The sequence below is a fragment of the Arthrobacter sp. JUb119 genome, assembly GCF_024807995.1.
GTDB lineage: Bacteria > Actinomycetota > Actinomycetes > Actinomycetales > Micrococcaceae > Glutamicibacter.
This window is the reverse complement of sequence record NZ_JANUFE010000004.1, coordinates 169,537-227,207: the sequence shown is the minus strand read 5'-3', so window position 1 is coordinate 227,207 and position 57,671 is coordinate 169,537. Positions and strand designations below refer to the sequence as shown.

The 57,671-nt window shown below is 61.1% G+C and carries 52 protein-coding genes and 1 tRNA gene (2 of these 53 only partly in view); 32 read left to right on the top strand and 21 right to left on the bottom strand.

Annotation, left to right across the window (positions count from 1 at the left end; translation table 11 throughout):
- The 6 genes from M2368_RS12490 to M2368_RS12465 all read left to right on the top strand — a co-directional run.
- On the top strand, positions 1 to 47 hold the final stretch of the coding sequence (locus M2368_RS12490; protein WP_208294271.1) for a 23S rRNA (pseudouridine(1915)-N(3))-methyltransferase RlmH. Its footprint begins 412 nt before the window's first position; the window shows 47 of its 459 coding nt (coding positions 413-459); its start codon lies off the left edge, out of view; its stop codon occupies positions 45 to 47.
- Between the two features lie 63 nt (positions 48 to 110).
- Positions 111 to 575, top strand: a complete 465-nt coding sequence (locus tag M2368_RS12485) for a hypothetical protein (protein ID WP_402697321.1) — start codon at positions 111 to 113, stop codon at positions 573 to 575.
- A gap of 3 nt (positions 576 to 578) precedes the next feature.
- Positions 579 to 1,040: a hypothetical protein gene (locus tag M2368_RS12480; protein ID WP_133834373.1), complete on the top strand. Its 462-nt coding sequence runs from the start codon at positions 579 to 581 to the stop codon at positions 1,038 to 1,040.
- The gene (locus M2368_RS12475) at positions 1,024 to 1,326 is read left to right on the top strand and encodes a transcriptional regulator (RefSeq protein ID WP_105658582.1); all 303 of its coding nucleotides are present in this window, start codon (positions 1,024 to 1,026) and stop codon (positions 1,324 to 1,326) included. Before M2368_RS12480 ends, M2368_RS12475 begins: the two co-directional genes overlap by 17 nt.
- A 39-nt stretch (positions 1,327 to 1,365) precedes the next feature.
- Positions 1,366 to 6,030: an ATP-dependent helicase gene (locus tag M2368_RS12470; RefSeq protein ID WP_402697319.1), complete on the top strand. Its 4,665-nt coding sequence runs from the start codon at positions 1,366 to 1,368 to the stop codon at positions 6,028 to 6,030.
- Between the two features lie 24 nt (positions 6,031 to 6,054).
- Entirely contained in the window at positions 6,055 to 6,879 is an 825-nt protein-coding gene (locus M2368_RS12465; RefSeq protein ID WP_105658584.1) for a DNA-formamidopyrimidine glycosylase family protein, read from the top strand.
- A gap of 22 nt (positions 6,880 to 6,901) precedes the next feature.
- On the opposite strand, the gene M2368_RS12460 is transcribed toward M2368_RS12465, so the two are convergent.
- Positions 6,902 to 7,738, bottom strand: a complete 837-nt coding sequence (locus M2368_RS12460; protein WP_498724544.1) for a PhzF family phenazine biosynthesis protein — start codon at positions 7,736 to 7,738, stop codon at positions 6,902 to 6,904.
- Positions 7,739 to 7,798: 60 nt separating this feature from the next.
- On the opposite strand from M2368_RS12460, the gene M2368_RS12455 reads away from it, so the two are divergent.
- Together M2368_RS12455 and M2368_RS12450 are read left to right on the top strand one after the other, a co-directional pair.
- A complete protein-coding gene (locus M2368_RS12455) occupies positions 7,799 to 8,821 on the top strand; it encodes a pseudouridine synthase (protein ID WP_332594858.1) in 1,023 nt (340 codons plus the stop codon).
- 48 nt (positions 8,822 to 8,869) lie between these two features.
- Positions 8,870 to 9,793, top strand: a complete 924-nt coding sequence (locus M2368_RS12450; protein WP_402697316.1) for a hypothetical protein — start codon at positions 8,870 to 8,872, stop codon at positions 9,791 to 9,793.
- Positions 9,794 to 9,818: 25 nt separating this feature from the next.
- On the opposite strand, the gene M2368_RS12445 is transcribed toward M2368_RS12450, so the two are convergent.
- Together M2368_RS12445 and M2368_RS12440 are read right to left on the bottom strand one after the other, a co-directional pair.
- Positions 9,819 to 10,595, bottom strand: a complete 777-nt coding sequence (locus tag M2368_RS12445) for an SDR family NAD(P)-dependent oxidoreductase (protein WP_402697314.1) — start codon at positions 10,593 to 10,595, stop codon at positions 9,819 to 9,821.
- 138 nt (positions 10,596 to 10,733) lie between these two features.
- Positions 10,734 to 12,182, bottom strand: coding sequence for an MDR family MFS transporter (locus M2368_RS12440; protein WP_133834369.1), 1,449 nt, complete (start codon positions 12,180 to 12,182; stop codon positions 10,734 to 10,736).
- Between the two features lie 209 nt (positions 12,183 to 12,391).
- Between M2368_RS12440 and M2368_RS12435 the strand changes: the two genes are divergently transcribed.
- Positions 12,392 to 12,931: an NUDIX hydrolase family protein gene (locus tag M2368_RS12435; RefSeq protein WP_105658590.1), complete on the top strand. Its 540-nt coding sequence runs from the start codon at positions 12,392 to 12,394 to the stop codon at positions 12,929 to 12,931.
- On the opposite strand, the gene M2368_RS12430 is transcribed toward M2368_RS12435, so the two are convergent.
- Positions 12,928 to 14,025: an FUSC family protein gene (locus tag M2368_RS12430; protein ID WP_286134340.1), complete on the bottom strand. Its 1,098-nt coding sequence runs from the start codon at positions 14,023 to 14,025 to the stop codon at positions 12,928 to 12,930. The genes M2368_RS12435 and M2368_RS12430 overlap by 4 nt on opposite strands.
- Positions 14,026 to 14,158: 133 nt before the next feature.
- Between M2368_RS12430 and tgt the strand changes: the two genes are divergently transcribed.
- Positions 14,159 to 15,457 carry a tRNA guanosine(34) transglycosylase Tgt gene (gene tgt, locus M2368_RS12425; RefSeq protein ID WP_105658591.1) on the top strand — a complete coding sequence of 433 codons (1,299 nt, stop codon included), beginning with the start codon at positions 14,159 to 14,161 and terminating at the stop codon, positions 15,455 to 15,457.
- Positions 15,458 to 15,535: 78 nt separating this feature from the next.
- Here the strand turns inward: tgt and M2368_RS12420 are convergent, their stop codons facing one another.
- The 4 genes from M2368_RS12420 to M2368_RS12405 form a co-directional block, all read right to left on the bottom strand.
- Positions 15,536 to 15,991, bottom strand: a complete 456-nt coding sequence (locus M2368_RS12420) for a GNAT family N-acetyltransferase (protein ID WP_105658592.1) — start codon at positions 15,989 to 15,991, stop codon at positions 15,536 to 15,538.
- Between the two features lie 13 nt (positions 15,992 to 16,004).
- The gene (locus M2368_RS12415) at positions 16,005 to 17,603 is read right to left on the bottom strand and encodes a hypothetical protein (RefSeq protein ID WP_332487411.1); all 1,599 of its coding nucleotides are present in this window, start codon (positions 17,601 to 17,603) and stop codon (positions 16,005 to 16,007) included.
- Positions 17,593 to 18,288 (bottom strand): ABC transporter ATP-binding protein, encoded by a 696-nt coding sequence (locus M2368_RS12410; RefSeq protein WP_105658594.1) that lies wholly within the window; start codon positions 18,286 to 18,288, stop codon positions 17,593 to 17,595. Before M2368_RS12410 ends, M2368_RS12415 begins: the two co-directional genes overlap by 11 nt.
- Positions 18,289 to 18,354: 66 nt before the next feature.
- A complete protein-coding gene (locus M2368_RS12405) occupies positions 18,355 to 19,065 on the bottom strand; it encodes a queuosine precursor transporter (protein WP_498724543.1) in 711 nt (236 codons plus the stop codon).
- Positions 19,066 to 19,420: 355 nt separating this feature from the next.
- On the opposite strand from M2368_RS12405, the gene M2368_RS12400 reads away from it, so the two are divergent.
- From M2368_RS12400 to M2368_RS12380, 5 genes are all read left to right on the top strand, one after another.
- Entirely contained in the window at positions 19,421 to 20,128 is a 708-nt protein-coding gene (locus M2368_RS12400) for a TetR/AcrR family transcriptional regulator (protein ID WP_332487407.1), read from the top strand.
- Positions 20,129 to 20,252: 124 nt separating this feature from the next.
- The gene (locus M2368_RS12395; protein WP_133834364.1) at positions 20,253 to 20,867 is read left to right on the top strand and encodes a hypothetical protein; all 615 of its coding nucleotides are present in this window, start codon (positions 20,253 to 20,255) and stop codon (positions 20,865 to 20,867) included.
- Between the two features lie 36 nt (positions 20,868 to 20,903).
- Positions 20,904 to 21,725: a hydroxymethylpyrimidine/phosphomethylpyrimidine kinase gene (locus M2368_RS12390; protein WP_105662427.1), complete on the top strand. Its 822-nt coding sequence runs from the start codon at positions 20,904 to 20,906 to the stop codon at positions 21,723 to 21,725.
- 362 nt (positions 21,726 to 22,087) lie between these two features.
- Entirely contained in the window at positions 22,088 to 22,576 is a 489-nt protein-coding gene (locus M2368_RS12385; protein ID WP_105658599.1) for an FBP domain-containing protein, read from the top strand.
- 563 nt (positions 22,577 to 23,139) lie between these two features.
- The gene (locus tag M2368_RS12380; protein ID WP_402697311.1) at positions 23,140 to 26,211 is read left to right on the top strand and encodes a S8 family peptidase; all 3,072 of its coding nucleotides are present in this window, start codon (positions 23,140 to 23,142) and stop codon (positions 26,209 to 26,211) included.
- A 90-nt stretch (positions 26,212 to 26,301) separates the two neighbouring features.
- Here M2368_RS12380 and M2368_RS12375 read toward each other — a convergent pair whose 3' ends face one another.
- From M2368_RS12375 to M2368_RS12360, 4 genes are all read right to left on the bottom strand, one after another.
- Positions 26,302 to 27,567 carry a glycoside hydrolase family 3 N-terminal domain-containing protein gene (locus M2368_RS12375; RefSeq protein WP_332730651.1) on the bottom strand — a complete coding sequence of 422 codons (1,266 nt, stop codon included), beginning with the start codon at positions 27,565 to 27,567 and terminating at the stop codon, positions 26,302 to 26,304.
- A 69-nt stretch (positions 27,568 to 27,636) separates the two neighbouring features.
- Positions 27,637 to 28,929 carry a Y-family DNA polymerase gene (locus M2368_RS12370; RefSeq protein ID WP_332594866.1) on the bottom strand — a complete coding sequence of 431 codons (1,293 nt, stop codon included), beginning with the start codon at positions 28,927 to 28,929 and terminating at the stop codon, positions 27,637 to 27,639.
- The gene (locus M2368_RS12365; protein WP_105658603.1) at positions 28,919 to 29,335 is read right to left on the bottom strand and encodes a LexA family protein; all 417 of its coding nucleotides are present in this window, start codon (positions 29,333 to 29,335) and stop codon (positions 28,919 to 28,921) included. The genes M2368_RS12370 and M2368_RS12365 overlap by 11 nt, the downstream gene beginning before the upstream one ends.
- A gap of 83 nt (positions 29,336 to 29,418) precedes the next feature.
- On the bottom strand, positions 29,419 to 30,663 hold the full coding sequence (locus tag M2368_RS12360; RefSeq protein ID WP_402697309.1) for an MFS transporter: 1,245 nt from the start codon (positions 30,661 to 30,663) through the stop codon (positions 29,419 to 29,421).
- 76 nt (positions 30,664 to 30,739) lie between these two features.
- Here M2368_RS12360 and M2368_RS12355 point away from each other — a divergent pair, with 76 nt between their 5' ends.
- Positions 30,740 to 31,594, top strand: a complete 855-nt coding sequence (locus M2368_RS12355) for an NAD-dependent epimerase/dehydratase family protein (RefSeq protein WP_332487392.1) — start codon at positions 30,740 to 30,742, stop codon at positions 31,592 to 31,594.
- A gap of 103 nt (positions 31,595 to 31,697) precedes the next feature.
- On the opposite strand, the gene M2368_RS12350 is transcribed toward M2368_RS12355, so the two are convergent.
- Positions 31,698 to 32,975, bottom strand: coding sequence for an NAD(P)/FAD-dependent oxidoreductase (locus tag M2368_RS12350; protein WP_332504462.1), 1,278 nt, complete (start codon positions 32,973 to 32,975; stop codon positions 31,698 to 31,700).
- 323 nt (positions 32,976 to 33,298) lie between these two features.
- Here M2368_RS12350 and M2368_RS12345 point away from each other — a divergent pair, with 323 nt between their 5' ends.
- A complete protein-coding gene (locus M2368_RS12345; protein ID WP_105658607.1) occupies positions 33,299 to 34,504 on the top strand; it encodes a hypothetical protein in 1,206 nt (401 codons plus the stop codon).
- A gap of 627 nt (positions 34,505 to 35,131) precedes the next feature.
- Here M2368_RS12345 and M2368_RS12340 read toward each other — a convergent pair.
- Positions 35,132 to 36,316, bottom strand: coding sequence for a sensor histidine kinase (locus tag M2368_RS12340; protein ID WP_332487388.1), 1,185 nt, complete (start codon positions 36,314 to 36,316; stop codon positions 35,132 to 35,134).
- 313 nt (positions 36,317 to 36,629) lie between these two features.
- On the opposite strand from M2368_RS12340, the gene M2368_RS12335 reads away from it, so the two are divergent.
- From M2368_RS12335 to M2368_RS12305, 7 genes are all read left to right on the top strand, one after another.
- On the top strand, positions 36,630 to 37,304 hold the full coding sequence (locus M2368_RS12335; protein WP_105658609.1) for a response regulator: 675 nt from the start codon (positions 36,630 to 36,632) through the stop codon (positions 37,302 to 37,304).
- Between the two features lie 129 nt (positions 37,305 to 37,433).
- The gene (locus M2368_RS12330; RefSeq protein ID WP_105658610.1) at positions 37,434 to 39,992 is read left to right on the top strand and encodes an ATP-dependent Clp protease ATP-binding subunit; all 2,559 of its coding nucleotides are present in this window, start codon (positions 37,434 to 37,436) and stop codon (positions 39,990 to 39,992) included.
- Between the two features lie 150 nt (positions 39,993 to 40,142).
- The gene (locus M2368_RS12325; RefSeq protein WP_105658611.1) at positions 40,143 to 40,499 is read left to right on the top strand and encodes a VOC family protein; all 357 of its coding nucleotides are present in this window, start codon (positions 40,143 to 40,145) and stop codon (positions 40,497 to 40,499) included.
- A gap of 4 nt (positions 40,500 to 40,503) precedes the next feature.
- Complete coding sequence (locus M2368_RS12320; protein ID WP_146112328.1) at positions 40,504 to 41,091, top strand: hypothetical protein; 588 nt, start codon at positions 40,504 to 40,506, stop codon at positions 41,089 to 41,091.
- A 9-nt stretch (positions 41,092 to 41,100) separates the two neighbouring features.
- Positions 41,101 to 41,517 (top strand): GNAT family N-acetyltransferase, encoded by a 417-nt coding sequence (locus tag M2368_RS12315; RefSeq protein WP_105658613.1) that lies wholly within the window; start codon positions 41,101 to 41,103, stop codon positions 41,515 to 41,517.
- A 252-nt stretch (positions 41,518 to 41,769) separates the two neighbouring features.
- Positions 41,770 to 42,489, top strand: coding sequence for a hypothetical protein (locus tag M2368_RS12310; RefSeq protein ID WP_286134343.1), 720 nt, complete (start codon positions 41,770 to 41,772; stop codon positions 42,487 to 42,489).
- Between the two features lie 53 nt (positions 42,490 to 42,542).
- Positions 42,543 to 43,205, top strand: a complete 663-nt coding sequence (locus tag M2368_RS12305) for an alpha/beta hydrolase family protein (RefSeq protein WP_105658615.1) — start codon at positions 42,543 to 42,545, stop codon at positions 43,203 to 43,205.
- Between the two features lie 10 nt (positions 43,206 to 43,215).
- On the opposite strand, the gene M2368_RS12300 is transcribed toward M2368_RS12305, so the two are convergent.
- Positions 43,216 to 44,679, bottom strand: coding sequence for a helix-turn-helix transcriptional regulator (locus M2368_RS12300; RefSeq protein WP_181148926.1), 1,464 nt, complete (start codon positions 44,677 to 44,679; stop codon positions 43,216 to 43,218).
- A gap of 237 nt (positions 44,680 to 44,916) precedes the next feature.
- Between M2368_RS12300 and M2368_RS12295 the strand changes: the two genes are divergently transcribed.
- From M2368_RS12295 to M2368_RS12275, 5 genes are all read left to right on the top strand, one after another.
- Positions 44,917 to 45,537, top strand: coding sequence for a nucleoside/nucleotide kinase family protein (locus tag M2368_RS12295; protein WP_105662415.1), 621 nt, complete (start codon positions 44,917 to 44,919; stop codon positions 45,535 to 45,537).
- 9 nt (positions 45,538 to 45,546) lie between these two features.
- Positions 45,547 to 46,149 carry a HutD family protein gene (locus M2368_RS12290; protein WP_105662414.1) on the top strand — a complete coding sequence of 201 codons (603 nt, stop codon included), beginning with the start codon at positions 45,547 to 45,549 and terminating at the stop codon, positions 46,147 to 46,149.
- Between the two features lie 527 nt (positions 46,150 to 46,676).
- The gene (gene aceA, locus M2368_RS12285; RefSeq protein ID WP_105659180.1) at positions 46,677 to 47,990 is read left to right on the top strand and encodes an isocitrate lyase; all 1,314 of its coding nucleotides are present in this window, start codon (positions 46,677 to 46,679) and stop codon (positions 47,988 to 47,990) included.
- Positions 47,991 to 48,071: 81 nt separating this feature from the next.
- Positions 48,072 to 49,709 carry a malate synthase A gene (gene aceB / locus M2368_RS12280; protein WP_498724542.1) on the top strand — a complete coding sequence of 546 codons (1,638 nt, stop codon included), beginning with the start codon at positions 48,072 to 48,074 and terminating at the stop codon, positions 49,707 to 49,709.
- Between the two features lie 131 nt (positions 49,710 to 49,840).
- Positions 49,841 to 50,905, top strand: a complete 1,065-nt coding sequence (locus M2368_RS12275; RefSeq protein ID WP_498724541.1) for an alpha/beta hydrolase — start codon at positions 49,841 to 49,843, stop codon at positions 50,903 to 50,905.
- Positions 50,906 to 50,911: 6 nt separating this feature from the next.
- Here M2368_RS12275 and M2368_RS12270 read toward each other — a convergent pair whose 3' ends face one another.
- On the bottom strand, positions 50,912 to 51,478 hold the full coding sequence (locus M2368_RS12270) for a histidine phosphatase family protein (RefSeq protein WP_105659183.1): 567 nt from the start codon (positions 51,476 to 51,478) through the stop codon (positions 50,912 to 50,914).
- Positions 51,479 to 51,664: 186 nt separating this feature from the next.
- Here M2368_RS12270 and M2368_RS12265 point away from each other — a divergent pair, with 186 nt between their 5' ends.
- Positions 51,665 to 53,071 (top strand): amino acid permease, encoded by a 1,407-nt coding sequence (locus tag M2368_RS12265; RefSeq protein ID WP_105659184.1) that lies wholly within the window; start codon positions 51,665 to 51,667, stop codon positions 53,069 to 53,071.
- A 108-nt stretch (positions 53,072 to 53,179) separates the two neighbouring features.
- On the opposite strand, the gene M2368_RS12260 is transcribed toward M2368_RS12265, so the two are convergent.
- Positions 53,180 to 53,902, bottom strand: a complete 723-nt coding sequence (locus M2368_RS12260; protein WP_332730634.1) for a YoaK family protein — start codon at positions 53,900 to 53,902, stop codon at positions 53,180 to 53,182.
- A 122-nt stretch (positions 53,903 to 54,024) separates the two neighbouring features.
- Between M2368_RS12260 and M2368_RS12255 the strand changes: the two genes are divergently transcribed.
- On the top strand, positions 54,025 to 54,714 hold the full coding sequence (locus M2368_RS12255; RefSeq protein WP_332594871.1) for a DsbA family oxidoreductase: 690 nt from the start codon (positions 54,025 to 54,027) through the stop codon (positions 54,712 to 54,714).
- Between the two features lie 4 nt (positions 54,715 to 54,718).
- On the opposite strand, the gene M2368_RS12250 is transcribed toward M2368_RS12255, so the two are convergent.
- Positions 54,719 to 55,342 (bottom strand): LytR C-terminal domain-containing protein, encoded by a 624-nt coding sequence (locus M2368_RS12250; RefSeq protein WP_105659187.1) that lies wholly within the window; start codon positions 55,340 to 55,342, stop codon positions 54,719 to 54,721.
- Between the two features lie 78 nt (positions 55,343 to 55,420).
- Positions 55,421 to 55,723, bottom strand: coding sequence for a type II toxin-antitoxin system VapB family antitoxin (locus M2368_RS12245; RefSeq protein WP_105659188.1), 303 nt, complete (start codon positions 55,721 to 55,723; stop codon positions 55,421 to 55,423).
- Between the two features lie 273 nt (positions 55,724 to 55,996).
- Between M2368_RS12245 and M2368_RS12240 the strand changes: the two genes are divergently transcribed.
- Positions 55,997 to 57,037, top strand: a complete 1,041-nt coding sequence (locus M2368_RS12240) for an isopenicillin N synthase family dioxygenase (RefSeq protein ID WP_105659189.1) — start codon at positions 55,997 to 55,999, stop codon at positions 57,035 to 57,037.
- 106 nt (positions 57,038 to 57,143) lie between these two features.
- On the opposite strand, the gene M2368_RS12235 is transcribed toward M2368_RS12240, so the two are convergent.
- Complete coding sequence (locus M2368_RS12235; protein ID WP_105659190.1) at positions 57,144 to 57,509, bottom strand: VOC family protein; 366 nt, start codon at positions 57,507 to 57,509, stop codon at positions 57,144 to 57,146.
- A 133-nt stretch (positions 57,510 to 57,642) separates the two neighbouring features.
- A tRNA-Ser gene (locus M2368_RS12230) sits at positions 57,643 to 57,671 on the bottom strand; it runs 56 nt beyond the window's last position.

The window sequence follows — 57,671 nt, the reverse complement described above, 5'->3', positions numbered from 1 at the left end:
ACCGCGCGCAGGACATCCTGGCAGGCGGGAAGTACCATCACGTTTAAGCCATTCCCTTGACTTTCCAATTTGGAAAGACAAGACTTTCCATAACGGAAAGTGGGGAAATCATGGCTGAGGGGCAAGAACGAATCGACAAGCTGACCGCCGCGGAGCGCCTGGCCTCCGCGAACCAGGCCTCGAACAAGATGATCGCTGCCGGCACTTCTTCCCGGGCCACCCTCTTCGTGTACGTGGTGCTCGGGAGCACCGCGATGAGTCTTGAACATGTCATTTCGCCAAAGATGGCTCTGGCGTTATTCGCGGTGGCTGTCGTTGCAGCCCTCGTGCACTACGTGATTATGCGCAGCCGCGCCAAGATGCGCCCTTTGCTCAGCAGCTCGGCAACCTACGGCTGGTACGCGTTCCTGGCGTCAATGATCGTGATGTGCCTGCGCTTTTGGGTCGCCGAGGACCCTTGGAGCATCGGTGCGAAACTAGTCGTCTCCTGCACCGCCTTATGGCATTTGCTTTCCTCCGCGCAAGCGGCATGGGACAAAGACCGTGTGCAAGATGCCCAGGAAATGGCGGTGTAGCAGGTGAGCCATTCGCAGAATCCGCTGCCCGATGAGGCGGCAGAACTACTGTCGCAGGCTGAGCGGTCATCAGCCGACAGTGTCCACTCCACCGAAGCTCCTAGGGCGTTCATGATTGTCTTGGGTATCGTCTCGGCGGCAATCTTTTCGCTCTACGGAGTCATCGACATCGCCCTTTGGTACTGGTCGCCGGTGCTCTTTGTGCCATTGATCGCCTGGTACGCCTACTGGTCGCGACAGCGGCCCAAGTCCCGTCCTGCATTGAGGCACTCGGGCAAATACATCGCTGTCATGCTGTTCATGATGCTCACCCTGCAATTGTGCACCTTCTGGATTCCCCAGACTTGGCTGTTCGCGATACCCAAATTCCTCGCATTGGCCGCTGTCTTCACCGGTTCCCTGTGGATCATGCGCCGCGAAACCATCAAATCCCGCATCAAGGATGGAAATGAACAAGCCATCTAGCAATGCGCAATTCGACGAGCTGATCCATGCACCCATCCGGCTGCGCATTTGCGCCAGCCTCGCCCCGGTGCAGTGGGCAGAATTCGCGCACCTTCGCGGCATCCTCGATGTCGCCGACTCCGTCTTGAGCAAGCACCTCAAGCAGCTCGCCGATGCCGGGTATATCGGCATCGAGCGGTTCACCAAGCTGGGGCGCAGCCATATGCGCGTTTCGCTGACCAAATCCGGACGCCGGGCCTATGTCAGCCATGTGGCGGCCCTGCGGGAGATCACGGCGGGCGGATAATGGCCGATCTTGTCGTTCGCAGACCGTAGTATCGATTCCATGAGCGATGTCCTGTCCCGGTTCGGCGCAGCCACCCGCAAGTGGTTCACCGACGTCTTCTCCGCGCCCACGGTTGCCCAGAGCGGCGCCTGGGAATCCATCTCGGACGGGAAGCACACCCTGGTCATCGCGCCTACTGGCTCGGGCAAGACCCTGGCCGCGTTCCTCTGGGCGCTGGACCGGCTGCACCACGCGGAACTTGACGCTCCAGCATTGCCGGGGATGGACTCCGATGCCGATCATCCAGCAGGCAATGGCACCAAGGTGCTCTACATTTCTCCGCTGAAGGCCCTCGGGGTCGACGTGGAGCGCAACCTGCGTTCTCCGCTCGCTGGCATCCGCGCCACCGCGCACGAAATGGGCTTGTCCCAGCCGTCGGTGTCGGTGGGAGTGCGCTCGGGAGACACCCCGGCCAACGACCGGCGCAAGCTGCTCAAGGACCCGCCCGAAATCCTGATCACCACGCCCGAGTCGCTGTACCTGATGCTCACCAGCCAAGCACGCAAGTCCCTGGCCCAGGTGCATACGGTCATCATCGATGAGGTCCACGCGATTGCCAATACCAAGCGCGGAACCCATTTGGCCCTGTCCCTAGAACGGCTCGACGCGCTGCTGCCCGCCCCGGCCCAGCGCATCGGGCTCTCTGCCACCGTCGAGCCGCCCGAAGAAGTGGCCCGCTTCCTGGCCGGCTCCGCCCCGGTGAACATCGTGCGCCCGCCGTCCACCAAGAAATGGGAGTTGGCGGTGCGCGTCCCGGTGGAAGACATGACCGACCTGCCTTCCGCGGCCGGAGCGCATGATCTGGGTCCGGGTTCCTCCCCCGCGGCGTCGGCGAGCATCTGGCCGCATGTGGAGAACCAGCTGGTGGATCTGGTGCTGGACAACCATTCGACCATCATCTTCGCCAACTCCCGCCGGCTGGCCGAGCGGCTGACCGGACGGCTGAACGAAATCTACGCCGAACGCGAGGGATTCAGCGCCGAGGATGCTTCCACCTCCACCCCTGCCGCGATGATGGCCCAGGCCGGTTCCACCGCTGCCGCGCACCCGGAAGCTCCGTTACTGGCCCGTGCCCACCACGGCTCGGTGTCCAAGGATTCGCGCGCCCAGATCGAGGAAGACCTGAAGATGGGCAAGCTGCGCGCCGTGGTGGCCACCAGCTCCCTGGAACTCGGCATCGACATGGGGCTGGTGGATCTGGTGATCCAGGTCGAATCCCCGAACTCGGTCTCCTCGGGGCTGCAGCGCGTGGGCCGTGCCGGGCACCAGGTCGGCTCGGTCTCCCGGGGCGCTTTCTTCCCCAAGCACCGGGCGGACCTGCTCTCTACCGCCCTGGTGGTCACCCGCATGCGCCAAGGAGCCATCGAGAAGATGGTGATCCCCGCCAACCCGCTGGATGTGCTGGCGCAGCAGACCCTGGCCGCGGTGGCCATGGACGACTTGGACGTAGAGCAATGGTTCGACACCGTGCGCCGCGCCGCCCCCTACCAGCAGCTGCCGCGCAGCGCCTATCTGGCCACCTTGGACATGCTCTCGGGCAAGTACCCTTCGGATGAATTCGCCACGCTCAAGCCGCGGCTGATCTGGGACCGGGATGCCGGCACCCTCACCGCCCGGCCCGGGGCGCAGCGCCTGGCCGTGATTTCCGGCGGCACCATCCCGGACCGCGGGCTGTTCGGGGTTTTCCTGGCCGGATCCGAGGATGACAAGGCGCCCAAGCGCGTGGGCGAGCTGGACGAGGAAATGGTCTACGAATCGCGCGTCGGAGACATTTTCGCCCTCGGGGCGACCAGCTGGCGCATCGAGGACATCACCCACGACCGGGTGCTGGTCACCCCGGCCTTCGGCCAGCCCGGAAAGCTGCCCTTCTGGCACGGCGACGGGCTGGGACGCCCGGTGGAACTCGGGGCGGCGCTGGGCGAATTCACCACGAAGCTGCTGGCCAGCGAACGCACCGAAGCGGCCGAAGTGCTGCACGGCAGCGGGCTGGATCCGTTCGCCGCGAACAATCTGCTCAACTACCTGGACGAGCAGCGCCGGGCCACCGGCCAGGTGCCCAACCACCAGAATTTCGTGGTCGAGCGCTTCCACGATGAACTGGGCGACTGGCGGGTCATCCTGCACTCCCCGTTCGGCTTGGCCGTGCACGCCCCGTGGGCGCTGGCCGTCGGCGCGCGGGTCCGCGAACGCTGGGGGTTGGACGCCTCGGCGATGGCCGCCGACGACGGGATCGTGCTGCGCATCCCCGCCATGGACGATGAGCCGCCCGGGGCGGACCTCTTCGCCTTCGAAGCCGACGAGATCATCGAGGTGGTCACCTCGCAGGTGGCCAATTCCGCGTTGTTTGCCTCCCGCTTCCGCGAATGCGCCGCCCGCGCGCTGCTGCTGCCGCGGATCAACCCGACCAAGCGCACCCCGCTGTGGCAGCAGCGCCAGCGTGCCAGCCAGCTGCTGGATGTGGCCCGCAACTACCCGGACTTCCCGATCATCCTGGAAACCGTGCGCGAATGCCTGAATGATGTCTATGATCTGCCGGCGCTGTCCAGGATCCTGTCCAGCATCTCCTCGCGGGCCATCCGCCTGGTGGAAGTGACCACCGAGCTGCCTTCGCCCTTCGCCCAATCCCTGCTTTTCGGCTACGTGGCGCAGTTCCTCTACGAATCCGACGCGCCGCTGGCCGAACGCCGCGCCGCCGCCCTGAGCCTGGATCCGGTGCTGCTGGGCGAATTGCTCGGGCGCAACGACGTGCGCGAGGTGCTGGACCCGCAGGTCATCTCGGCCTTGCAGGAGCAGCTGCAGCATCTGGCAGCCAACCGCCGGTTGGCGGGCATGGAAGGCGCCGCGGACCTGCTGCGGCTGCTGGGTCCGCTGGACGCCGGGCAGCTGGCCGCCCGGCTGCGCGATCCGGCCGATGACGAGGCGGCGCTGGATCCTGCCAGCGCCCGGGCCCACGCCGAGGCCCTGGTTTCCACGCGCCGGGCTTTCACCCTGCGCCGCTCCGGCCAGCTGGTGTACGCGGCCATCGAGGATGCCGGCAAGCTGCGCGATGCGCTGGGCACCCCGCTGCCCACCGGCATCCCGGCGGCCTTCCTGGAGCCTGCCACCGCTCCGATCCAGGACCTGGTCTCGCGCTTCGCCCGCACCCACGCCCCGTTCACCCTCGGGGAGCTGGCCGCGCAGCTGGGACTGGGCGTCGCGGTGCTGCGCCCGGTCCTCGACCAGCTGGTGGCCGCCGGCCGCTTGTCGCTGGGGGCCTTCCGCCCGCTGGAGCTCGTCCCCGAAGGCGTGGCCGGCGACGAATACTGCGACGTGGCGGTGCTGCGCACCATCCGCACCCGATCCCTGGCGGCGCTGCGCGCCGAGGTGGAGCCGGTGGACCAGCACACCTACGGGCGCTTCCTGCCGGCCTGGCAGCAGATCGGTTCTTCGCTGCAGGGAGCCGACGGCGCCTATGAAATCGTTGCCCAGCTCGCCGGCGCCGAGGTCCCCGCCTCCGCCCTGGAATCCTTCGTGTTCCCGGCCCGGCTGAGGGGCTACCAGAATTCCTGGCTGGATGAGCTGTGCAGCTCCGGGGATATCCTGATCTGCGGCGCCGGAGCCGCCGGCGGCAAGGACGGCTGGCTGTCGCTGCACACCGCCGAGCATGCAGCGCTGAGCCTTCCCCAGCCCGATGCCAGCGCGCTGCAAGCCCTGGACCTGCGCGTGCTCCAGGCCTTCGAGTCCACCGGCGCCTACTTCGCCGAGGAGCTGGCCGGGCGCATCCACCGCAGCGATGAGCCGGCGGCCAGCAGCCACGAGGTCGCCGAATCCTGCTGGAGGCTGTTCTGGGCCGGGTACATTTCACCGGATACCATGGCGCCGATCCGCGGCTACCTGGCCGGCGGAAGCACCGCGCACAAAATCGCCAAGCCCGCCCCGCGGGCCCGCGCCGCACGATTGAACCGGCTCTCCGGGCTGAACCGGCTGGCCCGGGAACAAGCCGGCGGGCCGGCGCGCGGCTCGCGCGGCGCGGCCCGCTGGTCGCTGCTGCCCGCACCGGTAGCGGACCCCACGATCAGCGCCCACGCCACCGCGGAAATCATGCTGGAACGCTACGGGGTGCTCACCCGCGGCTCGGTGGCCGCCGAGTCGGTGCCCGGCGGCTTCGGCCAGCTCTACCGGGTGCTCTCGAAGCTGGAAGAAGCTGGCCATGCCCGGCGCGGCTACTTCGTCGAGAAGCTCGGCGCCGCCCAGTTCTCCACCTCCACCACCATTGACCGGCTGCGCGGATTCCAGCTGGCCGATGACCCGCGCCGCCAGCCGGTGGCCACGGTGCTGGCTTCCACCGATCCGGCGAACCCCTATGGCGCGGCGCTGGCTTGGCCTGCGACCGAAACCGGGCACCGCCCCGGGCGCAAGGCCGGCGCAATCGTCGGGCTGCTCGACGGGGCCCTGAGCCTCTATCTGGAGCGCGGCGGGCGCACGGTGCTGACCTTCGGGCAGCTGCCCGAGCCGTCCTGGCGCATCCTCGCCACGGCGATGGTCGCCGCGCTGCGCACCGCCCAGGTCGACAAGATCGCCATCGCCACGGTCGACGGGCAGCCGGTGCAGGGCCATCCGGTCGGCGCCGCCCTGCTGGGCGCCGGTTTCTATGCGACGCCCCAAGGCATCCGCTTCCGCCGCTGACCCGCTATCGAAGGAGCGCTGCCCATGCCCGAAGGCGATACCGTCTACCGCGCCACCGCCCGCCTGCACCAGGCGCTGGCCGGCGAAATCCTGCTGGCCTCCGATTTCCGCGTCCCGGCCCTGGCCACCGTGGACGTCGCCGGGTACACGGTGCGCGAGGTCATCCCCCGGGGCAAGCACCTGCTGATGCGCCTGCAGCCGCCGGCTACTGCGAACCCGGCCTTCGCCCAGCCTGCGCTGACCTTGCATTCGCATCTGCTCATGGAAGGGCGCTGGGATCTCTATGCGCCAGGCGAACGCTGGAAGCGCCCGGCGCATACCGCCCGGGTGGTGCTGGAAACAGCAAACGCCAAGGCCGTGGGCTTCGAGATCGCCCAGGTGAAACTGCTGCCAACCGAACAGGAATCCGAGGTGGTCGGCCATCTGGGACCCGACCTGCTCGGGCCGGACTGGGATGCGCAACGGGCGCTGGACAACCTGCGCGCCGATCCGCAGCTGGGCATCGGCCAAGCGCTGCTGGACCAGCGGATCATGGCCGGGGTGGGAAATGTCTACCGCAGCGAGATCCTGTTCCTGCGGCGCGTGCATCCGCTCACCGCGGTGGGCGAGGTGGCCGGCCTGCCGGCATTAATCGAACTGGCCCACCGCTTGCTGGTGGTGAACAAGGACCGGTCGCGGCGGGTGACTACCGGGCAGCCGCGCACCCGCGACCCGCTGTGGGTCTACGGCCGGGCGTCGAAGCCCTGCCTGCGCTGCGGAACCCGCATCGGGCTGCTGCGCATTCCCTCGGCTTCCACCGGTGCCGAGCGGGACTGCTACCTGTGCCCTTCCTGCCAGCCAGCGGCCTAGGCGGCGGGGCGCGGCTGCAAGCCTAGAGGTCGACTTCGCCCTGCACGCAGCTGTTCACGTCGCCTCCCACCCAGACCACGCCGTCCTCCACGCGCAGATGCACCCGGCCCTGGTACCCGATCGCGGTGCCTTGGGCGGCGATGTAGCGTTCGGGAGCCAACCCGGAATCGGCCAGCCACCGGGCCAGGCCCGCATTGAGGCTGCCGGTGGCCGGGTCTTCCCACACTGGGTCCCCGCCGACGAAAGCACGCACTTCGAACTGCGTGCCGGCCCCTGGCTCCTGCGGACCTGCAACCCCGATGGCCAGCGTCCCCAGGGCGTTGGGATCCGGGTCCAAGGCCAGTACCTGCTGCGCACTGGAGAGCCTCACCCCGATCCATTCCGGGCCGTTGACCAGCCATGAGGCATCCTGGATCTGCTCCCGGGGAATCGCCAGTACCTCGGCGATGCGCTGCACCAGCAATTCGGCAACCGGTTCGTAGCGGGTCAGCGGCGGGGCAGCGAACCATAGCCGTTGCGGCTCAACGCGCACCTCCACCAGCCCGGCGGCGCATTCCTGGATGACCCGTCCCTTCTTCTTGGGAACCCCGCCGGCCTTCAGCCAGGCAAAGGCCGAGCCCAGCGTCGGGTGGCCGGCGAAGGGGAATTCCTGGGTGGCAGAGAAGATCCGCACCCGGTAGTCGGCGGCCGGATCCTCCGGTTGCATCAGGAACGTGTTCTCGGCCAGGTTGGTCCACTTGGCAAATCCTTGCATCTGCCCGCTGGCCAGGCCTTCTGCATCGTGGACCACAGCCAAGGGGTTGCCCAGATATGCAGTGGGAGAAAAGACGTCGACTTCGCTGTATTTACGCATGGCCATCGAACCAACCTAGCAGACCGCGGCCTGCGCAGTCCTGGCAAAGATGGGAGAATAGCCCCTATGGCTATGGAATCCCCGCTTCCCGTGCGCAACGGCGTCAATGCAACTCGTCTTCGCCTCCCGCGGACCGGTTCGTGGGCAACTGTCGCAGATTATTTGCTTGAGCGCTTCGGCCATGTGGATCCAGAGGGCATCCTGCGCCGCTTCGATGAGCAGCAGATCGTTGGCTTGGGCGGCACTCCGCTCACCCGCCAGACGCCCCTGGGCGAGCACGAATTCATTTGGTACTACCGTTCCCTGCCGGTAGAAACTCCCATTCCCTTTGAAGCCAGGATCCTGCACCAAGACGAGCATCTGCTGGTCGTGGACAAGCCGCATTTCCTCCCCACCACACCCGGCGGACGCTTCATCCAGGAATCCGCGCTGGTGCGCCTGCGCAACCAGACCGGCATCGATGATTTGGTGCCGATGCACCGGCTGGACCGGGCCACCGCCGGGGTCATTCTTTTCGCGGTGAATCCGGCGACCCGCGGCGATTACCAGATGCTCTTCGAACGCCGCGAGATCGCCAAGCGCTACAAGGCGGTGGTCGCCCTGCAGCCGGGCGAAGGCCTGGAAACTGGACGGGTGCTGCATCCAAATGGGGAGCATTCGCAGGTCAAACCGGAATCCGAGCTGCGTGACCTGCTGCAGCGGATGCCGTTGCTCTTCGAGAACCGGATGGCCAAGGTCAAGGGCCAGCTGCGTTCCATTGTGGAAGAAGGCGAGCCGAACGCCCAGACCCTGGTCAAGCTCGAGGCGATCGGAACGAGCACCGGTTTCCATGCCGGGCTGGAGGTCGCCTTGATGGATCTGGAACCGCGATCGGGCAAGACCCATCAGCTGCGAGTGCACCTGGCTTCCTTGGGCCTGGGCATCATCAATGACGCGTTCTATCCGCGGCTGTGGGATCTGGCCCCGGATGACTACCGGCGCCCGCTGCAATTGCTGGCGCACACCATTTCCTTCACCGATCCGCTGACCGGCCACGCGCGCAGCTTCAGCTCGCAACAGCGGCTACTGGAAGCGCCGTCGGTCCCATAACCCCTTCTCACGGGGGAAGAATTGCCCTAGGCTGGTGCCTATTATCCCGTGACCCGTAAGGATGAAGGCAAGATGGCCGAACACCAGCGGACCCCGCAACTCGATTCCCTGGTGGAGTCGGCCCAGTCTGCCATTGCTTCGGCGGCAGAACGGTCCTCCTTCGTGTTGCCCTACACGGCGCCAGATCATCGCCCCAACCCCGCAGTGGAACCTTTCGACACGGTCCGCGGATACCTCTTGGGCGCGTCGGGCTTATTGCTGCTGCTGACCTCGTTGGCGTTGTCTTCCGGCCTGCATGGACGCGCGCCGTCCAGCCTGCTGGATACCAGCCTGGTGCATTCGGTGTTGTGGCCGGCAACTGCCATCGCGCTGGTCCTGAGCGCCGCGTTTTCGCTGCGCCGCAATCAGCTTTCGGCGCGACGCCAACGAATCATTTCCGTTTATTCGATCCCGGCCACAGCGATGATGGCCTGCGCCATCACCCTGGCCTCCGGGTTCTTGGCCATCAGCGCTGCCATCCTGGCAACCATCGCTTCGCTGCTGTCCCTGTACGGCGTGCTCCAGCTGAACAGGAATACTGCGCGAAACCGCTTGGAGCGCTGGGCAACGGATGCCCCGGTAAGCTTCTTTGCCGGTTCCAGCCTGGTCTATGCCCTGCAACTCTGGTTTGCCGCCGCCGGATGGAATGACGGCGGGCAGGGACTTCCTGCTGTGGTGGTGGCGGCCGGAATTTCAGTGGTTGCCGCCGCCTTCGCCCACTCGGAGCGCGGCCGCCACGCCTTTGCCAGCGGCTTCGGAATCTGCATGATCGCCGCTGCCATCCAGGGCTGGCTCAATGAGTCCGCACCGCTGTGGGTCTGCGCGGTCTGGATCTTCATGGCCTTGCTGGTCTTCCTGATGGCCGAGAACCGCCGGTTCCAGATCAGCCATGCCGAGCACCGTGCGCAGCGCGGCAAGCCCATAGAGTTCTAGGACTGGCCGCGCCCGCCACGGGTGCCTAGCGTGGCGCCATGCGGATGGCTCCATCAAGGCGAATGGTTTCGCCGTTGAGCATCGGGTTGGCCACGATGTGCTCCACCAATGCCGCGTATTCTTCCGGACGTCCAAGACGCGAAGGATGCGGCACCTGGGCTCCGAGCGAGTCCTGGGCAGCCTGCGGCAGGCCGGCCATCATCGGCGTGTGGAAAATGCCCGGTGCGATGGTCATGACGCGGATCTGGTGGTTCGCCAGCTCGCGAGCCAGCGGCAGGGTCATGGCCGCTACTGCTCCCTTGGAGGCCGCATAGGCCGGCTGCCCGATCTGGCCGTCAAAGGCCGCCACCGACGCGGTGTTGATGATGACCCCGCGTTCGGTGGTTCCCTGCTCATCGCTCGGCGCTTCGCTATGCGCCATGGCTTCTGCGGCCAGGCGGATCACGTTGAAGGTGCCGTTGACATTGATGTCCAGCACCTTGGCGAAGCGCTCCAGCGGCAGCACTCCCTCGCGGCCCAGCACCTTGCCTGGTGTTGCCACACCGGCGCAATTGACCAGCACCCGCAGGGTGCCAAGTTCCTTGGCACGTTCGATGCCGGCAGCCACCTGCTGCGCGTCAGTGACATCAGCTGGCACGAAGCGGACATTCGCGCCGATCTCGGCGGCGATTTCATCGCCATCCTCACGCGGCAGGTCGAGTACCACCACATGCCTGGCCCCGGTGGCCAGCTTCTGCGCCGTGGCGCGTCCCAATCCCGATAGGCCGCCGGTGACCAGAGCGACTGAATCCTGCAACTGCATGTTTACCCCTTTGTAGACAGTGGTCTTGTGATCTACATTACTGGCCAGTTGCGTGGAGGCGAAGAATCTTGCCCGCGGGCATGGAAAAACCGCTGGACCCCGCGATGGGATCCAGCGGCTCTTGCACTGTCCTGCAGCCTAGTGGCTCGGAACCGTCGCAGGCTCGGCTTCGACTCCAGCCGATTTCTTCTTGCCGCCAAGCAGGAAACCGATCACCACGATGCCGACGCTGCAGCCGGCACCGATCAGGAAGCCAGGTTGGAAGCCTTCGACCGAAGCGGTCAGCGGATCGCCGCCAGCTGCGATCTTCGCGGCGGTGGATGAGGCGACAACGCCAACCAGCAGGGCGGTGCCCATGGCGCCCGCCAACTGCTGCAAGGTCGAGAGCAGGGCCGAACCGTGCGAGTGCAGGCTGTGCGGCAGCGGGTTCAGCGCAGTGGTGAAGGCCGGGGTGAAGATGAAGGCCAGGCCCAAGCTCATCACCAGGTGCATGACAACCAGCAGCCAGATCGGAGTGTCCACATCCAGGACCACCGCGTAGCCCAGCAGCGAAACCAGCAGCACCAGGGCGCCGGGAACGATCAGCGGACGGGCGCCGACCTTGTCGTAGAGCTTTCCGACCAATGGCGCCAGGACACCCATCAGCAGACCACCCGGGAGCATGATCAAACCGGTGGTCAGGGTTTCAATGCCCAACACGTTGGTGAAGAACATCGGCAGCAGGATGATCACGCCGAACAGCGAAATCATCGAGAACATCATCAGCACCAGCGAAAGGGTGAAAGCCCTGTAGTTCAGCGGACGCAGATCCAGCAGCGCCTTGTCTTCCTTCTGCAGGTTCAGCTGCAGGAAAACGAAAGCGAGCAGGCACAGAATCGCGCCAACAAGGATGCCCAGGTTCAGCGGGGTGACGCCAACCGACAAGCCGCTGAGGCCGTAGACCAGGCCACCGAAACCCGGGATGGCCAGAATCAGCGAAGGAATGGACAGCGGCGTCGAGGCGCCGTCAACGTCCTTGGACAGTCGAGGGGTGCCGATCAGCAGAGCCGCAACCGCGATCGGGATGATCACGATGAACATGAATCGCCACGACAGGTACTGCAAGATCAGTCCGGATACCGTCGGGCCGATGGCCGGGGCTACGGAGATCACGATGGAGACATTGCCCATCAGCACGCCGCGGCGCTCAGCCGGGACCAGATGCAAGATGGTGGTCATCAGCAGCGGCATCATGATGGCGGTGCCGCTGGCCTGGATCACGCGGGCCACCAGCAGGACGCTCAGGCCCGGCGCGAGGGCAGCCAGCAGGGTGCCCAGAGTGAACAGGCCCATGGCCAAGACGAAGACATTGCGGATGCTCATCCGCTGAAGCAGGAAGCCGGTCATTGGAATGACCACGGCCATAGTCAGCATGAAGATGGTTGACAGCCACTGAATCGCGTCAGCGGTGACATTGAATTCATCCATCAGAACAGGCAGGGCCACGTTCATGATGGTCTCGTTCAGGATGACCACGAAGCTGGAAACAATCAGCACCGCAATCGTGGTGAAGTTCTGTTTGCTCAGTCGTTCTGGAGCGTTCGTCACGGCAGGAATCTGCTTCCACGAGGATTCGGAAAAGGAAACGCTATCTGACGCTTGCGGCTGCTTCGCCGGGCAAGAAAGTTCAAATAGCTCTATCGATTTTATCGCTTGGGATTGCGGTGCACTAGGGGTGCAGGAAACCTTATAGGTGAGTTCGGCAACACAGATCCAGCTTCACGGAATGTCGAGGGTTTGTGTACGAAGATAGAACCATGAACGTGCGCACTCCTGACCCATACCCTGGATGGCTCTCCGAAGAAGACCTCTACGAGGCACGGCAGCGCCTGCCCATGCTCTACGTCGAGGCCATTCCCGTGCGCCTGGACCCGCTGGGCTACGTCAACGAGGTGGGCCTGCTGCTCACCGGCGATGATGACGGGCGCATGCTGCGCACCTTCGTTTCGGGGCGAGTGATGTACCGCGAGACCATACGCGCCGCGTTGATCCGCCACATCGAAAAGGACCTGGGCACCATGGTGCTTCCGCAGCTTCCTGCTTCACCGGTGCCCTTCACCGTTGCAGAATACTTCCCGGCGCCGAGCGAAACCGGTCTGACCGATGATCGGCAGCATGCCGTATCCATGTGCTACATCGTGCCGGTTCGCGGCGAGACCAGCCCTCGCTCCGATGCGTTGGAGCTGACCTGGCTTTCGCCCAGCGAAGCGCTCAGCTCGGACATCCAGGGCGAGTTCGCTGGCGGTCGAGAAAATATTCTCCGTCAGGCATTAGCCCATGTCGGAGTGAATATCTAGCCCTGCTGCCCGCTATTTGGAATGATTCCCTGCCGGCGCTTGATGATTGATCCAACCCAGCTTCCCAAGAGCACCCCGAGCATGCCCACGGTGCAGCCGATCAGGGTCTCGACCACGCGGTCGTACATCACCGAGCCGCTCAGGCCCGTCACCAGCGAGACGCCCACGAGCGCCATCGGGGTAATGAAGACCTGCGCCAGGAAATAGTTGCGCATGACCAGCAGCTCGGCCATGAATTGGCATATGGCGATGAAGGCGAGCAGGATCCAGACCTGCGGGTTCAGGAAGATCAAGATCGCCATCAGGACCATGCCTGCCAGGGTGCCGAGCATTCGGTGCACGCCGCGCCGGATGCGCAAGGTCGTGGTGTGCCCGACCAGGGGAACCACCGCGGCCACCATCGCCCAGTAGTTGTGCCCGGCTTCCAGGCTGCTGCCCACGGTATTGGCCAAGGCGCCGGCCACGCCGGCTGTCAGGATGTAGAACAGCCCTTCCCACCAGATGGCCTTGCGGACGTTATCCGATAGTGGCGGCAGCGGGGTGCGCTTCCACAAGCTGGTCCACTGCCCGAGTGCACCGGCCGCACCGATGGCTACCGACAACAAGATCGTCAGGGCCGACACGAGCAGGGCTTCGCCGATTGGCGCGGGGACGGGGATCGAGGCAATTGCCGCGAATGCGAAGATGTGGAACAGCGAACCGCCGGGCCGCAGCCGCATGAAACCCACCAGCACCGAGCAGGCACCGGCCACGAGAGTCGTCGCGCCAACTACTTGCCACTGCTTGATTCCAGGGTCCGAATGGTCGATCCACCAGTGCGAAGCGGCCAGCGCCAGGGCGATTACCGCGAAGAACAAGGCCCCGGAACGCACCTGCATCCGCAACCGGTTCCAGTAGCCGTCCACGCGCCCATACACGCCGGTAAAGGCGCCGAACACGGCAAAGACCACAAGGTCCAGCCGGTCAATCGCGAAGAGCGTGATCAGAGGCGCAAAAACACCGATGCCGGTGCGCAGGCCGATCCAATGGTCCTTGCGGGCAGGCCCCAGCGTAATGAGCGCCTTGGCGGATTCCTTCAGATTCTCCAGACCCACATCTTCCTTCCGTCGCGTTGGACACAACACGTACGCTCCATTATTCGCGCTTTGCCTTGTGAAGCGTTAGGTTTTGGCGCACATTGCCCCTGTCGTTTTCCTCACCGCGCGGTTAATACGGCACACTTGGTACGTGTCCGAAAAGAACTTTGACCCCAGTGCCCCGCATGCCCGCCAGGATGAATTCGGCTTTGAAGTCGGAACCCGGCTGACCGCTCCGGACGGTTCCCCGATGTTGGGACGTACCGGCGTTATCCGTACCCCGCACGGCGACGTCAAGACGCCCGCGTTCATTGCGGTAGGCACCAAAGCTACCGTCAAGGCAGTCACCCCGGTGCAGGTTCAGGAGCTTGGCGCGCAGGCTGTGCTGTCAAACGCCTACCACCTGTATCTTCAGCCAGGCGCGGATATCCTCGATGAAGCTGGCGGACTAGGCAAGTTCATGGGCTGGCAGGGGCCGACCTTCACCGACTCCGGCGGATTCCAGGTCATGAGCCTGGGCTCGGGCTTCAAGAAGGTCATCGACATGAAGTCCGTAGACCAGTCTGGTCCGGACGACGCCGTGGCCCCGGGCAAGGAACGCCTGGCCAATGTGGACGAGGACGGCGTCTGGTTCAAGTCCCATCTCGACGGCACCAAGCACCGCTTCTCCCCTGAGATCTCCATGGGCGTGCAGCACCGGATCGGCGCGGACATCATGTTCGCCTTCGACGAGCTGACCACCTTGCAGAATTCCCGCGGCTACCAGGTCGAGTCCCTGGAGCGCACCCGGCGCTGGGCCGAGCGCTGCATTGCCGAGCACTTTGCATTGACCGACTCCCGCGAAGGCAAGGAATACCAAGCCTTGTTCGGCGTCATCCAGGGCGCCCAGTACGAGGACCTGCGCCGCAAGGCCTGCCAGGACTTGGGGGCCATGGCCTTCGATGGCTTCGGCATCGGCGGCGCCTTGGAGAAGGAAAATCTGGGAACCATCGTCGGCTGGTGCGCCGAAGAGCTTCCAGAGAACAAGCCGCGCCACCTGCTGGGCATTTCCGAGCCAGATGACGTCTTCACCGCGATTGAGAATGGTGCCGATACTTTCGACTGCGTCTCGCCCACTCGCGTTGCGCGCAACTCGGCGTTCTATACCCCCTGGGGCCGTTTCAATCTTTCCGGCGCACGCTACAAGCGGGATTTCACTCCGCTGGTGGAAGGCTGCGAGTGCTATGCCTGTAAGAACTTCACCCGTGCGTACATTCACCACCTGTACAAGGCCAAGGAACTGCTCAGCCACACGTTGATTTCCATCCACAACGAGCAGTTCACTGTTTCGCTGGTTGAATCCGCGCGCCAGGCGATCGAAGATGGAACCTTCTTCGAGCTCAAGGACAAGGTGCTCTCCAGCTACTACGCTGGCGAACCGGATCCGCAGGGCCAGCCGGCCGCCCTGTAGCCAAGGGCCGCAAAGCAGTCGAGGCATCGATTCTCCACGCACTGGGCAGTGCAAGGAGAATCGATGCCTCTGGCTTTTCTAAGCCGAAGCCCTCTGCCCTGCGCGGGTCATCGGCAAATGCATGATCCCGTCGTCGTCATAGTCTTCTCCGGAGCGGAGGAAACCGAACTTTCCGTACCAGCCCTCCAGCTGGGTCTGGGCGCTGAGCTGGATCTCCGCCTCCGGAGCGCAAAGCGCCACGGCACGCTGCATGAGTTCCCCGGCCAGGCCCCGGCCTCGGGCTTCTGCGGCCGTTGCAACCCGCCCAATGCGCGGAGTGCCGCTTGCGCTGTCCATGATTCGCACAGTACACAGCACTTTCCCGTTCTCGGTGGCCACCAGATGCACAGTGCCGGCATCCAGATCGCGGCCATCGATGTCCGGGTAGCACGATCGCTGCTCGACGATGAATACCTCGGCACGCAGTTTCAGTATTGAGTAGAGCAATTCTGCGGAAAGCCCATCGGGCTCGTGGATGGAAATCAAATCGTTCATCCTCCAAGACTACCTACGCCCCCGCGCCCAGCTTCCTGCCGGAAACTTGAACCAGGGCACTTGCACCAAAGAGCATTGCCGCGATCCACAGCAACAAGGGAATGGGAGTACCGGGGCTGAGCACCAAGAAGAAAATTGGCGAGAACGTGGCAGCTGCCCGAAGGAAAGTCGCTGTTTCCAGGAAAAGATACGTGGCCACGGCCGACTCGCTGGTGGCTCCCCCGAGTAATGCATCCCAGTCCCGTTCTTCCCTGCTGGCGTGGGCACTGCTTGCCGCAGCACACCCCAACGCGGCGACCAGGCCTGCGGCGATCCAAAGCCAAATGCGATCCAGCTGGATCATGCCCAGCATTCCCAGCCCGCCGGTCAAGAACAGCAAGGCGGTGGCTGAAAAGAGCATTGCATACAGCGTTGCTGCCCGCATCAGGCGCTGTTCCGAAATCCCTAGAAGCTGGGTGAGCTGCCGTTCGGAAACGAGCGGTGCAATGGTCGCGGAAATGCTCAAGGTGAGAACCAGGCAGAGCACCAGGTAAAAGGCCGCTGCGCTCAGCGGGTTGGCAATTCGCTGAACCGTGGCGGCCAACGCGAAAGCCAGGAGCAGGAACCCGGCCACCGAATGCCAACGGCCTCCCCTCAGCAAACGGAGGCAGAGAATGCGCCACGCCACCGGCAACTTGGCGGTGAGCTTGCCACCGCGTGCGCGCCTGCGGCTAATAGCGGATGTCGCCGGAGCCGAGAGGCCTCGCGAGTCGCCCTGCATCAAAGCCCCCACGGCGAATTGCTGGTGCTCTCCGGCAAAACGCAACGCCTGGCCCGGAATCTGGTCAAAATGGCGAAACGCACCGTACGTACTCGCGCCGCTAAGTACCAGGATAACGAGCAAGGCGAGCACCCAGGCAGCCGGCTTCAAGGTGGCCGCAGCCATAGCGCCAACCAGGCTTTGGGCCCAAGGAATCTGGAACATCAAGAGCATCCACAGCACGGCCAAGGCGATGAGCAGCCCGAGGCCCACCCAGTCGCAGATCCGTCGCGCAGCTATTTGGTGGTTCTTCCCCTGGATCGCCGTGGCCGCGTTGGCAAGCCCGACACCGGCCACTGCGAAGCAGGCGAGCCCAAGGACTGCAACGGGTACCGGGAGCGATCCGGCCAGCCCCAGCATCACGATCAGCCACAACGCACCGGCAAAGCTGCTCGCGAAAAGACCGATGAGCACCGCATTTCGCCAAGTCGGCTGGCGGATAGCCCGGAGCTTGACCGGTAGCGGCAGCCACCAGTCGGCCTTGGCCGCACTGAGCCCGCAAGGCCCCAGGTAGAGCATGAGCCGAAAGGTTGCCAAGCCGGCCAAGGCCAATAGCACGAAAGAGAGGTCCTGCAAGCGCCAGACGGCGCTGGGCAGCTCTTGGTGCGCTACGCCCTCGCCCAAGAGCACAAACAGCATGCCAAAGAGTGCGCTGAAGAGGTAGGCCAACGCCACCAGCGCGGCCAGCACCCAGACATAGGCATCGGAAAAGCTGTCGAATTTCTCGGAGAAATTCCGCCGCTTCTTGGCTCTATTGACCAGTTCTCGAGGATTGAAATCAACGGCATGGCTTGCAACCCGGCTAGCGCTCAAGCCACTGCGCCCCTGCCTGCGGATCAAGCAGTTCACCCTCGTCTTCATCCAGAAGCAGCACTTGGTCCACGCAGCTTCGCACCATCAGCGGATCATGGGTCACCGCTAGCAAAGTTGTTCCCCTGGCGCGTACCCCGGCAAGCCGCTGGTACAGCTTCTGCCTGATACGCAGGTCCAGGCGTTGTTCCGGTTCGTCAAGAATCAGCAGTTCTGCCGGACGGATCAAGGCCGCGGCGAGCAGCAGCTTACGGCGTTGGCCAGAAGACAGCTCGCCGGGAAGGTGATCGGCAGCAGCAGTGATTTCGAAGAAGTCGAGTTCTGCCTGGACTAACTGGGCCCAATCATCCAGTCCGTGTCCACGAGCGACCATTTCCAGATGTTCGCGCACCGTGAGTTCTTCGAAGAAGGCGCCGTCGGTGACCTGTACTGCGACGGTACGGCGAAAATGCTCCGAGCTTTCATTCACGGGAAGGCTTTGGAACTCGACGGTGCCTTCCACCGGAATGAGATGTCCCAGGATCGTGCGGATCAGTGTTGATTTTCCGCTGCCATTGGCACCGATAATTCCTAAGCCAGCACCGGGAGCCAGCTGCAGGTTGATCGGCCCGCAGATCACGCGATTGGGATAGCCAATGGTCAAGTCGCGTGCTTCTAGCTGAACTTCAGCGCTTTGACCTGTCTGCATGCCATCGATTCTAGTGTCCGGATACAGCTGTGGGCATCGCCCTCACGGATGATGCCCACAGGATCACTAGCTTGCGATGGCCGCTTGGCTGTAGCCAGGTTCGCGCTTCTTGAAACATTTGATGACCATCGAGGTCACCGGAACAAACAGGACCTCCACGGCAGTCTTGTAGATGAAGCCCACCACCACGTAGTTGATGAATGTCGGCGCATCGGCGATGCCGATAACTGGCGCTGCAATGGCACAGAAGATCAGGGTATCCAGGAACTCCCCAACACCGCTGGAGCCGATCAAGCGGAGAATCAGCCCGCGCTCGCCGGTACGTTCCTTGAGCTTGACCAGCACCCATGAGTTGGCCAGCTGCCCCACCAGGAAGCCGCAAGCGGAGGCGACGACGATCTGCCAGATCGGGCCAAGGGTGCGCTCAAATGCGTCTTGCCCGTCGTAGAACTCGGCTGATGGCAATTGGATCATGACCCAGAAGCAGAACACTGCGAAGAACGCCAAGGCGAAAGTCACCAGGATTGAACGGCGAGCCGCCTTCAATCCGTAGACTTCCGCAATGACGTCGCCCAGAATGTAGGCCAGCGGGAAGAGGAAGAAACCGCCATCGGTGACCAGCGGACCGAAGCTGACACCTTTGGAGGCGCCGATATTCGAAAGAATCACGACCGCGCCCATCAAGGTGAGCACCGTGGAGAAGTAGGGAGAACCCGAAGAAGCGAAAACCGCGTTCTTGGTTCGAATCAGATTGTTGCTGGCGTTGGAATCGCCCATGAAATTTTCCTTGTCAAAGTGGTTCGCCAGAACATCGCTAAAAGGCACGGCCCTGCCCACGAATCAAAAGGGTGGAGGTTCCATGCCTGCGCGCTGTCCCGCTGTATTAGCACTTACGCAACAAGTATCCCATGCATAACTGCGGCCACGTTCTCACCTGTTGAAGGCCAACCATGTTTCAGAAATCAAAGAATTCCAAAATTCATATCTCACTTGAATGTCTTCGAACTATAAATTCGAGGAAACAAATAGTGCAGTGACCGTCCTCCCGTACATCAGCATGAAAATTTTCCTTTTTTGAACGCGTTCAAATAATTGGTAGAATCGGATTCACCCACTTCCATCCAAAGGCTCCATGACAACGCAACCACGCACCGAAAAAGGCCAGCAGACCCAAGCCAAGCTCTTGGCAACTGCCTTGGAGTGCTTTGCCACGGACGGATATAAAGCCTCGAGCATGCGTGCCATTGCTTCGAACGCAGGGGTTTCCCTGTCGCATGCGTACTACTACTTCAAGTCCAAAGAGGAGATCGTTGCCCAGCTCCTGCTGAACCTGCGCAGGGAGCAATTCGATCTTTGCGCGGGGATGCTCGCAGAGGGAAATACCCTCGAAGCCAACATCCGCGCAGTACTCGACACGGGCGTCGAAGCGTTGGCTCCCTATCACGATTTCGGGCCTGCGTTCCTGCGTCTGATGCTCGCGCGCGATATGGGCAACGACGAGATTTCCAGCATTGAATTGGAGATATGGGAGAAGGTCGTTTCCGGATCCCGCCCGTTGCCCCCATTGGGCATACGACGCGATCTGCCGAAGTTCTTGCTGCTGGTCTCCCGCCAGATCTTCTCGGCGTGGGCTTTCGACCAGTCGCCGCAGCAGCGCCGATCCAGGCTTCTGATGAAGAACATGGCACCGGTTGCCGCCAAGTTCGCGGTGCTCTGCCGCTTGCCTGTGGTGCGCTCGCTCTTTGAAGATGTGCTGGCACTGATGGATCCAGGGCCAGCAGGGATTGCCGAGGTGTCCATGGCAGATCCTTCACCGCTGAGACGGCCGAAAGCCTCCTGAAAAGCTGCGGATTGCGCGAGCCGGCAAACACCCTGACACAGAGTTCCGTATCACCGCGCCTTAAGGCGTAAAGTCAAACATGCCGATAGGTGATCCCTAGCGAACCAAAGGAGAATGCAGCACTATGAGCGCAATGGCACGAGCACTGCCAAGCTGGACCCACGACTACGCCACGCTGCGTGATCGCATTGCTTCCTTCCCGAACCAGCACGAGATTCGTTCGGTGAATCAAGACGGTGAAGACGTGGAAATCCTCCGCTACTGGCCTGATGCTTCCTGGTCCGCGCCAAAGGACGCGCAGCGCTTGATCCTCTTGGGCACTCCCAACGACAGCACCGCTGCAGAACTCGCCACTTCGGGTTGGCAGCCAAGCACGACCATGCATCTGCTGGCCGGCAAGCCCGACGACGTCGAGCAGGTAGTCAAGCTCGCCGATACGTCCGGGCTTTTCGAGGCTCCAATGGATAACTATGACGTCGTTGAGGTTACCGACTTCGACCGTCCGGTCGCCCGAGGACGCATGCGCTACGGCGAAAACTACGGCCTGCTTACCGACCCGGACCTTTTCTCCCCCGCTGATCCCGATGCGGCTCGCCGCGCGGTACTGGCTAACTTTGCAGGCGCAGCTTTCGGCCACGGGCTGCCCTGGCTGCTGCTGGTAGCCACCGCAGAACACGCCCAGCAGCTTCCCGAGGGCTGGTCCAAAGCGACCACGCTCAGCTTCTGGCAGCACGGCTAATCCCATTCCCTACCCGCACTACCCGCAATTGAGACTATGACTAATACAAACACTGCCTCTCCAGCCATGACCCTGACCATCGCTGGTTCCGAAGCCACTGGCGGCGCAGGCGCCCAGGCCGATTTGAAGACCTTCCAGGAACTGGGAACCTTCGGCATCGTGGCTTTGACCTGCATCGTCTCCTTCGATCCCAAGGACTCCTGGAACCACCGCTTCGTTCCCGTTGACCAGCAGGTAATTGCCGATCAGCTCGAAGCCATCCAGGCCTGCTACGAGGACAAGCTCAGCACGGTCAAGCTGGGCATGATGGGCTCGCCAGCAACGATCAACACCGTTGCCACCGCGTTGAAGTCCCAGCAGTGGGACAACGTACTGCTGGACCCGGTGCTGATTTGCAAGGGCCAGGAACCAGGCCACGCACTGGACACCGACGAAGCCCTCAAGGCTGCCTTGCTGCCCTTGGCTACGTTCGTCACCCCGAACCACTTCGAGGCTGAACAGCTCTCGGGAATCAAGATCACCACCGAAGATGATCTGATCGAAGCTGCCAAGAAGATCCACGAGGTCTCCGGCGCGGCGGTCCTGGCCAAGGGTGGAGTCCGCATCGCTGGCGAAGACGCCGTGGACGTTTTCTACGATGGCACGACCCTCGAGGTCTTGCGCGAGAAGAAGATCGGCGAAGTTGCGGTCTCCGGCGCGGGCTGCTCGCTGGCCGCAGCCGTAACTGCAGAGCTGGCCAAGGGCGCTACCCCGCTGGAGGCAGCCCGCACAGCCAAGGCGTTTGTCACCGAAGGCATCCGCAACCGCGTTTCTGGCAACACCCCGTTTGACGCACTCTGGCAGGGCGGCCGCCGCTAGGCCCTGGCTGCTGGAGTGTTTGCTGGCCACTGCCGTTCACGGCGGTGGCCAGCAAACTGCTTTAACCGTGATCCCAGTCATTGGCCTAAGCCAACCGCACTTGTTATGGTTATTCCGGAAGTGCTCAGAATCAATGCGTGGAGAACCACAGGAAGGAGCGGTCGGCTATGCAAGCCACTTTGACGCTCTGCCCGTTCGTCTGCGTATCGAACGGGGTTGGCAACACATTTTCCGCTTAAGGCTCCTGCCTTAGGCAATGTTCCAGTGCCCCCAATTTTTCGTTCCCTTGCAGACCTCAACACCTTGACGATTCGTGATTCCGTGCGCCCATGAAGCGCGTGCGGACTATTTGAGGATTTCCCATGCAGCCATTGACCGAAAAAACCATCCGCTCTTCCTTCATCAACGCCAGCCGCCAAGAAGCGAAGAAATTGACCCTGCCCGAAAACTTTGCCTCCCTCGAGTGGGATTCGCTGGAGTACCTGGGTTGGCGCGACCCGAAAATGATGCAGCGCGGCTACCTGCTCCACACCGATGAAGCGGGGCAGACCCGCGGCATCCTCTTGCGCCCCACCGACGGTGGCCGCAAGCCGACCAACGCCACGATGTGCGAGATGTGCCGCGATGTGAACATCCCCTGCGCGGTAGGCATGTGGACGACCAAGCGCGCTGGCCAGGCTGGACGTGACGGCAATACCTTGGGGACATTGATCTGCCTGAACTTCGAGTGCTCCCGCAATGTGCGGATCCCGCCTCCGAAGAATCCGATCTACCCGGACCCAATGGTTGTCGTTGCCGAGCGCATCCAGCTGCTCGACGAGCGCGTGCATAGCTTCCTGAACCGCCTCTAGGCAACCGCAGCCTTCAAGCCGATTCCGGCGCCGCCCGCCCAGCAAGTAGTGAACTGATGAGTAACAAAGCGTCCAAATTTTCTCAAAAATGGACGGGCCCATCAGGCCTTGCTGGGCGGGTTTGTCGCAGTGGTTCGCGGATTTTATTGTGAAATTCCCAAGCCAGCACAATATCCAGCCAAAGGTTACTATTCAACAACCCCTTGATATATGAGCTACGTCACCTAAGATTCCAGCTATGGGTATACGCACTAGCGGACGTTTACCCCGGACGATCATCAAGGCTCGCACCGCTTTTATGTCGCCCGCCCATGACGGGAGCAGCACCGCTATCCAGCCCAGCTAGGAGAATCATGGTCACTCGCCGCACGCAGAGAGTGCCGCGCCTGATTTTGGGATCAGCCACTGCGCTTGCACTGGCTGTTACCTTGTCAGGACCGGCAAGCGCAGCAGGAATCCCCCAACCAGGCGACGGCGAAAATGCCGCGTCCCTGCCAATCACCAGTTCATCAGCGCTGTCCAACCTGAAAGTCTCCGGACCTCTTGCCAAATCAACTGGTGAAGTGTCTGTTTTCGTTCAGTTCCAGGGTGATGGCGCCTTCGAGACGGTGAAGAAGTCCGGCAAGAAGAAGGACACTGCCAAGGTCAAGAAGATCGGCAAGGAGGTCAAGGCCAAGGGCAAGCAGCTGGCAGCCGAGGCCAACTCGAAGGTCATCTACACCACGCACAACGCACTGCAGGGTGTCGCACTGACCGGTGATGCCGCTGATCTGCGCAAGCTTGCACAGCGTAGCGACGTTGCCAAGATCAGCTCCATCGTTCCCAAGAAGCCCTCCAACCGCAGCTCGGTAGTTGACACCGGCGCCCTGGAATCATGGAAGTCCCTGGACAAGACCGGCGACGGCGTCAAGGTGGCTGTACTGGATACCGGTGTGGATTACACCCATGCCAGCTTCGGCGGCCCGGGCACCTTGGAAGGCTACAAGGAAGCCCAGGCTTCCGATGAGCTGCCCGGTGCAGATTCGGGCCTGATCGACACCAACAAGTTCATTGGCGGTTGGGACTTGGTTGGCGATGACTACAACGCCGACTCCGACGATCCCACCTACCAGCCAATTCCGCATCCGGACCCTAACCCGCTTGACTGCCAAGCTGCCGGACACGGCTCCCACGTTGCCGGAACCACCGCAGGCTATGGCGTCAACGCCGATGGCTCGACCTTCACCGGGGACTATTCCTCGCTGGACGCCGACGCGCTGGCGCAGATGAAGGTCGGCCCGGGCTCGGCCCCTGACGCACAGCTCATCGGCATCCGCGTCTTCGGTTGCGGCGGCTCCTCCTCCGTGGTTGGCCAAGCACTGGACTACGTACTTGATCCGAACGGCGACGGCGACTTCTCGGACCGCGCCGACGTGGTCAACATGTCCCTTGGTTCGGATCATTCCCCGGCCAACGACCCTGAAAATGACATTGTCGACGCCCTGAGCGCAGCCGGCATCCTCTCGGTTGTCGCTTCCGGCAATGCCGGCGATGTCACCGACGTGGGCGGTTCGCCGGGCAACTCGCGCTCCTCGCTGACCGTAGCCAACTCCGTTGGCTCGCACGTCACCCTGGACAAGATCCAGGTCGATGGTCCCGACAATGTCGCCGGTTCGGCCTCGGGCCAGTACTCGGCGAACTTCAACTACACCAATGCTGATCCGGCCGTCCTGTCCGGAGAAGCAGTGATGGCTCCGGCCGATAACGCATTCGGTTGCGACGCTTTCGAAGAAGGTTCGCTGGAAGGCAAGTGGGTTTGGCTGCAGTGGAGCGAGAACGGCGAGTTCCCTTGCGGTTCCGGCGCCCGCTTCAACAACGCTGAAGCCGCCGGTGCCACCGGTGTCCTCTTGGATGCAGAAAGCAACCTGTTCGATGCAGGCATCGCCGGCAACGCGACCATCCCAGGTGCGCAGTTCACCTTGGACGAGTCGAACAAGCTGCGCCCAGCAGCTGAAGCTGGCACGCTGCAGGTTACCCTGTCCCCCGAATTCGTTGGCGGTTCCTCCAGCGAGTCCGGCGTTGCAGACACGCTGAATTCCTCTTCCTCGCGTGGCGTCCACGGTTCCAACGGCGTGGTCAAGCCGGATGTGGCTGCCCCAGGTACGCAGATCGGCTCGGTTGGCGTGGGCACCGGTACCGGCACCGCCGTGATGACCGGTACCTCGATGGCCACTCCATTGGTTGCTGGTATCGCCGCGCTGGTTCTGGAAGACAGCGACTACACCCCATATGAAGCCAAGAGCATCATCATGAACACCGCGGCCACCGACATCAAGGCCGCCAATGGCGAAGCCTACGGTCCGAACCGTGTTGGTTCCGGTCGCGTGATGGCCGATGCAGCACTCCAGAGCCCTGCTTTCGCCTACGATTCCGAGGCAGCGGATCTGACCAGCGTGGTCTTCGGCGTTATCGAGCTGGGAGGCAAGAAGCCGTTCAGCGCGCAGCGCGAAATCACCATTGAGAACACCAGCGGCAAGGCGCAGAGCTATGACGCCAATTACGTGGCCGCTACCGAGATCCCAGGCGCAAGCTTCACCTTGGATCGCAGCAGTGTCACCGTGCCGGCCGGCGGCAGCGCCAAGCTGAACGTCACCCTGAGCGTTGACCCGCAGCAGTGGGCCAAGACCATCGATCCAACCATGGCTACCAGCCAGTCCGGTCTGGCTCGTGCCTGGGTTGCCGATGCCAGCGGTCGCGTCGAGCTGACTGCCATCGATGCTCCGACCCTGCGCATTCCAGTCCAGGCAGCACCCAAGCTGGCTGCCGACATGGAGGGCAAGCTCAAGAAGCTGAAGAAGGGCGCGGATACCACCACCCTGAGCCTGAAGGGCAAGGACATCACTGCTGGCGAGGGCGCTACTTCGGTGACCTCCCTGCTCGGTGCCTTCGAGCTGGGGGCTTCGAGTGAGCGCGGCGACGATTCGCTGGACAGCATCCCGGCGGCCCGTTCCGTGGACCTGCAGCACGTTGGCGCATCGAGCACCGCTGCCCGCACCGGCGTGGCTGACGGCCTGCTGAATGTCGGCATCTCCACCTGGGCCAACTGGGCCCATCTGGCTGGCGGCACCGAGCTGGATGTCGAGATCGATACCAATGGCGACGGCGAAGCTGACTTCGTTACCTTCAACGCCGCATTCGACGAAGTTGACCTTGACCTGGCAGCAACCTTCAACCTCGCCACCGGCGAGCAAGTTGATCTGCAGCCAGTGAACGGCATGCTCGGCGATGTCGATACCAACACCTTCGACACCAATGCAGCGGTCTTCCCGATCTCCCTGTCCGCCCTGGGGCTCGATGAGGATTCGTCGGAGATCTCCTACCGTGTTCTGGGCTACTCCTGGTACAACACCGATGAGAACGGCTCGATGATCCCGGTTGACCAGACCGACTGGATCGACTTCAACGTGGCAGCGCCACAGGTTGATTTCGGTGCAGAAGGCACCTTGTTCACCGATCTGTCCGGTACCCAGATCCCGGTGACCGTTGCAGACAGCACCAAGGCATCGAAGGCACTGTTGCTTCACCTGCACAACGGCAATGATGACCGTGCACAGGTTCTGGAAGTAACTGACGGAAAGAAGAAGGGCAAGAAGTAGGCCTTCCACCTCCCAAGAGCAGGCCCGGGGCACTTCCTAGCGAGTAAGGAAGAGCCCCGGGCCTACACCTTTAAGATCCAGCCGCGCAGCTTATTGCATGCGCAGCTTCTCTTCGAGAACCAGTACTGCGGCTTCTCTTACCTGGGCCGCGAATTTCCCATCGGCCTTGGCCTCGGCTGCCAGGGCCTTCGCCATGGTGATGGCCGGAGCCGATTTAACGCATAGCGGAACAGTTCCGCCGGCGGCCACGAACTTCACTGCGCGCTCGCCCACCGGCAGGTAGCCGACCTGCTTGGCTTCACAGAGATCATCGGAAATCACGATTCCCCCATACCCCATTTGCTCACGCAGCAATCCGGTGATGATCTTCGAAGAGAACGGTGCATCGTTCTTTCCATCGAGCCGGGAGTAGCGGGCGTTGGAGACCATGACCCAGGACTTGCCCTGCTCGATAGCCTGCTCGAATGGCTGCAGATCGCTGGAGTCCGCATCGATCTTCGTATCGGTCACTTTGGTACTGGTATCGGTGTTCCCAGCGACCCGGCCCAATCCGGGGAAGTGCTTGACTACCGGTTGCACGCCTTCGGAGCGCAGCGCTTCGTTCACCGTCGAAATGGCCTTGGAGACCCCCGCGGCGTCATGCGCGTATTCGCGGCCAAAGTAGCCGATGGGTGCGTTGCCGGTGCCGATACTGGCCGGAACAACGTCCGCCACCGGAGCCAGATTCACGTTGATGCCGGCTTCAGCCAGTTCTTTCCCGGCGGCGCCCACTTCACGCTCCAGCTTCGATACAGGCCACCCTCCCTGCGTCAACGCAGTCGGCAGTTCGGTGAAACCGGGGCCCTGGAGCACCCGGACAAAGCCCCCTTCCTGATCGGTGGCCACCCAGGCCGGCAATTGCCCGGGAATGCCGGACTCCAAGCCCTGGGTAATTTCCTGGACCTGGGCGGCGGTCTGCTTCACCGGCAGTTGCGAACGGCCACGCAGGAAGACATTGGAAATTCCCTGCTTCTTCATCGCAGAAATTTCCGCAGCGGTTGCTCCTGTTGCCGGGACACCGGCCATCACGAGGCTCGCTGCCTGTTCGCTGGCGCTCAGCTCGTCGGCCAGCGCTTCTGCTTGCTGGCGCAGCGAGGGTTCCTGGCTGCGGCTAGGCGATGGGCTTTCTTCGGCCCCGGAGTTGCCGGACGGGCTGGGAGTTGCCTGCTGCGCAGGAGTCCTCGTACTGCTCGGGCTGCTGGAACTGCCAGCGGACTTGCTCGAAGCTGCTTCTTGGGCATTCGGCGCACTGCAGCTAGCGAGCATCACCGTCATCAGGATTCCGACTGACATGAGCTGCTTGGCACGGGTAGTCATGAGATCATCCTCCCACCGTAAACTGCGAAGTTGCCGAAGAGCCGAGAACCTTTTGCCGTTGGCAGAACGCTAGGCACGCACCACCAGCAGTTCATCCCAGTCGGTGGTGTAGCGCTGCGAAATATGCTCTCGTTTCATCGACCATTCAGGGATTTTGGCCATTCCGGCATGCCCCAGTCCAATGGATTTGGCACCGAATCGCAGGGAGATGTCCTGGACTACCGACGAGACGTTTTCTTGTTCCTCGGCAGCCGGATCGGGACTCTGGCCAAAGAGGTCCAGCTGTTGCTCGCCCGGAGAATCGCTGAGCCCGGAGAGGATCACTCCCCCGCGAACATAGTCCATCCCCGGTTTCATCAGATCCCGCATCGCGGCAATTGCCAGCTTGCTGAGCACGATGGGATCCCGCGTCGGACGCGACAGGCGCACCTGGGCACTGGGGAATGAGGCTTCTCCCCGGGCGAAGCGGCTGGTGCCCGCGGTGACGGTAAGCAATGAAGCGTACAGGCCTTCGCGCGCCAAGCGGCCGGCAGCCTTCTGCGCATAGATGGACATGACTTCTTCCATCGCTTCATAGGTGCGCACCGGCGTGGAGAAGGAACGGGTGAACATGACCTGGCCGCGGTCCGCGCGCTCCTCCACCGGACCGATGCAACGTTGCCCGTTGAGTTCGAAGACCGTGCGCTGCAAGACGACAGAAAACTTCTTGCGGATCGCCAAAGGGTCAGCTGCTTGCAGGTCCGCGATGGATTCAATGCCCATGGCTGCCAGCTTGGCACCGGTTTTGCGGCCCACGCCCCAGACATCGGTGACTGGAACCCGGTTCAGGATACTGCCCAGGACCTCGGGATCCATGAGCTGCTGGACGCAGACTCCGCCCAGTCCCGGATTGTGCTTGGCAATATGGTTGGACAGCTTCGCCAGGGTCTTGGTGGATGAGACACCCACGCAGACTGGCACCCCGATAGTCTTGTCAATGGCGGCACGGATCTGGGCCGCGGTGCTGCGCACCTGCTCCAGGTTGCCTTCCAGGCCGACGAAAGATTCATCGATGGAATACACCTCGTGCCAGGTCCCGAAGCGTCCGAGCAATTCCATGACCCGGGCAGAAATGTCCCCGTACAGTTCATAGTTGCTTGACCGCACCGCAAGGTTGTGGGAGTCCATATAGCGTTGGACCTTGAAGAAGGGTTCTCCGGTAGGAATGCCCAGATCCTTGGCTTCCTGGGAACGGGCCACCACGCAGCCGTCATTGTTCGACAGCACCACCACGGGACGATTGCGCAGCGAATAGTCGAAGGCCCGCTCGCAGGAGACGTAGAAATTGTTGACGTCCACCAGGGATACGTGGTCAGCGGACATGATGCAGGCACCTGGTAATGACGCCGAAGACGCTGACCTCATCGCCTTCGGCCAGTACCACGGGCAGGGGAGATTCATCGCTGAGCAGCCCAACCTCGTGGCCGTCAATCTGCCAGCGGCGCACCAGCATCTGCCCGTTGAGGTTGACGATGACCACAGAGCCGTGGCGCACGGCCAGCGATCGGTCCACGATCACTTCATCGCCGTCGAAGATGCCAGCTGACCGCATGGCGTGGCCCGAGACGCGCATGATGAAGGTGGAGACACGGTCACGGACCAGCAACCGGTTCAGGTCCAGTCCACCGTCAAAATAATCGCGTGCTGGCGAGGGGAAACCCATCGCGGATACCGCTTGGACCGGCCCTTGGGTTGCTCCCGGAGGCATCAGCTCCTGTTCTTCAGCCACACCCCACCACTTTCTAGTACAAATATTCGAATGCTTGAATTGTAGCGCGTTATCCAGCAACCTTCATGTTTCCGGCGAGCGCGCTACCCCCGGGATTCCGTAGCAGAGGTCCTCCCATGGACCTTGGCCTGCGCTTTCCAGCTGTACAGCGCGGCGGATACAACGATAACCAGCAGCGTCGCGGCACCGGAGACCACGATAATTGCCCTGGCCGGGCCAATCAGCAATCCCGGGGTGCCGATGAGATAGCCCAATGCGACCATGATGTTGATGAGCATCCGCAGCTGCGCCCAAGCAGCACCATGGCGGGATTCCGGCACGTATTCGTAAATGGCTGTTCGTACTCCAGTATTGTGCAGTCCATTGCCCAGCCCGCCGGCAAGGAACACCAAGGCCAGGCCAGCCGCGTTGGACCAGAGCCCTTCCGTGAGGATCGCGGCGCCCACCAGCCCTCCACCGAGCAGAATCGGCAAGGCGCTTCGGGTACCGAAGCGGCGATTGCCTCCCAGCAGGGAACCGAACACTGCGCCCACGGACCAGGCACCGAGCAATACCGCGTATCCAGTGTCGTTATCGGTGATCCCGCGCAGGTAGAACACCCCCGAAACGCCTTCTGCTGCGGTAAACAGCACGATCGCCGCCACCGGGAGCAGCAAGATCCGCAATTGTGGATTGCGCGTCAATGCAGCTCCACCGGGCGATACCGGTCCACCCGGATCCGGCTCGTTCCCTGCGTCTGCTCCTTTCCCGTTGGCGGCTTGCGAGCGGGACAGGAAGATGGCCGCCAGGGCCAGTGCCAGGAATCCTGCCGCCGCGTACCAAAGCACCGCGCCGATCCCCGCTTTCGCGAAGACGAGTGAAGCTATCGCCGGCGCGATGATTCCCGCCAGGGACGTCGCTACGACAAGGAAGCTGCTGGCACGAGCAATGCTGAAGCCTCCGCGGATGCGCGGAATGATCTTGAAAATGACCGCTCCGTTAACCACCGCGCAAATACTGGCCACAGGCATCAAGGCGAGGCTCGCGAAGATATTGGAGGCAATGGCCATCACCGCGAAAATCGCCACATGCACGCACAGGTTCAGGATCCACACCCTGAAAAGGGCTGCCCCGTCCACCCAACGCCCTATAGCCGGGGCGGCAAGGATCGGCGGAACCAAGCCGGCGAGGAACAACGCGGTTACGCCCCAGGACCCCAACTGATCCGCGGATTCCAGGGTCAAGGCAAAGACCGCCATGCCCTCGCCGAGCATGGAGAGCAATGCAACCACGCAGAACAGGACACAACGCACCGAAGACTGCACCTGGCCCCCTTCCTCCGCGCGCATGCCACGCTGGCCTAAAGGTTCTAGTCTATGGGTAGGGGGATTCGCCTCCGAGGACATATCGCGCCAAAGGAGTCTCGTGAAAGTATTACTGGTCAGCTGCGGAGATGTCGCCACCGAGGCAGGACTGCGGCTCCAGCAGGAGGGCCATCGCGTCACCGGCTGGCGGCGCAACAGCCAGAAGCTGCCCGCAGGATTTACCGGCCACAGCGTAGACCTGCTCGATGCCGCCCAGTGGCCAAGCATCGATCCGCAGACCGAAATCGTCGTGCTCACTCCCGTGCCAGCCACCCGCGATGCCGATGGCTACACGCGCGGCTATCTGCAGGTCGCCAAAGAACTGGCTTCACGGCTGGCAGCCCAATGCCCCAATCTTCGCCGGCTTATCTACATCTCCTCCACCGCAGTGATGGGCGGCGCCAACGGAGAACTCGTCGACGAATCAGCACCGCTTGCCCCAGCTAGCCCCACCGCGCAGGTCCTTGCGCACACCGAGGCAGCGCTCGCCGGCAGCGGCCTGCCGGTAACAATCCTGCGGGCGTCGGGAATCTACGGCCCGGGCCGCACCCGGCTCATCGATCACGTCACTGCCGGAGCCGCACAGATTCCCGCGGGCTCGCATTGGACCAACCGCATCCACCGCGATGACCTGGCCGCGGCCATCGTTCACGTTGCGGCGCTGGGAGAGCAAGCCGCTGGCCTCTACCTGGCCAGTGACAGCACCCCAGCCCAGCTAGGCGAGGTCTACCAGTTTTTGGCTAAGGAACTTGGTTTGCCTGCGCCGGAAGAGGCAGGACAAGCCCCGGCACGACGTGCTGCCGACCGCCGGCTCGATAATTCCAAGCTGCTAGCCAGCGGGCTTGAACTGCAGTATCCAGGATTTGCCGAAGGCTACCGCGCGATCCTTGCCGGGACATCAACCCGCCATGCCTAAAGCGCGTAAAAGACAGCCTTAAAGGAAAACCGGCTTGCAGCGCATCGCCATGATGCACCGCAAGCCGGTTGTTTTATTTCGTTCCGGGTGTGGACCGAAACGCTTAGAACCCCTTGCGCAAGGGGTTGAAGTGCCGGGCGATGCCTGGAACCTGCTGGCCAGCAATCTGGGCAGCCAGGATCTTGCCAGTCAGCGGTCCCAGCGCAACGCCCCACATGCCGTGGCCGCCGCCAACCGACACGCGCGAGGATCCGGTCTGGCCAATGAGTGGCATGCCGTCCGCGGTGCATGGGCGTCCACCCACCCATTCTTCTTTGCGGTTCTCCCAGTTAATCCCCTGGTAGACCGGGGTCGCAGCGGCAACGATGGCCTCAATGCGCTTCGGCTCCAGCTTGTGGTTGGCGTCGCGGAATTCCATGGTGCCGGCGATGCGGAAACGATCGCCCAGCGGGGTGCAGGCAACGCGCTGGGTCGGGAAGTAGATCGGGTGCGTTGGCATGTGTTCCGGCTCCACGGTGAACGAGTAGCCGCGGCCTGCCTGAACCACAACGTTCACACCGAACTTGCTGGCCATGTCGGTCATCCAAGCACCGGTAGCCAGCACCACGTGATCCGCGGTGATTGAACGGCCTTCGGAACCGATGACGGTGACCGAGCCGCGATTGTCGCGCACATCGGTGACGTTGAAGGCTCCGATGATGTCGCCGCCGCGGGCGATGACGGATTCGGCCAGTGAATCCATGAACTTCGGCGGGTTGATGTAGCGCTGGTTCTTGATGGCTACGCCCGCAGCGACCTTATTGGACAGGGTCGGCTCGATGCCGCGCAACTCGTCGCCGGTGAGCAATTCGTAATCAACTTCGCCGCCGGTCTTCTCGATCATCTCGAATTCATGCAGCAGCGCATCGCGGTCGCTGAGCGAGGTGAATCCGGTCAAGAATGGATTTGCCGGCTTGGTCGGCTCCTGCACGCCCGGCCCTGCCGAAGTCGCCTGCGCGATTTCGTCGAAGGCATCCAAACCGGTTGCGCCGATTTCCGAGTAGACCCGCATGGCTTCTTCCCACTTCTTCGGGGTCGAGTGCCAGGCAAAACCGATCAGGAAGCGGAGCAACTTGGCATCGGCCTTCAGCGGAATGTACAGCGGGGATGCCGGGTCGAGCATCATCTTCAGGCCGTTCTTGAAAATTGCAGGCTCCGCGATGGGCAGGGTCAGGGCCGGGGTCAACCAGCCGGCGTTACCCCAAGAGGAACCGGACGCGATGCCGCCGCGATCCACGACGGTGACCTTAATGCCCGTTTCCTGCAGGTACCAAGCGGTCGACAGGCCAACAAAGCCAGCGCCTACAACAACGACATGATCTGGCACGCCTACTCCAGCCATGATCCACTCTCCTAGCATTTCGACGGCCTCTCCACACGAGCCCGCATGTCTTCACTGTCGCGCGATCCCCAGGGAAAATCAACGCGTCCTGACGATTCGACGGTGAGCGCCACCACACCGGCAGGAGGTTCGTGTTTCTTGCGGTAAATGATTGCCTATTCCGAACTTTCAACAAGTACTTCCTCCCGTACGGGCACTTTCCCCAGAGGCTGCATCACTATCGCCCATCGGGAACTTCTCCCCCAGCGCGTCCTGCGTAGACTGGAGAGAAGCGAATTACCAATCCCGCCGATCAGCCATTTCTAAGGAACTGCACCACACTCATGGCCTCACGTAAACCAGCCAAGAAGAAGCCTGCCCAGGGTCATCCAGCCCGCCGTTCCGGCGCCAGCAGCGTGCCTTTTGAATCCGAAGTGCGCCAAGCTCTTCAGCCGTTCAAGTCCTCGCTCTTCCGCCACTTCCACGAAGAGGGCCAGGCAGCCAGCGAGACCCGCGCAGCGCTCGAAGGGCTCACTACCCTGCTGACCGTGCATGCCCAGTTGCGCCAGAGCGTTGACGTCAAAACCCTGGATCCGACGATTCTGGGTGAACAGCTGGGCCACTTGACGTCGCTGGGCAAGGAAGTTTCGGAAGCCAGCGCTGCGATCCTCAAGCATTACCTGACTTTCCTGGGCACGACCGCTAATTTCGGCGGAAGCGTGGATGACTTCAAGCAGACTTTCGAATTCCTCTCCCGCATGGCTGGCGATTCACCCATCGTGGCACCCTATCTCGAAGATGATGAGGCCAACGGCAGCCTCGAAGCGATGCCCTTCGTTTTTGCGGCTCGCGAGTTGATCAGCTGGGTTGGCGAAGGCAAGCCGACCACCCCAGCTGGCGTACTCACCGGCGATACGCTGCAGGATGCGGCCAGCGCGCTGGGCCTGTTCGTCAAGGTCGATGAATCCGCCGGCGTTCCAGAGGATGCCCAATGGGAGCCGGAAGACGGCACTGCCGTTTCTTCGCTGGCCGACGTTCCACGCCTATCGGCATACTGGGACGCCCTGATCGGCACGGCCATGCTGCGCTACCAGGAACCGAACGCAACCCCAACCGAGTCGCTCAGCGATGCGCTGCTGGCATCCAGCGGACAAGGCGCCCGCTTGGTCAAGGAGCTGATTGCAGAGGTTCTCTACTCGCACATCCTGATCAACACCTTGGAGCAGCCGGGCAAGGCGCAGATCGCCGAGATGGTGGCCGGCGTGTTGAGCAATGCCGCATCATCGACACCGCCACGTGCCGAGTTCGCGTTGCAAGTTCCGACCGAAGATGACCTTCCCGCCGAGCAGCATCACCTGATTGCCAGCCTTGAGGAGGTTGTCCCCCAGGTCGAGTCCCTGCTGCGCGTCTTCGAGCGCGAAGGCCTTGTCGAGATTAATGACGAGATCACGATTCCTGTGGTCTTGCGCTCTTCACTGGAACGAGCGCTGGCCAAGGTTTCTGATCATGTTTTGAAAGACACCCAAGAGGCAGAGGCTTCCGAGGCTTAACCACCAGCAACGGCAAAGGGTGCGAGAACTAATTCGAGTTCTCGCACCCTTTGCCGTTGCTTCATCGATTAGGAGCTGCGCGTGGCCAGCTCGGCGTCGTGCCATAGCAGGCGATCGAACCATGGGCCCCGCTTGGTTCGCCGGCCTTCACGGCCAAAGAATCTGCGGTTGCTTCTGCGTTGATCGCAGCATCTGCCGTCTTGCTATCAAAGCCGCCCTTAGGCTCCACGGCCAGGCCTTATTGTTGCCAAACAACCGTATCTGCCTGGGTACTCATGCGCTCTCGCTTCCCAGACAGGAAATGCTCTCCATAGGCGCAAAACCCCGCCACGCAGGCCCATTCCGACCTGAGGTGTGAGGCAGAACGCAGAAACACGGGCTGGGTTTAAGTTATAAAAGGTACGTTGCATTACTGACAGACAACGGCGTGCGATGGGGGCACAGCGCCGATGAAAGATCAGTCCGTTTACGCAATGCAACGTACCTTTTAATCACCCTCGGATCCTTAGTGATGCCACTCGCAAAACACCACCAAGTACCTTCCCGGTGATCGGTCTTCACCGATACATGTCTAACTTATCGCGTCCTGCGAAAATCCGAAATCATACTTTAGTAGGAGGGTAGGGGTCAGAACGGGATGCTTGCGCGCAGTGCCCAAACACCGTTTTCGGAACTGGTTGCAAACTTTCCACCAAATGCACGCATCCTGTCACCCATGCCAATCAGGCCTGTCCCGCCTTCGGGCAACCCACTCGCCTTCTTGTCGAAATTCCCCATCTGATTAGTAATTTCCAGGATGCCCTCTGCCCCTTGGACCGTGAGTTCGAAGGTGCACTTCCCGCCCAAGGCACCGTGCTTTATCACATTTGTTGTACCTTCTTGCATGACCCGATAAATCGCAGTCTGTGCAGAACGGGGCAATTCGGAAATTTTCTCGTCAGTGGTGGAGCTCACCTCGAAATTTGCCTCTTTTAGCCTCTGAACGAAAAGTTCTGCACCCTGAAGCGCGTAAACAGTAGTAGCGGCCGGCTTATCAATGCCCTGGGACGAGGGATCTGCCATGGTCCCATCAGCCCTCAGGACATTGAGCATCAGGCGTAAATCGTGCAAAGTCTCAGTACTCAGTTTGGCGATGACATCCAGAGCTTCGAGGGCCTTCTGACCATCGTTTGCGAACTTCGCGGCCTTCGACTGCATGGCCACGACCGTGATGTCATGCGCGACAATATCGTGCAGATCCCGGGCAATGTTCTTTCGCTCCCGGTCGACAGCAAGACGAGTCTGCTCTTTGACCGTATGCATTTGCCGAAGAGCGAGCTCGTTCTTCTCGCGCAGCAAGTAAATATTCCTCGTTAAGAAGAACGCCATCGCCGTCAACGGGGCAATCCCGACAAGCAGAACCGCGTCTTGCCCGGACTGGATGCCGAACTGCACCATCCACGCTGCGGACAAGGTTAGGAATAAGGCCCTAACGCTCATGGCACTGGCCGTAGCTGCCAGCGCCGAAAAAATCATGAATGAAACGACAGTCCAGAAGAACAAGGCGCCGTCCGTGAGGAAGAAATAGGCAACTGCCACAAACAATCCGACGGATACGGCAACCCAGCGAAGACCAAGCGCAAGAATTGCGCACAGTCCTACGCCGAGCAACGCGCCTCGAACCGAAATATCCGACGAACCACTAAATCCGTCTTCCAGCAGAGTCACGAACTCGCTACTGGAAACCGCGATCAGAACCGCAAAACCAGTCCAAACAATGACACCCCGACCAGCGAAGAGCTTGGTCAGGGTGTCCTTTAGTCGTCCATTCATATGCCGAATAATTCCCGGCTCAGATGATCAAGTCAAATAAACCGCGTTATGGGCAGGCGACGCCGTAGCGTTTGCAGAACCACTCCGAGAAGGCTGAGCCAAAGCCAGCAGGAGTAGCAACGTTGCCACTGCTGGAGGCTGGAGAGCTCGCGGCAGATGCAGGAGCTGCCACGGCGGTCAATGGTGCCAGAACTAATGCTGCTACGGCCAGCATTTTCAAACCCTTCATAACAAACTCCACATCAGATCAACTTATATACTTTCAGGTGAACAGGCCAACATGAGGCCACCCGCATCGAATCAGAGGAATCAGATGGAACAAATAAAGGTCCTTATTGTCGATGATGAACCTCTAATTCGGCATGCGTTGGGCACAATCCTAGCAACAGACCCCGGAATTGTAACGGTTAATTCTGTTGAAAATGGGCAGGCCGCCGTCGAGTATTGCAGCGGCAATCAAGTGGACGTTGTGCTCATGGATTTGCAGATGCCGATAATGGACGGGGTTAGCGCTACTAAAGCAATCAAATCTGCCGAAGACAGCCCCTCCGTGCTTGCCATTACCGCCTTTTCTTCTGACGACTACCTGGTTCCGGTACTGACCGCTGGGGCCAGCGGATACTTGGTAAAAGACTCTGAACCAGATGAAATTATTCATGCGATCCATGCCGTTCACCAAGGAACTGCAGCCATTTCCCCGTCGGTTTCTTCTGATCTAGTTTCTGCGGTTCGCGAAGCTTACCGGGATAATTCCCAAGACATTCAAGAACTGGCCTATGACTTGGGAATTACCAATCGGGAATTCGAGATTCTAAAACTGCTCGCACGCGGGCTAAACAATACCGAGATTTCAAGAACTCTGACTATTTCCGAAACTACGGTTAAAACCCATATGGCGAAGATTTTCGTTAAGCTGAATGTTCGCGATCGGGTCCAGGCCCTGGTTGCGGCCGCGCGTATGGGCCTTATCGAAATCCCCAAAGACTAGCGCCTGCTTTCCAGCTATTAGTGTGAAGTCAACCTCTTTGACACCTTGCCCGGCTGGTTCGGGAATATCTGCGCGCCATATGCGTTGAACATGAGCATAGACCGCTCAAGTTTCTATTAGGAGGCTCACTTGCCAGCATTTTTCGGCGCACCGTCAGATGGCTCGTTTGAGGAATTCCTCTCTCGATTCCTGTCTTCACGTGCTCAGGCAGCACGTCCCATCGACCTCACGCGCCTGCTTTCCGCCCGCACCCACGAAGCGGTAGCCACCGCGGCAGCGATTTCCCAGGAGCATGGCCACGACGAGATTGATTCCCTGCACCTCCTGATGGCTCTGCTGCGCACCGAACCAGTCGGCGAGCACCTGACCGCCATGGGTATCGACATCGAGGCTTTGAGTGCAGATGCCATCGCGCGCATGCCCAAGTCCCAGGAGAAGGGCGAGAAGCCATCCCACCTATCGTCGGCAGCTCAGCGCAGCCTCTTTGACGCCTATCAGGTTGCTCGTAACTACGGTTCGACCTACATCGACCCTGATCATCTTTTCCTGGCCTTCGTTTTCAACCCGGAATCTCCGGTCAGCCAGCTCCTGGCGCAGCACGGCATCACCGGCCAGTCCTTGCAGCAAGCCGCCATGGAGCAGGCCCAGCGTGGCCAAAACGATGCCCAGAACCAGTCCGATTCCGAGTCCGACGTGTCCATGCTCGAACGCTACGGAACCGATCTGACCCTACTGGCCTCCGACGGCCAGATTGATCCGGTGATCGGACGCAAGGAGGAACTGGATCAGGTTATTGAAATCCTGGCCCGTCGCACCAAGAACAACCCTGTGCTGATTGGCGAGGCCGGCGTGGGCAAGACCGCCATTGCCGAAGGCCTGGCCCGCGCCATCATCGATGACCAGGTACCAGCCCAACTGCGCAATGCGGCCTTGATCTCCATTGATCTTCCGGGCATGCTCGCCGGAACCCGCTACCGCGGAGATTTCGAGCAGCGGCTCACCGGCCTGCTCGACGAGGTAGCCGCAGCCGAGGGGCAGGTGCTGATATTCATCGATGAGATGCATCTGCTGGTCGGTGCAGGCTCTGGCGAGTCCGGCAATATGGACGCCGCAAATATCCTCAAGCCGCGTTTGGCGCGTGGCGAGCTGCACATGATCGGCGCCACTACGCTCGATGAGTTCCGCAAGGTGGAGAAGGACAGCGCGCTGGCTCGGCGCTTCGGCAAGGTTACTGTCGCCGAGCCGTCGGAGGAAACTGCACTGGCCATTTTGGACGGCCTGCGCGAATCCTACGAGGATCACCACCAGGTGCAGTACACCCCCGAAGCGCTCAAGGCCGCGGTGACGCTCTCTGCCCGCTACCTGAACGACCGCCAGCTTCCTGACAAGGCCATCGACTTGATCGATATCGCCGGTGCCCGGCGGTCCATCGCTGCCGGAGATGCCGAGGATGTGCAGTCCCTGCGTGCCGAATTGGTAGACGCCGAGCGTGAGAAGTCACGCGCTATCGGCGAGGAACGATTCGAAGAAGCTGGCGCATGGCGTGACCACATCGTGGAGATGACCGCGCGCATCAAGGCTGCTGAGGAGGCCGGCGATGCAGGGGTCACCCGGGTAGTGGATGAGAAGCAGATTTCGGAAGTGATCTCCCGATCCACCGGCATCCCCACCTCGCGCATCTCGGGAGATGACAAGGCACGCTTGGCTTCGCTGGAAGATTCCCTGCATGCTTCGGTCATCGGCCAGCACGATGCCGTTGCCGCTGTGGCACGCGCCGTGCGTCGCAACCGTACCGGAATGTCGCCAGCAGGTCGCCCCATCGGCTCGTTCCTTTTCCTGGGTCCCACCGGCGTCGGAAAGACCGAACTGGCCAAGGCTCTGGCTGCAAACCTCTTCGGTTCGGCCGAATCGCTGGTTCGCGTCGATATGAGCGAATACGGTGAGAAGCACACCGTGGCGCGCCTGATCGGAGCACCTCCGGGGTACATCGGCCATGACGAGCCCGGCCAGCTGACCGAGAAGATCCGCCGCAACCCGTATTCGGTCGTGCTGCTCGATGAAATCGAGAAGGCCCACCCGGACGTGTTCAACGTGCTGCTGCAGGTACTCGATGACGGCCGGTTGACCGACTCAGCCGGGCGCACTGTCGATTTCTCCAACACGCTGATCCTGATGACCAGCAACCTCGGCGGCGAGTACTTGGCCAACAAGGCCGGAAACTTCGGTTTCACCTCCGCCAATGCCACCAGTGAGGCTGGAGAAATCCGGGCCAAGGTCATGGGCAAGGTACGCGAGTTCATGCGCCCAGAGTTCCTGAACCGGCTGGACGAGGTACTGCTGTTCTCCAAGCTCTCGCAGTCCGAGATTGGCCAGATCGTCAAGCTGGTCATCGCCGAGACCGAAGCTCGCTTGGTGGACCAGGAGCTGAAACTGGAGGTGAGCGACGCTGCCGTACAGTGGCTGGCAAACGAAGGCTACGACCCCGAGTTCGGTGCTCGCCCGCTGCGCCGGCTGGTACAGCGGAAGGTACAGGATGCCATTGCCGACCTGCTGATCAGTGATTCGCTTGCCGCTGGTGACACCGTTTCGGTGGACTACGCCGCTGGCATGCTGAAGGTGCAGAAGAAAGTCGAGATGCCGACTCCACCTGCTCACAACGAGCACGCGCCAAACTACTTCGATAGCTAGGCCGGCATAGCCCATAAAGGGGCTTGCTCGGTCGGGACTTCCGTCCCGGCCAAGCAAGCCCCTTTTCTTCACTTAGAAAGTGCGCTAGTCAGCGGCAGAAATGCAGTCAACCTCTAGCTAAGCAGGAAGACTCCCGGTACCTTTGACTGCATGGCGAACATTGGAATGATCACCCTTGATGCCCTTGACGAGAAAGCTGCCTCGGCTTGGTGGAGGGCTGTTCTGGGCGGGAAATATCTGGGCCAGTACCCGGGGTTCACCATGATCAGCGTCCCTGGCTTCAGCGCTCGGTTGGGGTTCCAAAAAGTTGATGAGATCACTGCCGGCAAGAACCGGGTTCATCTCGACTTGGAAGCAAGCACCAGCCGCGAGCAGGAAGTCACCCGTTGCATGGCTGCTGGCGCAACACGCGTTGAGGACCACACCGAAGATCCCACTTTTGGCTGGACCATTATGCGCGATCCTTACGGAATCGTCTTTTGCATTTCCGACCCACACGAGGACTGAGGACATGTCGCTGTTCGCCAGGAAATCATCGGAGGCTTCGACTCACCGGGTGCAGATCCATTTTGCCCAGCCGATGACCGAACGCCTGCGCAAAGATCATGAGGCGGGCCTGCTCGATACATTGTTGCCCAAATACAAGTCTTCCGGAACCATCATCAGCGCCAAGACCACATTGGACGCGGCTGAGGAGCCGATCTCCAGCGACATTAACCTTGAAGTGGCCACCCCCGAACCGAAGAAGCTGTTTTCCGAATTGCTCTCTTCGCTCATCGATGGAGGACTGGGGCATGGTTCCTGGCTGATTATTGATGGACAACGCACCGAAGTAGGCGGCAGCGAGTACGTTTTGCTTCGAACCAGGCTTGGGGCCGAATCGGAATCGGATCTGGAGCCAACAGTCAGGGCCCTGCAGCATGCATTGGGTGACGGCGAAATCGGATGGCATGAGGATGTCTACTACCGGCATGATGGCCCGGTGTTCGTTTACAACGGCGACTCCGCCCAAGCCATCATCCACACATTGGAAACAGAACTGGTGAAGCATCCGTTGCTGGGCAACGCAGAGATCCTTTCGGTTTCCCCGCAACAGTAAAAGGACTCGATGGAACTCTCCACCACTAAGGTGCCTTCCGAGGAACAAATACTCTCGCTCTACAACGCGGTGGGCTGGAGCGCCTATACAGACAACCCAGACGTACTATTTGAGGGCCTGAAGAATTCAGCATGCGTAATCTACGCCTACGACGTAGACCACCAGTTAATCGGCCTTGTGCGCGTGGTCTCGGATAATGCCACCATCTGCTACGTCCAGGACATCCTGGTGCGTCCATCTACGCATCGCACCGGCGTAGGCCGTGCTTTGTTCTCTGCCGTACTAGTGAAATATGAGCATGTGCGTCAGCTGGTCCTGATCACCGATGATGAACCCGGGCAACGTGCCTTCTACGAATCCATGGGGCTCACGGAAGCGTCGGATTTCCGTCCCGGTGCGATCCGGACCTTTGCCAAATTCTCGTAACACCTCTCCCTTCGCTGCCTGGCCTGTATAGACTGACCATTCATCGATAATGAGGAGTTATTCTTGCGCACCCGTTCGGTCATTGCCCTGTCATCGTTGGCTTTGCTTCTAGCAGGGTGCAATGCAGCTCCCGAACAAGCAGCGCCAGCCGATTCGACGGCGGCTTCCGTCGCTGGCTCCACTCCGGCGGCACAGCCCGCGGCCGAAACCGGTGAACCCGGTGAAACCGCCCCCGAGCCTGGACCCGCGGAGTTGGACGCCAACGCCAATTCGGGACAGGCCTGGGCAGATTCCAAAATTGAGATGTGGAAAGAAAACTCTGGCATCAAATCCACCAAAGGCTTCTTGTATCCCTACAACCTAATGACTTCTTGGGAATCTCCAGCACCTGGTGCCATCAATATCTTCTTGGATAACAGCATGAAGTTTGGAACCCAGATGCGGGAAAGCTACGAAACCAACGAGGATGAGCTGCGCATGATGGGCCGAATCATGTTCGAAAGCGTAGGCGAGGCCTCGCCGGAATTGGAATCTGTCACCTTCGCTACTGAAGACGGCAATAACTCAGGAACTTTCACCCGGGCTCGTACTGGTGCCGATCCCGAGGACCGCAAAGCCTGGGCCACGGAAAAGTACACGCAGTGGCTGTCCGCCATGAACGATACCTACAAATCCCTATGCGGCGCTGAAATCACTGAGCTGGAAATCTACCGCACATGCCTGCCCGCTGACCCCCACGCCTACGTTGAGAAAGTCGAGTCGCCTGCGCTTGGCGAACTCGTCGTCACCCTCGCAGACGGTCCATGGATCGACGGCGAATACGACATGCCCGCATCGATCTTCGTCTCGGGAAATATGATGCTCAAGATCAACGAGCGTGCGGCAACCGGCGAAAAAGTTGAAAAGCTGACGGTACTGGCCAGAAATGGCGATGACACCGATACGGCACTCCGCAAGGACTGGGAAATGTAGTTCATTTCCTTTCATGATCAGTTGATGGGCCCTCAGCCCCTAGGGTGGTACCTATGACCCAAGAACTCTCCATTCCATACGAAGACCTGGAACTCAGCGCGCTCTGGGACCGAGCAAAGGCGGCGAAGGCCGTCATCGTGCTCGCACACGGTTCAGGTGCTGGAAAGGATCATGACTTCATGGCCGGCTTTGCGCTAGCCGCTGCGAATCTGGGTGCCAGCGTCCTGCGTTTTAATTTCCCCTACATGGATGCTGGAAAGAAGTTTCCCGACAAAGCGCCAGCTGCGGTCGCAGTGTGGCACCAGGTCCGCCGTTGGGTTGAAGAACACTTGGCTGAAGGCCTGCCAATCTTCACGGCAGGAAAGTCCTTTGGCGGGCGCATCGCTTCCCTGTCAGTTGCCGAGGGCATGCCCTCGGCAGGGTTGATCTTCCTGGGGTACCCGTTGCACGCGCCTAAGAAGGAAGAGAAGCTACGCGATGAGCATCTCTACCCGATTGCGGTGCCGATGCTTTTCCTCGAAGGCACCCGAGATCCCTTTGCCAACCCCGAAAAGATGGAAGAAGTCGCCAGCAAGCTGAACGAGCACAGCGAACTTTCCTGGTTCGAAGGTGGCAACCATTCCTTCAAGGTAGCCCGCTCCGGCCGCACCGTTGCCCAGGATGGCGCGTGGCTGGCGGAAACTGCTCTTGCCTTCATCTCCAAGCACATCGCATAGTCCAACGGTCCTAGTCCACCTGCTTTTCCAGGAATCGGTAGACCTCGGTTTCATCTACTCCGGGAAAGGCTCCGGTTGGCATGGCCGCCAGCAAGTGGGTATTGGCGCGCGTAGCCGGCCACGCATTGCCGAACCACTGGCTGGATAGGTCAGCAGGTGGACGGCGGCAGCAGTTCTCGTCCGGGCAGGTGGATTGGCAGCGCTCCTTGGTATCCCGCCCGCGGAACCACTTCACATGCTCAAAAGGCACGCCAATGGACAAGGAATACAGTCCCGAGGAATGGCGCTCGGTGCGCGCCGTGCACCAGAAGGTCCCATTGACGGTATCGGTGTACTGCTCGAAGGAACGGAACTTATCCATCTGCTCGAAGACCACGCGACTTGTCCAATACCGGCAAATGGTTTGTCCTTCAATGGCACCGGTGTGATCGGCTGGAAAGTTCACTCGGTCATTCTCATAAGCCTTGTGCAAGATGCCCGATTCGTGGACCTTCTGGAAGTGGCAGGTCATCCCCAGATGCTCGGTGGCAAGGTTGGTGAACCGGTGGGCTGCGGACTCATAGGACACGGCGAAAGCATCGCGCAGATCCTCGATGGCCAACTCACGGTTGTTCTTAGCTCGCCGCAAGTAGTCCACCGTGGACTTTTCCGGCATCATCAACGCCGCGGCAAAGTAGTTGGTCGCGACCCTCTGCGAGAGGAAATCGAAATAATCGGTTGGAGTCCTATGACCCAATACGTGATGCCCTAGCGCCTGCAGCAACACCGAACGAGGATCATGTTCCGAGCGGTTCGCCTGCGTCAGATAGATACGCTTGTTCTTCTGGTCAGTCACCGAACGCGTGGAATGCGGAAGATTGCCCACAAAGCGCAGGCTGAATCCCAGATGCTCGGCGATATCTGCTGCACGATGATGCGAGAGCGGCCCTGAATCGTGGCCAACTGCAGAGAGGACTTTGGCGGCTTCCTGCTCGATATCCTTGTAGTAGTTGTTGCGTTGGCGCATCTCATGGCGCAACGCGGTATTGGCCCGACGGGCTTCTTCAGGGGTCGCGGCCTGCTCGTTCAGGCGGCGTTCCAATTCATGCTGCAGTCCCACCAGGGATTCCAGGACGTCCATGGGCAGACGCGTGCCAACACGAACGGTAGGCAATCCCAAGGACTCGTACAGTGGACCGCGTTGGGCACGTTCCAATTCGATCTCCAAAGCAGCACGGCGCGATGGCGGTTCGGTGCCCAGCAGATCGTCGACGCCAACCCCCATGGCTCCAGCCAGGGACTTAAGCAGCGATAGCTTCGGTTCGCGCTTGCCGTTTTCAATCAGCGACAACTGGCTCGGCGCGGTGTCAACGAGCGCCGAGACATCATCCAAGGTCAGTTGCTTGCCCTTGCGCAGAAAGCGGATTCTGCGGCCGAGAGCAATGGCGTCGAGTTCTGTATCTTCGCTGCCAGCGCCATTGCCGGCTGAGTTCACTGAGCGATTCCATGTGGTTGCAGTCACATGACAAGGTTATGCCAAGGATCGTGAAAATTTCTAGATCTTCCGGATTCAACCCGTAATTCAATCGCCCAGCAGTGACGCGGAAGCAAATATTCACGGTTCTTTCCTTGCTTCCCCGGCGAGCTACTCTCAACAAATGCACAGCCTTTCTGCGGAATCTTCAGCGAAGCGCAAACGTTGAAACTACAAAGAGATCCAGCAAGGAGCACCATGCACGCAGTCTCCACCCGCCCCCTACCGGCCCCGCGCCATGCCCACGATCCACCCCGGACTTTGGTCATCGTCGGCACCGATGGCGCAGGCAAAAGCACCACTATTGAAGCTTTAGTACAGCAGCTGCGCAACGATCGCATTCAGGCTCGTAGGCTCGCAAACGTCGCCGCGCGGAGCTGGCTTACCAAATTCTCTCGCGCCCTGGGAATGACGTTCCCGACTTTCACCCAGGATTTCTTCGAAACTTCCATTCGCAGCTTCAATGTTGCCCGCAATATGCTTTTCGCGGCCCGCTCTCCCGGACTCAGCGTGATGGACCGGCACCTGTATTGCCAATTAGTGCTGCGGCGCTTACGTGGCCATCCTCCGGGACTGCTTCTCCCCTGGCTTGCGGCGAAAAGTACCGAGCACGCGAGAATTGTCCTGCTCGACATCGACCCCATCCTTGCCTTTGAGCGGATCAATTCCCGTGGCAAAGACGACGAAAGCATGGAGTATCTCAGGGACAGTCGAAATGAGTATCTGCGTCTTGCGCAAGTGCACGGTTGGATAACTCTTGATGCCTCGCTGCCCACATCCCAGCTGGTTGAACAACTTCGCTTGGTCATCGGCAAGTAGACTCGTCCCATGAGCGAAGCACAAGCATCTTTTGCACCGGGTTCCATTCTCGAATTGGCGCAAAGCACCAAGAAGCAATGGGAGCTAGGGCAGGTCCGGCTCATTGCGAGCGGCATTCTGGCGCAGGACGGAACGTTGTGGTCCAGCGAACTGCGGGAATCAACCTGGCAACTGTCGATTCGCTCTATCGAGAAATCTGCAGCCTTCACTCCGTCGCCTTCGGCTCAAGTCTTCACGTTGATCGCCGGCGATTTCGTGCAGCTGGATGTAGACGGGCAAGAGCACGGATTGGAACCGCTGCGCCCGTTGAAATTCGAAACGAGAAATTCTGTCCAGGCGAGCCAGCCCGCCGAAGAACTGCTCATCGTGCACGTGGCCGCCATTCCAGAGCAGGTACGACCCACCGTTCGCATTGTCGAGCTGTCCAAAAAGCGCGAGCAATACCTCTTTGATGGGCAACTGGGCCTTTTGGTCCAGGGCTCCGCCAAGCTCTTGCTCGGCGACAGCGAACAGTCGCTGAACCTGCGTGACACCGTCGTTGGCTCTGACGCCGGTGAACCACGCATCTCCGGCCGCGGTTTCATGGCTGTGGTTTCTTTCGACCAGCCCTAGCCCGTTCCGGCTCAATCAGCCATGGTCGCAAGATCCATAAATCTTCGCACTCAGAAACTGCACTGCCGGCCAAGAATATCGGCCATAGCGACAAGTCCAGGCCCCCATCTGGCAAAAGCCAGCTACCAGTCCAGACTCTGATACTTCACGTTTCCTGGCCCGATACACAACGCCTGCCGTGGCGAATCAGCACCTGCGGTTTCCATAAAATCCCAGATCATCAGTGATTCGCCGATTCTCGCAGACCCCGGAATCGGTCTGCTTTGGCTTCGCCCTTATCTAGGCTTGCTGTTAAATTTTACTCTTCTTCGCTAGGGATTGATTCAATATCGGCAGATTTCCATGCCTTGACTCACATTCAGCGCAAGAAGCGATAAATTTCCATTTTTGTGAAGAAGTGAAAATCTTAATTCAAAAAACCTCTGTTGAAGCCCTCGCACCTGCGGAAAAGTAGTTGTCACGAAGAAGTTCACAAGATCACCTTCCGATCGACATGAACCCGCAGCTTGTGCGAAGGAGCCGAAGCAATGACTACTGAAAACACCAACGAAACCTCGATCGACAACCGCATCGCAGCCATCGAGAGCGACTGGGAAAACAACCCCCGCTGGAACGGCGTAACCCGCGACTACAGCGCTGCCGACGTCGTGAAGCTCCAGGGCCGGGTCCAGGAAGAGCACACCTTGGCCAAACGCGGATCCGAGAAGCTGTGGAAGCAGCTCACCGAGGAAACCCCCACCGGCGGCTACACCAACGCGTTGGGCGCACTGACCGGCAACCAGGCAGTGCAGCAAGTCAAGGCCGGCCTTCGAGCCATCTATCTTTCGGGCTGGCAGGTAGCAGCGGATGCCAACCTTTCAGGCCAGACCTACCCGGACCAGTCGCTGTACCCGGCCAATTCGGTTCCCCAGGTCGTGCGCCGCATCAACAACGCATTGCAGCGTGCAGACCAGATCGAGTTCTCCGAAGGCATCCAGACCGTCGAAGACTGGATGGTCCCCATCGTCGCTGATGCAGAAGCCGGCTTCGGCGGCCCGCTGAACGCCTACGAACTGATGAAGTCCATGATCACCGCTGGCGCATCGGGCGTCCACTGGGAAGACCAGCTGGCCAGCGAAAAGAAGTGCGGCCACCTCGGCGGCAAGGTGCTGATCCCGACCCAGCAGCACATCCGCACCCTGAACGCGGCCCGCCTGGCCGCCGACGTGGCTGGCACCCCTTCCGTAGTTATCGCCCGCACCGACGCTGAAGCGGCAACGCTGATCACCTCGGATGTCGATGAACGCGATCAGCAGTTCATCACCGGCGAGCGCACCCCGGAGGGCTTTTACAAGGTCACCAACGGCATCGAGCCATGCATCGCCCGGGCCAAGGCCTACGCACCGTACTCGGACCTGATCTGGATGGAAACCGGCACCCCTGACCTGGAGCTGGCCCGCAAGTTCGCCGAAGCGGTCAAAAAGGACTTCCCGGACCAGATGCTTTCCTACAACTGCTCGCCGTCGTTCAACTGGAAGAAGCACCTGGACGATGCGACCATCGCGAAGTTCCAGCGCGAACTAGGCGCCATGGGCTTCAGCTTCCAGTTCATCACCCTGGCCGGATTCCACGCATTGAACCACTCGATGTTCGACCTGGCCTCCGGCTACGCGAAGGACGGCATGAGCGCCTACGTCGAATTGCAGGAACGCGAATTCGCTTCCGAGGCCGCCGGCTACACCGCCACCAGGCACCAGCGCGAAGTCGGCACCGGCTACTTCGATGCGATCTCCACGGCGCTGAACCCTAACGCCTCAACCCTGGCCTTGGTGGGATCCACCGAAGAAGGCCAATTCCATTAGACCCTGATGGGTCGATGGTGCTAGCCGGCAAAGGCGCCGGCTAGCACCAGCACCATTTCCAAGATTTTTAAGGACGCTGCCATGAACTCCCCCATCACCCTGAACAACATCACCATTACCGCTATCCCCGTTCGCTACCAGGAGCAGATCCTGACCAGCGAGGCCCTGGACTTCCTTTCGGCCCTGCACACCGCATTCGAACCGCGCCGTGCCGAGTTGATGCAGCGCCGCCAGGTCAACCGGGCGCGCATTGCCAATGGCCGCGATCCGAAGTTCCTGGACGAGACCCGCGCTATTCGCGAAGACGATTCATGGCAGGTCGCCCCGATCGCTCCGGGGCTGGAAGATCGCCGGGTGGAAATCACTGGCCCGATCGAACGCAAGATGGCTATCAATGCGCTGAATTCCGGGGCCAAGGTCTGGCTGGCCGACATGGAGGATGCTTCCTCGCCAACCTGGCAGAACGTCATCAAGAACCAGGTCAACCTGATCCGGGTGCTGGATCAGGACCTGGACTTCACCGCGCCGGATGGCCGCGAGTACAAGCTGAACAGCTACGATCTGCAGCAGCTGCCAACCATCGTGGTTCGTCCCCGCGGCTGGCACCTGCCGGAGAAGCACCTGCTGGTTGCCGGCACCCCGATGTCCGGTGCGCTGGTGGACTTCGGACTGCACTTCTTCCACAACGCCAAGCGCCTGCTGGCAGCCGGACGCGGCCCGTACTACTACCTGCCGAAGCTGGAGAACCATCTGGAAGCACGGTTGTGGAACGACGTGTTCAACATGGCCCAGGATCTGATGGATATCGAGCGCGGCACTATCCGTGCCACCGTGCTGATCGAGACCATCACCGCCGCATTCGAGATGGAAGAGATCCTCTACGAGCTGCGCGAGCATTCCTCGGGGCTCAATGCTGGCCGCTGGGATTACATCTTCTCGATTATCAAGAACTTCCGTTCCCGCGGACCGCGCTTCGTCTTCCCGGATCGCGACACCGTGACCATGACCGCCCCGTTCATGCGGGCCTACACCGAGCAGCTGGTGCGTGCCTGCCACCGCCGCGGGGCTTCGGCCATCGGCGGGATGAGCGCATTCGTTCCCAACCGCAAGGACGCCTCGATCAACGAGCTGGCGTTCGGCAAGGTCCGCGAGGACAAGGCCCGCGAAGCAGCTGATGGCTTCGACGGCTCCTGGGTTGCCCATCCCGACCTGGTTTCGGTTGCCCGGGAGGTGTACGACGAGGTGCTCGGCGAGAACCCCAACCAGTTGCAGCGCACCCGCGAAGATGTCGAGGTTTCCGGCCCGGCCCTGCTGAACATCGAGAGTGTCACCGGCAAGATCACCGAACGCGGCATCCGCGACAACATCGAGATCGGCATCCGCTACATCGAGTCCTGGCTGCGCGGCAACGGTGCTGTGGCGCTGCGCAACCTGATGGAAGATGCTGCTACCGCCGAGATCTCCCGTTCGCAGCTGTGGCAGTGGATCCACCAGTCGGCGATCACCGATGAGGGCGAGATCATCACCCGTCGCTGGGTCCAGGAACTGGCCGAGGAGACCATGGAGAGCTTGGAGCGCTTCGAGGGCGATCGCTTCGAGGAAGCCGTGGAAATCTTCGAAGCTTGCGCCCTGCGCGATGACTTCCCGACCTTCCTGACCAAGAACGCCTACCTGCGCTACCTGGATGCGCCAGCCCGAACCCTGGAAATGGCAGGTTAGGCAGTACCCGAGACCCGGCCGATAGAAAACAGTCGTCCCTGAACGTCGGCCACGCAAAGCGGCATTCATCCGTTGGTAACCAGTCCAGCGGGTGGATGCCGTTTTGCGTGTGCGGTGGCTAGGCTGTAGCCATGGCTTTCCAGTTCAAGAACCCGGCCGAGGACCTGTGGCAGCCCGATCTGCTGGGCGAGGATTTCTCGCAACGGCCGCTGCCGATGTCGGACGGTTCGACCGCGACGTTGATCAGGCACCGTCCGCGCAGAACGCTGCGCCTGCCGCCGCCATTGCGCGGGATCGCGGTGCTTTATGTGCATGGCTGGTCGGACTACTTCTTCCAAAAAGAGCTCGCCGAGTTCCTCAGCGAAGCCGGAGCGGATTTCTACGCACTGGACCTGCGCCATTATGGACGGAACTTGCCGGTAGACCAGGCCACCGAAGTCGCCGAGCACAGAAGCCCGGGCTTCACCACCGATCTGGAGGAGTACTTCGAGGAATTCGACGCGGCCCACCGCATCATTTCCAGCGCGCATCCGGGCACCCGCTTTGTCCTGCTCGCCCACTCCACTGGCGGGCTCAGCGCTTCTCTGTATGCGGCAGCCAACCCGCAGAAAGTTGATGCGCTGGCGCTGAACAGCCCGTGGCTGGAATTCCAGGCCAGCGAGATCGGGCGCACCGCCTTGGCGAGGATCGTCCAGGCGGCCAGCAGCCGCAACCCCCACCGCTTCTTGCCGACGGTGGATCCAGGGTTCTACACCCGCACGGTCTCAAGCCAGTTTTCCGGCGAATGGGATTACGATCTGGGTTGGCGCCCGGTCAACGGCTTCAAGCTCACCGCGGGTTTCATCTCTGCAGTCTTCAATGCGCAAGCCAAGGTGAAGAAGGGGCTGGATCTCCAGATGCCCACCCTGGTGATGCTTTCGGCGGAAGACTATTTGCTGCCACGCTGGCACGACACCGCCACCCGCGCCGACGTGGCCTTGAATGTGCAGGTCGTCGCCCAGCGCAGCATCGACCTAGGCCGGGAACTGCATTTGGTGCGCCTGCCCGGCGCGCTGCACGACGTGTTCCTCTCCTCGCCAAAGATCCGCTCCAAGGCCTACATGGCGTTGGGCTCATGGCTTGCGGTCGTCAAGAACCGGCAGCGTGATTCGCTGGTGGCCTCCAGCATCCGCCGGATTGTTCCTTCCGGCATCTAGTGCGGCTTAGCCCGCGACCTTGCTGGGCACCTGGTCATTGACCAGTTCCAGCTGCCAATCGCCGGGCTCATTGCCGATGATGGCAACCGAGCCATTGCGGATGGTGTCCAGCTTGTAGCCGGCGAAGTGCGAGAGCGTGTAGCGGATAATGGTGCCGTGGCAGATTACCGCGACGTTCTTGCCCGGGTAGTCTGCTGCAATCTGGTTGATTGCGCGCAGGCCACGGTCAACTACAGATTCCAGTGGTTCAATTCCGCCACCGTTCTTGTCCGGCCATAGCGCCAGCGCTTCGGCCTCAACCATGCCCTCGCCCTGGGCGTAGTCGCGCTCGATCAGCAGGTCGTAGCTAGGACCCAGTTCCAGTCCCAGACCGTCGGCGATGATCTGTGCCGTCTCGCGTGCACGAGAGAGCGGCGAGGAAACGATAGCGTCCCATTGGCCGCCGTCCAGCACCGAGACAGCCTCGCGGGCTTGGGCTCGCCCGGTGTCGTTCAGGGGGATGTCGCTGGAACCCTGCAAGCGGCCTTCGAGGTTCCATTGCGTCTGTCCGTGGCGGACGAATCCTAGTTTCATATGCCCATTCTCCCACCCGGCAGGTGGCCAACAGCAACCGCTGGTGGCCAAGCTCACGATGGATCTGCAACACTTAAGCGCGTCATGGCTGCCTGGAGCGCATAGGATTTTCACGGCTGTGCCCTGCCTTTGGCGCGGGCCCGTCCCCATCGAACGCACCCCTTATAGGATCCGAGCATTACTATCGTGAACGAAATAAAGGCGTCTCTCGCCCGCGGGCTGACTGCCCGCCACATCCGCTTCATGGCCCTCGGCTCAGCTATCGGAACGGGCCTTTTCTACGGCTCCTCTTCTGCTATCCAGGCTGCTGGCCCTGCCGTCCTCTTCGCATACATGATTGGCGGCGCTGCCGTCTTCATCGTCATGCGTGCCATGGGCGAGATGGCTGTCAAGCATCCGGTTTCCGGATCCTTCGCTCACTACGCTTCGCGCTACCTGGGCCGCTTCGCCGGCTTCGTCACCGGCTGGACTTTTGCCTTTGAAATGGCCATTGTCGCGATCGCCGATGTGACCGCGTTCGGCATCTACATGGGCTTCTGGTTCCCGCAGGTGGCGCAGTGGATCTGGGTGCTGGCGGTCGTCCTGCTGATCGCTTCGATCAACCTGATGAAGGTCAAGGTCTTCGGTGAAACCGAATTCTGGCTGGCTATCATCAAGGTGACCGCAATTATCGCCATGATCATTGGCGGCGCCGCCCTGATCATCTTCGGCTTCAACGCCCCTGAGACCGAAACCGCAACCGGCATCGCTACCCTGATGAGCGCTGGCACCCTGTTCCCCAACGGCTTCGTGGGCCTGCTGCTCTCGTTCTCCGTCGTGATGTTCGCCTTCGGCGGCATCGAAACCATCGGCATCACCGCTGGTGAAGCAGCTGATCCTGCCAAGTCGGTTCCAGCCGCCATCAATACCGTGCCATGGCGCATCCTGCTCTTCTACGTAGCTTCGCTGGCCGTAGTCATGATGCTCTTTGACTGGCGCCAGATCGACGGCTCAGCTTCGCCATTCGTGCAGATTTTCGACGGCCTGGGCATCCCGGCCGCCGCCCACGTGCTCAACGCCGTGGTGATCACCGCAGCCGTTTCGGCGATCAACGCCGATACTTTTGGGGCTGGCCGCATGCTCTACGCCATGTCCGAGATCGGCCATGCTCCGAAGTCCTTTGGCCGCATCTCGCGTAACGGCGTGCCGTGGATGACCGTGGTCATCATGGCCATTGTGCTGCTGGTCGGCGTGGTGCTCAACGCCCTGCTCCCGGAGTCGCTGTTCACCATCATCGCTTCCATCGCTACCTTCGCCACCGTCTGGGTGTGGATCATGATTCTGACTTCGTACCTGGCCATGCGACGCAAGGAAGCCGCGGCGGGCCGCGGACCGGCCGTCGCCCGTGAATACGCTGTGCCCGGCGGCACCGTTGCCGTATGGATCGCCTTGGCCTTCATGGTCTTCGTTGTCGTGCTCTTGGCCCTGAGCCCGACGACGCGTGTAGCCCTGTACACCGGAATCGCATGGCTCGTGCTTCTGGCCGTGCTCTTCAAGCTGCTGGTACGCCCAGCGGCGCCAATCAAGCAGGACAGCGACTCCTTGCTGAGTTAGCCACCGCACAATAAAACAGGACAGCGACTCCTTGCTGAGTTAGCCACCGCGCAATAAAATATGCCTGGTTTCGCATAAAGCGAAGCCAGGCATATTTTTTATGTCTTTCTACTTGATCCCGGTGGAGGTTCCGGCCTGAGGCCCCGAGGGCGGCTCCAGGCCATGGGGTGTGCGCAGCTCCTGGAACAACGCCAGGCTGGCCCACGCGAGCATGCCGCCTGCGACGATCCACAAGCTGCCGAGCCCCAGCCGCAGGTAGGCCAAGACGCCACCCAGGGAACCCATGGTGATCATCAGCCAAAGCACTGCGTAGCGCATCCATAGCATCCGGTAGCCGCCTCGGTCCGACCCGGTGGCCAACCCGATGATTGCTCCACCGAGTGCCTGCCCGAGCTTGACCAACGTGCCGGTCATATACGTCAGGCCCAGGGAAACCTCTCCCGAACGAGTGTAGGAAACATTGACCACGCCCATCGCGGCGGCCAGCAGCAGAGCCGTCAGCTGCGGCAAGAAATTCCCGGAGATGGCCGCAGCGAGCAGCAGTGCCGCACTGGAATACATGGCCACTGGCCGGCGCAGCCTATCGAGCCGGAAGGTAACCAGCGTTGCGAGGATGACACCTGCGACAAAGCAGCCCACCAAGGACATCGCCATCGCCCATCCGGCAAGGTCCCCTGTCATCAGCGCCACGGAGGAACGCGTGGAGTTTCCCGACATGAAGGAGAGGAAGTAGCCGCCGAAGTGCACGAATCCGACGCCATCAACAAAGCCTGCCATCGCCGTAATCGTTCCGGCGAAGAGGATTCCGCGCCATCGAAGGTTCTTTGCCACTTGCCCTGCTTTCTCTCGCCATCAGCACCATCCGGTTTCCGTAGGAGCCCTGCCATTATCTCCCCCGAAATCAGCAGCTGCGAATAAGGAATGCCCGGTGAGCAAAAGTTGTTACCTCAAGCATGAGCGAAAATACGGCTGTCCAGTCCCCGGAAGACAAGCGCATCCGCGTGGATATCTTCTCCGATATTGCCTGCCCTTGGTGCTTCATCGGCAAGCGCCGCTTTGAGCGGGGTGTCGAGGCGTTCGAATACTCCCAGAACGTGGATGTCTACTGGCACTCGTACCAGCTGGACCCGAGCCTGCCTGAGAACTATGACGGCAGCGAGGCCGAATACCTCTCCCAGATGAAGGGGCTGGGCCAGGAACAGGTCGCCCAAATGCTTGACCATGTCACCGCCCAGGCTGCCGCCGAAGGATTGAACTACGACTTCGCCAACTTGAAGGTCGCTAATTCCTTCACTGCACTACGCGTACTGGAATACGCCAAGAAGCATGGTGCCGGAAACGAGATGAAGGAAGCGCTGCTTTCTGCCCACTTCGAGAAGGGCCTGAACACCGGAGACCTAGAAACGCTGCTCGAACTGGCCGGAACGCTGGGGCTGGATACCGGGGAACTGCGTGCGAAGCTCTCGTCCGGATCCTACGTTGAGGAAGTCAACGCAGATATCGTCCAGGCACGCGAGCTGGGCATCAGCGGTGTTCCTTTCTTCATCATTGATGGAAAGTACGGCATTTCCGGCGCCCAGCCAGCCGAGGTCTTCGCAAATGCGCTGGCCCAAGTGCATTCCGGAGATGTGCAGACCCCGTAGCCAGCTATTTGCTGCAGACCAGCTTGCCTTCAGAAGTATCGAGCTTGCGTTCTTTTTCCAGGCCGTCGAACTTCTCCCCCAGCGCCAGGTCCACCCGGCTGCCCCACTTCTTTTCGTCGTAGATGAAAACGATGCCGGGGATCTGGCGCTGCACGGTGAAAGCCTGGGCATAGCCATCAGGCCCGGCAATGACCGCGCCAGCGGTTTCTGAGAGCGACTTCCACCCGGAAGTCAGCGACGAAATCTTGAAGCCGCGCTTTTCCAGTGCCTCGGCAGTGTCACCCGCAAGACCCGAAATATCGGTCGTGTTCAGCACGCGTATTTCGACATCTGAAGGTTTTTGGTACTTGAAATCGATGGCCGGGCACTTGGGGTTTTCGATTTTCGTCTCGCTTGGCTTCGGGCTCGCAACGGCGGCAGGCTCGCCACCCAACTTCAGCGTTCCATTGAAAACGAGTACGGCGCCGGCCAAAACCGCGATCACCAGCAGGGCCATCACGGAGAAAACAATGTTCTGGCGTTTGCGGGCACGCCGCTTAGCCTGGCCGTCCGAGCTGAAACTTAATTCTTGCTCGTCGACAATATGCGCACCGTGCCATTGCCCCGGGTCATCGCGATCACGCATCATTCCACCTTGCTCTGGTCAGCCTTCGGCAGCTGCTGGCCTGAAGGCGACGTCATCGTCATCCTCGTGGCGCTAGCTTATCTAACTAGCGTCCAGATCCAATATGCGTGCGTGTATTACCGAGCGATGATGAAGCGCCGAGCGCAGCGCGCGGTGCATCCCATCCTCCAGATACAACACGCCCCGATAGCGCACTACATGCGGGAACAAGTCGCCATAGAAGGTGGAATCTTCAGAGAGCAATGTTTCAAGATCCAAGGTGGCTTTGGTGGTGACCAAGTCAGCTAGTTTCACTTGCTGCGGGGGAAGTCCGCTCCAATCACGCGCCGAAGAATAGCCGTGGTCCGGGTATGGACGGCCTTCACCTACCGCTCGAAAAATCACTATTCAAGCATACGGACAAACTCTCCAGACCCACAGACCTGCAGATCAGGCGCTAGTTGGCAGGCCGCAGGAAGGCCACTTCCCGAGACGGCGCCGATTGATCCGGGTGGCAGCCGGACTCGCCGCGCAGTTGCCGGGCGAATGCTACACGCGAATGCGAATAATCAGACACGCAATGCGAAAAAGCAAGGATTGTTACGCCAAGGGAAACTTGGAGGAACCGGGCGTAACTTTAGCTGGTAACAATCGCGTCATAAGGTGCACTCTGGGTTTATGAACAACGTAGTCACCGAGATCCCACTGCTCGATATTTCTACCGCACGCAATGCTGACGGCTCCTTCAACAAGGATTTCGTTGCCGCGATTCGCGACGCCGCACACCGCGTCGGCTTCTTCCAGATCGTCGGATACAGCGCATATGCCGGGCAGGACCAGGAACTGCTCGACACCATCGCAGAATTCTTCCAGAAGCCCGTTGAGCAGAAAATCAAGCTCGATAACCGCAATAGCGCCCAGTTCCGCGGCTACACCCGGATGGGCACCGAAATCACCCGCGGCCGCGCCGATGCCCGCGAACAGATCGACTACGGACCGGAACGCGAGACGTTGGCGGTCGTTCCCGAGGACAAGCCGTACTTGAACCTGCAGGGCCCGAACCAGTTCCCTGCCGATTTCCCCCAGCTCGAAGAGCGCGCCATGGCGTGGGCCGAGCTGATGAACAAAACCGGCCACGAGCTGCTTTCGGCCATCGCTGTGGGGCTGGGCTTGCCCGAAGGCCACTTCGACGAGCCATTCGCCAACACCCCGTCATGGATGGGCAAGTTGGTGCACTACGTTTCGGGCGACGTCGTACCAGAGTCGGGCAACCAGGGCGTTGGCCTGCACGCCGACTACGGCTTCGTCACCCTGCTGCTGCAGGACCAGGTTGGAGGGCTGCAGGTGCAACCCTACGGCCAGGAAGAGTGGATCGAGGTGCCGCCGACCCCGGGTGCATTGGTAGTGAACCTCGGGGAGATGCTCGAAGTCGCGACCAACGGCTACCTGATGGCCACCATCCACCGCGTCATTGCGCCACCAGCTGGCGTTGACCGCTACTCGGTGCCGTTCTTCTACTCCCCTCGACTGGATGCAGTGATCGACAAGGTCGAACTGCCAGCCGAGCTGGCTGCCGAAGCTCGCGGCGTCTCCGATGATCCGGAAAACCCAATGCTGGCTTCCTACGGTGCCAACGTGCTCAAGGGATGGCTGCGAGCCCACCCGCAGACCGCGGCCATCCACTACCCAGAGCTGGCCAAGGGGCGCAAAAGCGCCTAGGCCGTGAGCTTCTGCAGGGATCAGGAGCTGCACACGCAAAACCTGTTGGCGTCGAGCTGGTGAGAGATTACCGGCCCGGCGCCAATAGGCATTTAAAGCGCCTCGCTTATTCGACGCCGGAAAGCACGCAGAATTCGTTGCCTTCAGGATCAGCCATCACGATCCAGCTCTCGTCCTCCCGCTGGCCCACATCGGCGTAGCTGGCCCCCAAAGAGATCAGGCGATCAGCTTCTTCTTGCTGCTGGGCGTTTTGAGGACGCAGGTCCAGATGGAGGCGATTCTTGATGCTCTTGGTTTCGGGCACTTGCGCGAACGTCAATTTCAGCCCGCCCGGGCCTTGGGATTTGGACCCAATACTGACCAAGCCGGCTTCTTCTTCCAATACGTCATAATTCAGCGCTTCGCACCAGAACCTCGCCACCAGCATCGGGTTCGCGCAGTCGACGGCGATTTCGCTCAATACACTTGCCATAGTCTTACCTTGCCGAAAGATTGCTGAACAGTTGCCACGGATACTACCCGCCAGGTTCTGGCAATGCCGGTAAGCGCAAAAAAATAATGTCCCGGCTCATCGTTTTCACGATGAGCCGGGACATTACATTCGGCGGAGGATAGGGGATTTGAACCCCTGAGG

Excerpts from the sequence above, each read along its gene's own strand:
- M2368_RS12485 (WP_402697321.1), top strand. The coding sequence starts at position 111 with ATGGCTGAGGGGCAAGAACGAATCGACAAGCTGACCGCCGCGGAGCGC.
- M2368_RS12475 (WP_105658582.1), top strand. The coding sequence starts at position 1,024 with ATGAACAAGCCATCTAGCAATGCGCAATTCGACGAGCTGATCCATGCA.
- M2368_RS12470 (WP_402697319.1), top strand. The coding sequence starts at position 1,366 with ATGAGCGATGTCCTGTCCCGGTTCGGCGCAGCCACCCGCAAGTGGTTC.
- M2368_RS12465 (WP_105658584.1), top strand. The coding sequence starts at position 6,055 with ATGCCCGAAGGCGATACCGTCTACCGCGCCACCGCCCGCCTGCACCAG.
- M2368_RS12460 (WP_498724544.1), bottom strand. The coding sequence starts at position 7,738 with ATGGCCATGCGTAAATACAGCGAAGTCGACGTCTTTTCTCCCACTGCA.
- M2368_RS12455 (WP_332594858.1), top strand. The coding sequence starts at position 7,799 with ATGGCTATGGAATCCCCGCTTCCCGTGCGCAACGGCGTCAATGCAACT.
- M2368_RS12445 (WP_402697314.1), bottom strand. The coding sequence starts at position 10,595 with ATGCAGTTGCAGGATTCAGTCGCTCTGGTCACCGGCGGCCTATCGGGA.
- M2368_RS12435 (WP_105658590.1), top strand. The coding sequence starts at position 12,392 with ATGAACGTGCGCACTCCTGACCCATACCCTGGATGGCTCTCCGAAGAA.
- M2368_RS12420 (WP_105658592.1), bottom strand. The coding sequence starts at position 15,991 with ATGAACGATTTGATTTCCATCCACGAGCCCGATGGGCTTTCCGCAGAA.
- M2368_RS12410 (WP_105658594.1), bottom strand. The coding sequence starts at position 18,288 with ATGCAGACAGGTCAAAGCGCTGAAGTTCAGCTAGAAGCACGCGACTTG.
- M2368_RS12405 (WP_498724543.1), bottom strand. The coding sequence starts at position 19,065 with ATGGGCGATTCCAACGCCAGCAACAATCTGATTCGAACCAAGAACGCG.
- M2368_RS12400 (WP_332487407.1), top strand. The coding sequence starts at position 19,421 with ATGACAACGCAACCACGCACCGAAAAAGGCCAGCAGACCCAAGCCAAG.
- M2368_RS12395 (WP_133834364.1), top strand. The coding sequence starts at position 20,253 with ATGAGCGCAATGGCACGAGCACTGCCAAGCTGGACCCACGACTACGCC.
- M2368_RS12390 (WP_105662427.1), top strand. The coding sequence starts at position 20,904 with ATGACTAATACAAACACTGCCTCTCCAGCCATGACCCTGACCATCGCT.
- M2368_RS12385 (WP_105658599.1), top strand. The coding sequence starts at position 22,088 with ATGCAGCCATTGACCGAAAAAACCATCCGCTCTTCCTTCATCAACGCC.
- M2368_RS12375 (WP_332730651.1), bottom strand. The coding sequence starts at position 27,567 with ATGACTACCCGTGCCAAGCAGCTCATGTCAGTCGGAATCCTGATGACG.
- M2368_RS12370 (WP_332594866.1), bottom strand. The coding sequence starts at position 28,929 with ATGTCCGCTGACCACGTATCCCTGGTGGACGTCAACAATTTCTACGTC.
- M2368_RS12360 (WP_402697309.1), bottom strand. The coding sequence starts at position 30,663 with ATGCGCGCGGAGGAAGGGGGCCAGGTGCAGTCTTCGGTGCGTTGTGTC.
- M2368_RS12350 (WP_332504462.1), bottom strand. The coding sequence starts at position 32,975 with ATGGCTGGAGTAGGCGTGCCAGATCATGTCGTTGTTGTAGGCGCTGGC.
- M2368_RS12345 (WP_105658607.1), top strand. The coding sequence starts at position 33,299 with ATGGCCTCACGTAAACCAGCCAAGAAGAAGCCTGCCCAGGGTCATCCA.
- M2368_RS12340 (WP_332487388.1), bottom strand. The coding sequence starts at position 36,316 with ATGAATGGACGACTAAAGGACACCCTGACCAAGCTCTTCGCTGGTCGG.
- M2368_RS12335 (WP_105658609.1), top strand. The coding sequence starts at position 36,630 with ATGGAACAAATAAAGGTCCTTATTGTCGATGATGAACCTCTAATTCGG.
- M2368_RS12325 (WP_105658611.1), top strand. The coding sequence starts at position 40,143 with ATGGCGAACATTGGAATGATCACCCTTGATGCCCTTGACGAGAAAGCT.
- M2368_RS12320 (WP_146112328.1), top strand. The coding sequence starts at position 40,504 with ATGTCGCTGTTCGCCAGGAAATCATCGGAGGCTTCGACTCACCGGGTG.
- M2368_RS12315 (WP_105658613.1), top strand. The coding sequence starts at position 41,101 with ATGGAACTCTCCACCACTAAGGTGCCTTCCGAGGAACAAATACTCTCG.
- M2368_RS12305 (WP_105658615.1), top strand. The coding sequence starts at position 42,543 with ATGACCCAAGAACTCTCCATTCCATACGAAGACCTGGAACTCAGCGCG.
- M2368_RS12295 (WP_105662415.1), top strand. The coding sequence starts at position 44,917 with ATGCACGCAGTCTCCACCCGCCCCCTACCGGCCCCGCGCCATGCCCAC.
- M2368_RS12290 (WP_105662414.1), top strand. The coding sequence starts at position 45,547 with ATGAGCGAAGCACAAGCATCTTTTGCACCGGGTTCCATTCTCGAATTG.
- aceA (WP_105659180.1), top strand. The coding sequence starts at position 46,677 with ATGACTACTGAAAACACCAACGAAACCTCGATCGACAACCGCATCGCA.
- aceB (WP_498724542.1), top strand. The coding sequence starts at position 48,072 with ATGAACTCCCCCATCACCCTGAACAACATCACCATTACCGCTATCCCC.
- M2368_RS12275 (WP_498724541.1), top strand. The coding sequence starts at position 49,841 with ATGGCTTTCCAGTTCAAGAACCCGGCCGAGGACCTGTGGCAGCCCGAT.
- M2368_RS12270 (WP_105659183.1), bottom strand. The coding sequence starts at position 51,478 with ATGAAACTAGGATTCGTCCGCCACGGACAGACGCAATGGAACCTCGAA.
- M2368_RS12255 (WP_332594871.1), top strand. The coding sequence starts at position 54,025 with ATGAGCGAAAATACGGCTGTCCAGTCCCCGGAAGACAAGCGCATCCGC.
- M2368_RS12250 (WP_105659187.1), bottom strand. The coding sequence starts at position 55,342 with ATGATGCGTGATCGCGATGACCCGGGGCAATGGCACGGTGCGCATATT.
- M2368_RS12240 (WP_105659189.1), top strand. The coding sequence starts at position 55,997 with ATGAACAACGTAGTCACCGAGATCCCACTGCTCGATATTTCTACCGCA.
- M2368_RS12235 (WP_105659190.1), bottom strand. The coding sequence starts at position 57,509 with ATGGCAAGTGTATTGAGCGAAATCGCCGTCGACTGCGCGAACCCGATG.